The organism is Taibaiella soli (assembly GCF_003236175.1).
Lineage (GTDB): Bacteria > Bacteroidota > Bacteroidia > Chitinophagales > Chitinophagaceae > QKTW01.
On record NZ_QKTW01000022.1, the window covers coordinates 57,672 to 115,342 of the forward strand.

Here is a 57,671-nt window from a genome sequence, read left to right on the forward strand (position 1 = left end):
GATTTTAATGGAAAGAAAGCAGCTAATAATAAAATGTATTTTATAGCTTTCATGGTTCTTTTTTTTGATCGGTTTTAGAGAATAGGTTTCTTTTGTCTTTTCCGCTTACATTGTATTCCTTCTGTATTTTACCTTTAAATTCCTGTTGGTTCAACATCTCTTCATACATGCCCGCTGGCATATCCTGATAGCCCAACTTTGCAATGTATGCTTCAGTGCCTAAGTACTCCTGATAATATTTTTTTGCAGATGGTACTCGTTCAATATCATCAAGACTGGTGATGTTGTTCTTTCGCATTTCTTCACGCAACATCGTTTTCAGGTGCATACTGTAAATAAAAAGGGATTGAAGATTATTGTTCTTTGGAAAGTAGCGGGTACCCACTTTCAGGCAGTTTAGGATCATATCCTCATTACCGGTCAGGTCAACTTTTATATACTCAATAGCAAGATCAAAAGCGCAATTAGCTACGACCTGTTTGCTATTAAGGGTATCGAGGTAAATACCATTGGCCACTGCATCACTACTGATAAACATATTGTCCTTATACCACTTGTCGGTTATTTCCCAATTTGAAGTAGGCTCATAGTTGATGATATTACCATCATTATCAGGATACTTCACGAAAGCGTGTTGTGGGGCGAAACTCAAATAGGCTTTTACACCTAATGCCTCTGCTAATACAAGATAAACTATCGGCATGGATGCGCATTGTCCGAAACCGGTAGCAAGACACTTTGTTAGGAATAGGTTTCTGTAATCTTTTTCGCCCGTGTAATCATTATAGTCATAATGATAAGGGTTATGTGACACCATATCTATTGCAGCACCATGATCTCTTTTATTTTTGCCATTGTAGATGGTCAGTGTTTCAGACATGAATTTGCGGATAGCGTATTGAACCATATAGTTGTCCTTTGGATTCAGCTTGTTTTCCAACATCCATGTTTTGATAAAGGCTACGGATTCTTTAATGTTATCATGGTATTGCTGCCTGGTGAGGTAAGGATTGCCGTAAGCTGCTTCCACACTATAATAAGCGTCAGCAACCGATAATTTCGTTTTCCCTGTTAGCATGTCTTCAAGGTGCTTTAGCGCAGCCGGAAAATCTTTCGTGCGTTCAGGATTTGGGGTCGGTCTATTATATGCAGCTAATTCTTTTCCGCCGAAATGTTTTTGTTCGGCTTGTATGTTCCTGATGAGCTGTTGGACTTCCTGTTGCTTCTGTGCTACAGCGGTATTAATAGCAAGCGATTGGGAATTATTAGTACTGTTTATAATCTCACCGGCTGTGCCCCCCATCCTTACCGGAGCATTTGGGTATTGAGGTGCCGCAGCTCGTCTATCCTGTTGAGGAAATGAAGATGGCTGGGGCGTGGAAACATTTACCGGTTGAAAACCGGCAGATGGCTGCACCTGTGGCTCTTTTATCTGGCTGAAAGCAAAAATGGGTAAAAGCCCAAAGACAGATAAAGCCACGATTCTTTTCACAAGCATAGTGATCAGTAATTAATCATAGATGTTTGGTAAACAGGATTTTTTCAAGGTATATAGTCTAACAAATATGTAGCAAAAAATCTATAAATACAAGGAAAAGGAAGAAAAACCACTTTGTATGTGTAAAGCACCACTTTCGTACCGGGGATTATCACATCAAAACACATACACATAATATTTTTTATACAATTACAGACTTTAGGAGGGGCTATTTTTGTACTTTTGAAAATTAGTACTATACTAAGGAAATATTAAACTCAAAATTTCAAATTGTAATGATAGAAGAGAACTTAGTTAGCCCAATTCTTGATGATAAAGCAATTGGACGAAACCTATACCTGTACCGGAAGATGGCCGATTTAAAAGTAATAGAAGTGGCCGAACGCCTGGGCTTAAAAGAATCAGCATACTCAAAATATGAGCGCGGAGAAACCGGCTTCACGCTTGATTTTATTAAACGTGCCGCTGAGGTATTGCATGTAAATCCCTTGTTGTTATTAACCGTCACACCAAATAACATTATCGAAAGTGGCAACAATTCACCTGGTGCTATCCTCGGCATGGTATATGGTAACTATACCTATCAAACCGTTAGTGAACAACAGACACAGATGATGCTGAAATTGATGGAAAGTGTTACTGCTCTTAATGAAAAAGTAATGGGTATTCTTTCCAAAGCATAGCTGTTAAACTACAGTCTGTTCTTCTGGTATCTATACAATAAACAACCAATAATAAATTTTTAAAAGCAATAAAGTGAATTTTGAAGATAACACTTACATAAAAGCTGAAGGGGTTTATTATGCGGGCATCCTTAAAGATATTAAGAAGCATAAAAACCCATTGCAGCCTATTTATGAGGCATTTACTAATGCACTCGAATCTATCAGTTTAGTACCGGAAAAAAATGGGAATGGGATAATAAAAGTACAACTGTTCTTATCGGAAAACCTGCATAAAGAAAGAGAATTTTATAAGGTAATCATTGAAGATTCCGGCGTAGGCTTTAATGATTTGGAATTTCAAAGATTTAATACTTACAAGGATACAAGAAAAGGTTTCAGCAATAAAGGATCTGGCCGGTTACAGCTTATACACTCTTTTCAAAACTGCAACTACACAAGTATTTATGCTGAAAATGGTGGTTATTTAGAACGGCGTTTTAGGATAGCTAAGTCTGATAACCACATTCAAGAGAACGCAATTACATTTTTGGAATCTACTACGTCAAGTGCTGCAACCGAACCTGTTACTACAGTATCATTAAGTAATTTATATTCTGAAAAAGAAAAGGTACACTATACCATTAATCTTGATGAGTTAAAAGAAAAACTTATTGCTCATTACATCCAGTATTTCTGCTCACACAAAGATGTTCTACCTAAAATAATTTTAGAGTCGTATGTTAATAATGTATTGGCTGAAGAGCAAGAAATAGTATCCACTGATATACCTGAAATTGATAGTTCAAAAGATTTCGCAGTACATTATCATAAACTCAGTTCTGATGGAAAAAATATCATTGAGTGCAATGACACTGAAAATTTTACAGTGAAAGCATTCCGCATCAACAAAGATAAACTTGACAAAAACTCTATCCGTTTAACAAGTAAGGATGAAATAGTCGAATCCAATGAGTTCAAAATTGGCCTTAGTTCACTGTCCGCCGATGATCTTATTGATAACGACAGATTTCTTTTCTTGATATCAAGTCCTTTTATTGACAAAAGGGATGATGACCAGCGAGGCGAATTAAAGATTGCTAAGAGAGAAAACTTCAAGAAGGATTATGACCTTTTTAGCGAGGAAGAAATATTCCTGGATGATATAGAACAAGAGGCGAATGAACTTATTATCTCCATGTATGAAGATATAAAGAAGAAAAACGAAGATAAACAGGTTCGTATAGATGCTCTAAAGTCAATGTTCCTGCTTAATGATGATGTACTTCAGGACATCACAATTTCATTAAACGATACGGAAGAAAGAATTCTTGAAAAGGTCTATGCAGCAGAATCTAAGTTAATTGCTAAAGGTGATTTTGAAATAAAAAAGCAAATAGAAGAACTGGAAACCTTAAATCCTGCGTCTGATAATTACGAAGCCGAATTTAATGAAGCCATTAATAAACTTGTTAAAGAGATACCGCAACAGAACAGAGTTGCTCTGACGCATTATGTCGCACGTAGAAAAATGGTATTGGAGTTGTTTGAGAAAATTTTAAATAAAAAACTCACCATACAGAAAACAAGTACAAGGAATATAGACGAAAAGTTGTTGCATAATCTCATCTTTAAACAACATTCAACTCATCCTGATACAAGCGATTTATGGCTCGTTAATGAGGATTTTATACTCTTCAAGGGGACTTCTGAAAGTAAGCTAAAAGATATCGAAATCGATGGTGTGAAGTTGCTAAAAGAGCAGTTAACAGAAGAGGAACAAAAATACCGAGATTCGCTTGAAGAAGATAAGTACGGCAAACGTCCTGATGTGTTGTTGTTCCCAGATGAGGGAAAATGTATCATTATTGAATTTAAAGCCCCGAATGTAAACGTTGGGGAATATATCAACCAGATTAATAGATACGCTACCCTCATCCGAAATTTTTCTAAGGATGATTATGAATTTGATACTTTCTATGGCTATTTAATCGGTGAAGCGATAGATGCAGATGAAGTCAGAAATTTTGATGCAGATTTTAAAAACGCGGCCCATTTCGATTATGTATTTAGACCTACAAAAGCTATAGCCGGCAAATTTGGCCGTTCGGATGGTTCTCTATATATGGAAGTGATTAAATATTCGACCTTATGTGAACGGGCGACACGGAGAAATAATGTTTTCATAAGCAAGTTGCACGAAAAGAAACATCAGTCAGATGATTTGCCATTTTAAATGTTGCTGATTATGTACATTGATGGCATATCAGTTAATTAAACTAACACTATGATAACCGAACAAGATTTTGCAGCCATCGACAAAGAGGTTCAGGAAAGCCTGAATGCAGTATTTGATTACATAAGACAGCACCACCCATCAGATTATGTTTTGCTGTTAGCAGATGGTGAATTTAAAGAAGAATATCTGCATACTACTCCCAAATATGAACCCTATGTGATTGACAGCAGGGAAGATTTCTATATCGACGAAACAAGGGTTAAGTTCTTTGTTGAATTTCTCAAAACATTCTACACATTTCCCAAAGGCGGTACTGGTAGTGTTGAAGACAGTGACATCAGACAACAGATGGAACTCATGATTTATACCCATGTATGGGAGGCCAAACCTTTCTTGAAAAGATTGTATCGTATGGCACTGCTCTGTAATGACGGTATATATGAATGGAATGTCACCGTTCCTCCGATGGGCAAACATGAATTTATCAGGAATGAAATCAGACAGAGATTTGAGAACAAAGGTTTGAACTTGTTCCAGGTAATGAAAAACGGATACCATAGTTCTTTAAGAAATGCTTTCGCTCATTCAGAATATTCATTCGATGAAAAGGAAAGATTGATCTGGCTGCATAATTATAGTGGTACTGCGTGGGAGTTAAAGAATATTTCTTACGATGACTGGAGCAGGCGGTTTACTTACTCCGTACTGTTAGCTTACCACCTCATAAATATTACGCATGATAGGCGTTCTAAAGTTGCACAGGACTTCGGTACCGATGTCTTTCAGATAAATCATCCAAGAGGTGATGGCAGTGTTTTGCCCGTCAATATTCGATACAGGGAACAGCACAACGCATTTGGCTTTGTAAGCTAACCGATGAAGACATACGATTATACTAAAACGCCAATCAACGTTGGCGTTTTTATTTTCTACTATTAACCAGCTATACTTTTCACACCCCATTTCAAAAAATGATAACTGTCCCTAACGAGAACGACCCAGATGTAATAAAGCTGTTGAGGATCGTAAACGCTACTCATGAACCAATCGGGGTAGAAATAAAACCGGAACCCAATGCCAAAGTAATTGACTGCTTTAATGTGGTTAAAAAGAAGGTTGAAGAATCAGGAGGGAAGTGCATTTGCGGATGGCAGGTATGGAAAGACGATTACCTGATTGAAGCCGAAGCACACGCTGTTTGGGAAACGCCGGAAGAAGAGTTAATTGACCTTACGCCCAAAGGTTTACCAGTTCCGGTAACATCAATCCTGTTCGTTGAAGATGAACGTATGAACTATCAAGGGAAACAGATTGATAGCGTTAGAATGAATATTACCAATAACAAGCTGGCAGACGATTTGATTACAGTATGTAAGAAAATCTTTCAGTTCGGAAATGAAGGTGATCGTGCAAATTACTATGACCTGAGCCAGATTATGAATCCGGAACAATTGCATCACTTGAAATACCTGCATGGGTTAAAGGGACTAATAAATATGATGCTGCAAAATGGCGGCTCTAAAAGAAGTCAATGCCCCTGCGGTAGTGGTATGATCTACAAAGATTGCCACGGAAAGAACTTGCTATCTATAATTAATCGGATAAAATAATTTTATGGGATTTGTGAATGTTATTGAATACCGGCATGTTTTCGATGAACCATGTCCTGAAGTGGGTTCATTAGTGGCCAATCTACCATCAAAGTTCGTAATTGGCTTATTGGCCATTATCAACGACACCTTGACGATAAGAGGTGAATCTGTCGATACCCAGGAATTTCTTTTGTATTGCATGACTGTAAACATCACGCCAGCTATTAGGACGAAAATATTTGAGCGAGTACGCCCCCTGATCCTATCAGGACGGCACCAATTATTTTCCATCCCCTACACCGTTGAGTTTGTGAACAGGGAGCTTATTAATTTCCGGGAAGAAGATGGAAATAGGAAGGTCGATTTTGCAGCCGACGAACTGAATTTTTTCAAAGCTTATATCGCCGTTACGGATGATATGGTACAACGAGAAGTGAAAAAAAATGAAGAGGCAATAATAGCTGCGGCAACGGAAGGCGGTGTTAATCTTATCAAACTCATGTGGCCACACTTGATTAAACAATTTGAGTTTACCAATAGACCCGATCCCATTTATGAGCGATTCAGAGGTAGAGCATTGATGTCTTACCTCGAATCCCACGAAAAGTATAAAGAGTATGCGCTGTCCTATTTTCAGTCCTTTGGCTGCGCCTCTGGACAGGAATATCTTAACCGGATTGAATCCTTGATTGTTAGGAACCTACAGAGGGAACAGTCAGACGATCCTATGTCTTATTTCTTCCGTATCAGGGTAGATCAACCGGAACCAGTATTTGAAGGAATGGTAATTGACCCGGAACAAGTTCGTAACAATGAAAGCAAGCAAATAGATTACAGAGGCTTAAAAGAGAAACCGCTATTTCAATTTGAGAAGAATGAATATGTTGTACCGCATTGGGATTATCTGTATAATTCTTTGGTCACTGGATTGCTATTTGCTTTTCATCGCAAGTCAGGAGTGAAGAAAATTTCCCGTGATTTTGACGGTTTTAAATCAACCATCTCAAGGGAGTTCTCTGATGAAATACTGTTCAGAAATACCATGAAGAAATGCTTCGGCAGAGCGAATGAAACACTGCTTTTTTTTGAAGATAAAGAAGTCTTTAACCCTGATTGTTATTACAGAAGGGGAAGGAATGTGTTTGTAATTGAATTCAAGGATTACCTGTTGGCTACAGATGTGATCCAATCCAGTTCATACGATGCAATAAAGAATGCAATTGATGACAAGTTTGTAGGAGATAATAAAGGTGGTGAAAACAAAGGAAAAGGAATCAATCAACTTGCCTGGAACATCGAATATCTTATCAGGAATAAAGAGAAATTTTATGAAATTGATGAATTGGCTAAGGCAGAAAATTTGGATATAAGTGACCTGATATTTTACCCTGTCATTGTACAGACAAATATCTATTTCGACATACCGGGGCTGAATGATTACCTCGATGAAGTGTATCAACAACGGATTAAGGATGTGAAGCAGGAGCATAAATACTTTGCCCCTTTGACTATGATTAACTTCCAATATTTTTACGAACACATCTTACAGTACGCGGATTCCCAATTGCAATTTGAAGAGGAGATAATCTACTATCACCATTATACCTATGCCCTAAAGCGTGAAGCTCAAACAACAGGTGATGAAAACCATTGGTTCTATTCCTTATCACCATTCAGTTTGCTTGAATCTGAAAAAAGCCAAAGCCTTGTAATGTATAGACGTGAAGACATTCTGCGTACAATTAATGAATGCTGGCAAATTGCTGACACAGATGTACCAGAAAAATAAAGGGAGAAACCCCTCGTGTTTTCTGCTTTATAAAATTAATATTTGCTTATAAAGGCACAAAAAACCACTTTCACCAACATAAAAAACACTTTGAAGTATTAAGTCATAAAAATGAAACACTTTACTTTGACATTCTTATAACCAAACGCTTATAGTCGTAAGACTATGTTTGTGGTATCTCGAAAACCCTTCCACCCGTATGAATAGACCTTGACGGAGATACCCAAAATGTATAAATCACTATGGAGAAGGAAGAAGACAAAAAAAGATTACTACCCATTGAGAAATACAAACATTTTAAGGGCATTTATTTAGAAAGGACAAAAGAGTATTACCTCTGTGATTTTTACGAAATAAGAATGCCTGATGATTCGGTTTTATACAGGGTGCTAATGGATTTAAGCGGTAATGACCATATTGCGGAACTGCACTGTATAGAAGGCAGCTCATGGAAATTTATTGGCGTACCCGACACACTTCCTACAGAATTAGAAGCGATCCTGTCTGATTGTATTATAAATTATTGTCTGAAAAAATAATAGTCTGATAAATGCGAATGCCACCATATCGGTGGCGTTCGCATTTAAACCTTACCTGTCGGTATTACTTTCTTGGTGTTTTTGCCGTTGCTATTTGTGTAGAAAACTCTTTACCAGCTTTAAATTTTGGCACCTTAGTTGCTTTGATTTTTATCGTCGCACCAGTCTGCGGATTACGCCCGTTTCGTGCTGCCCGTTGAGCAACTGAATAAGTACCGAAGCCAACAAGTGTTACCGATTCTCCTTTCTTCAAAGTGGTGACTACAGTATTAGTGAAAGAGTTTAATGCTTCTCCAGCTTGTGCTTTTGTAAGTCCTGCATCTTTGGCAATTTGGTCAATCAATTCTGCTTTGTTCATTGAAATCTATTTTAAGAAGTTGATGAAATACTTATCAAATATAATAGTATAACCTTTTTATAAACAGATTATCATACACTTTAACGTCCTATACATCTAATAGTTAGACTTTAATTGTTCCAAAATTATTTTGACATCATTAAATTTAGGTTTGCAAAAGACTTTTATTGCAATTTCTGGATTTTGCCCTGTATAATCCCTGACTATGAGGCAAAGAATATCATCAGTAGAGCTATCCTCCATTTCTTTTTGAAGTATGTCGTCCTCAAGCATGGATGCCTGTTGGAATAACCCCATCCTGAATTGAGGGAAAGATTCGCTATCGAAAATATAGACCCTATTTTCATAATTGCTTAAAGCATGTTGCCTTCTCTTTTCTTTTAGCTTAGAAATTACTTGCTTTAGTACCGCCTCTCTATCTACTGTGTGGGTTGTCGATGTTTCATACCGATAATGTCCGGGTGCATCAGATGCTTCGGGTGGAATTAGATATGCACGTACATCACAAGTATTTTCATGCTCCATTTGCAGTCGCTTTTCTTCAGAATAATTGACTACAGAAAAAGTTCCTTCTTCATCTGAATCGTTGCAATCAATTGTATGTATAAGCCCGTTGTGTTGATTGAATGTTTTTATGAAATGATCTATCTTGTTTTTGAACTTTTGCTTAGTGGCGTTATTTACTGTTTTGCTAAATTTTATAGAAAAGATCATTCCTACATTACTCTGTAATTTAGGTTGGAGTTCATCCCTAATCTTTATTGACAAATGACCGGTTAGCTCTTTTTTTACATCTAATCCGATCAACCCTGGCATATACAATTTACGGCATTCAAAAAGGTATTCTATATTGCCTATAGTAAAGGTTCCTTCCTTTTCTTGATTTCCTTCGGTGATCTTTTTATTGTTGGGAATATTGTTAATGTCCAGAAGACGGAAGGTAAATAGTTCAAAAAAGTAGCTTCTTAGATTATCAAGATTACGTTGCAGTTCTTTAATCGTTTTAAAGAAACTTGGCTCCAGAGTTTTAGCGTATTCAATGAGCAACGCATAATCCAAAAGTAAAATGGTGCTGCTCTTATGATCAATGTTTACTAATAATTGGTGTAGCCAGTTTTGTTCTGTAATTGGCGAACCTGCTTGTTCTGCGTTAAAGAATGGAAGGCCAAAGGTGTTTTTGAATACGGTGTAAATGAATTCAAATTGTGCTGCGAATGCTATCTTATTAGGATTAGATGGTAAGTTGGATAAGCGTTTTTTAATTTCGGTATTCCATTCTTCCAATAGGTTTCTTTTGGGTTGTTGCATTTAACTACACGGATATTTTATGGTTTGCTTTGTTGCTCTTTCATAGTCTTCAACCAAGCTTTGTACATTTTCTCAGGCATTTCTCTATAGCCCAAATCATACAGGTGAATGTATTGCTGTTCCATGAGTGCATACGTATTTGCTGCATTGTCATTCTTATTTGCTTTTTCGCGTTCGTACAGTTTCTTTAATGTTTCTGCACGTAGTAACATAGCATTGGGATTTGTTGCATGGTATTTAAGTACAGTATCGCAACATTTCAAAATAAAGCCATCATAGTAGTTGTGTGTCTTCCTTTCGTAACCCTGCGCGAGATCTACCAAACAAAGGGCTATGCTCTGTTGATTGCTAAGTGTATCCATATAAAGGCTACCCTGAATTGCTTTGAGCGGAATATAATTGGCTGTAGCGATCATTGCGTCCGTAGGGAAGCTGCCATTCGTGAGTTCTGTATTATACCATCCCTTTTCTGGAATATAGTTCCGAAGGTATAGATGATTGGGAGCAAGGGTAAGCCAGCAGGTCGCACGTAATTCGTCCGCTATTATCTTGTACAGATAGGGCATACTATGACAGTTGCCCTTATGCGAAGTGAGTAATGTAGTAACCAAAGTATTTCTCCAATCCTTAGTGCCGTCAAAGTCTTCAAAGTTGTATTCATAAGGCAAATAGACTATTCGTGCAGGTGAATCTATAATGATACTCGTAGTATCTTTTAGCACCTGAAAAATAGCCTGGTTTTTCAATAAATCGGTATTTTTTCGTTCTTCAGTTCCAACGGCATTTGATAACCATGAATAAGCTAAAGTTCCCAACTTGTTGCAGGCAGCATTCCATTTAATGCTGTCAAGTTTATTGTCCAGATAAACATTTTCTGTGATAAAAACAGCATTGCGAAATGACCTCGGTTCATTGTTTTGTAGCAGGGAATTTATCGAGTTAAACGCAACGTCATACTGTTGCGCATAAAGGTTTATCACGCAACAAAAAAGAAGTGTAAGTCCGAGTAGTATTTTTTTCATTTAGCAACAACAAATCACAACCAGAAATAAGTAGGTTGATATAGGATTATGGGTAGATATACAAATAGCCTGTTTCATCATTAATATTAGAAGCAATTTGCCATGTAAATAGCTGATAAATTATTGCATTCTTTTCCTCTGGGGTAATTCCATCTTTTAAAGAACGGGAAGTAAAAAAGTATGTGATGAAATTTTCTTTACCCAACTTTGCAACGGAATCAACCTTGTCATTGGCAATTACTTTATGGAAATGCCATTTTTTTTGTAACTCCTCTGAAGAAACTGATGCCTTAATTCCTTGTCCTTTTAATAGTAATTCTTTCAAGTTATTTTTATAGCTGTCATATTTGAGGCTATTTTTATCACCTCCAGCCATGTAATTATAAAGTGAATGGTTTTCCACAACATATTTTACCGTATCGCCTTCATTGTAAATGGGAATAGCGATAAAGCTATCGTAACGGGTACGGTAGTTAAAAATCCGGTCATAAAAATCCATCTGTTGCGTAGTGAAACTGCACAAAACAAGTAGTAGTAAAGGAAGTGTTCGCATGATTATGGCTTTTTGACATCTTGAAGTGGCGCACTTAATTCCGCAGCAGGTATTGTTACGCCGCCATAGGTGGTTTTCTGCGGGTCGCCGGTTGATTTTCTGGAAAGATTTTCTACTTTAACTGCATCTACTTCTTCCAATTCAACCCCATTAGCATTTTGTCCCGCTCTTGCTGTTCCCTGGTCATAATCGTATCCATGACCTAATAGATCATGTGCCAAACCTACTCTTGGTGTCCGGTCTTCACCGCGACCATTATCCCTATTGAAAGGATCATATTCTACGTCTGAACCAGTTGGCTTATGATTAGCAACATTATCTTCTGATTCGGGTGCGGTACTATTTATTGATCTGCCATTTAATTTAGGGTCAGAAATAGTATGGATTTCTTTACTGTCCTGAAGAACCCCAACTCTACGGCTAAGTTCTTTATCATCTTTTTTTACAAGGTCGATGTCTTTCGTTACTTGTAAAACATAACCATCGTTCCCTTTGTAGCGAGAACCATTTTCACTGTAAAGTTTCCCTCCCCGGTATGTTACATAGTGGTTGGAAAATGCACCGGCTTCATCCTGTGTCCTGAAAGCTATACGGATTTCCCTACCATCAGGGTCTTTGTATAAGATAGGATTATTTGCACAAAAGGCATACGGGCTTATACTTGGATACTTACTGGCAAGGGGGTCAATAGCTAACCATCGGGAAGGAGAACTATTAGTAAACGTGGTATCATTTTCATTCAGCAAACGAACGATCTTTTTCGTTCTTGTATTGATAATGACAGAACCCATGCGTTGTAAGCTGTCCGTGTCGAAATGCTCCACATACTTGCCATGTGTGAGCGTGACAACGTTGCCCTTTTTACCTATTGCTTTGTACGGGTTATAGTCCTGCGCAGCAGCAGTAAAGGCAGCAGACAGCAATAGTAATGACGAAAGGAGTTTTATGTTTCGCATAAGTGAAAATTATTGCTTTTTTATTTGAATAGTGACTTTTGATTTTTTTAGTTGTTCTGCTATTAAGCGATTGATTTCCTGGGTTTCCTGCTTCTTCTTTTCGTCTTCTATCGTTTTTAACCAGCGTTCATAGGCTTCTTTAGGCATGTCCTGATAGCCTGTGCCATCGATCTTCGCATAGGCAGCGTGCATTTCTTTGTAAGCAGCATATTCGTTAGGATGGTTGGGCAGATCATCAACGCCTTTAACACCTGCAGCACGAATCATCCGCATGGTACGCTTGGTGATTTCATTTTCATCTATGATTAATGCGGTGAGATTTTTAGGCTCCAGTTGTTCTATCTTTTTACGCATCTGCGCTGCAAAATCATCATAGCCGAATTTATCCATGTATCCCATCAATAAATCGGAAAGGCAATAGACCCAAAGTTGCTTTTGTGAAAAAGTATCAAGAAACGTTTTGTTCTTGATAGCAGTTGCATTAATGTATCCAGATTGAATCATCCATTGGGCGCTTACGATATTGCCGTTTGTCGTTTCGTAAAATAACAGGTTGCCATTATTGTCAGGGAATTGGATGAATGAATGTTGCGGCGAAATTGAAAGCCAGGCTTTCGCCTTTAATTGCTGCGCAATCATTAGATATAAAAGAGGCATGGAATGACATTGCCCGGAATTGGTTGCGATCAGCTTGGAAACAAACATCTTCGACCAATCCTTGTCGCCCATGAAATCATCAAAATCATATTTCAGCGGTGGAACATTCATCGTCGTGTTCCTTTCAGCATAGTAGTAGCTATTATCCCTCTGGTTCAATTGCTGTATGCCATATTTCAAGGCAAGCTGATTACTGGTGTCAAGTTTTTCGCGCTTTAAAATCTGACGTACCAGGTTTACCCGGTGATGAATAGCATTTGAATACTGTGAGTAAGAAATAGTATTATTATAGAAAGCGTTTTCAGTAATGAATACGGCATCGGCAAGAGAAAAGTTTTCGGGGTTTAGTTGCAATAGCTTACTGTAGGCATCCCTGTAGATTTTGTTGCCTGTAAGTATTCCCTTTGAGCATTGCCTTTATCCAGGTCTTCAACATCCTTGCGTATATTTTCAAGCTGTTGTTGCTGGTTCTGATTGCCTGGCTGCCTTAAAAATTGATTTTGGCTGTTTATGACACTTGAAGCTGTGCCTCCCATTTGAACCTGAGTGTTGGCACCAGGAGTAGGCTTTACACCACCAATATTATCATAACGGGGGAAGGACGCAACTTGAGGGGTCGGTACCGTAGGGATACCGACATTTTGTGCATGACCTTTGGGATTGCAGCAAATAATACATAACAGCACTTGTGCCGCTGCCAGTAGTTTGTTCATTTGTTTGGTTGATAAATGAAAAGGGTTACGCGATATTACAAATTTTATTTTAATTTATCCATTAATTCTCTCATTGAAGGCGTATATATTCTAACAAGCTGGATGCCATCCACTCTGAAACAAAATGCCCCCGGTTTACAAGTGATATAATGGCTTCCTTCCATTCCAAAGGATCACCACTTTTAATCAAATAGGAAGTAGCCCCATTTTTGACCATTTTTACTAAAGATTCCGTTTCAAGATTAGCTGTAAGTGCGGCAATTTTTATCTCAGGAAATTGCCGTCTTATTAGGCCAGCTACCTGATAGCCTTTCATTTTAGGCATGTTATAATCCAGAAGGCAAACATTTGGTAGTTTTTCCGCGCTGTTTAGCTGTTCTATTAATGTTTTGCCGTCCGGGGCTGATATAATTACTTTGAAACCTAATTGTTGTAGAACGGATCGTATCATTTCCCGCATTTGCTGATGGTCATCTACAATAGCTACGCTGATTTCTTCATTTTGCTCAATCGTCATTTATTTATGGTGTTAGGAATTTACAAATTGAATTTGTGATAATGTTTAATCGTTATGGTTGGTTCACAACATTTCAATGCAATTTTCCTGCCATAGCGAAGGAAAAGTTTACATTCAAGCCTGCAAAGTTTTACAGGTGGTTTTTTTGATGGTTATAGTGGTGTTTATTTTTATCATTATCAGAAAGCTGCTTAGACTATTAATAATCTTAATCGTTTATTTCTTCTGGGCTTTCGATAATAAATGTTCCTTTGGTAAACGTGTAATACCTTCCTTTGAAGCGGATGTACTCTTTATCAATTATTATCTCGCCGCTACTATGCCGTTTTTCCATTACTCGCGGAAAGTGTTTAGAAGAGGGACTTTCAGAAGGTTTATAACCCATGCGTCTTAGCATTTCGCTTACATAGCTTTTATTATGGTGCTGTTTTACAAGTGAAGCAACTTCCATCAGCGGCATTGTAATAATTTCATCGCCGCTCACTTCAAACAGTTCGGATATTGCAATTTCCAGTTGCTTTTCCAATGTCATTTTGCTGGAAGCAACTACTTTCTTTAAGGCATCAGTAACTAATAGCCTCGTTTCAAACCAATGGCGTTCTTTTTCCAATGATTTCATTTTTCGGCCACTCAGGTAACAAACAAATCCGGGAATTTCACCGACCATTTTTTTAAGCAGGTTCACATCCCTGTGTTCATCCGAAAGGGGAGGGACTTTAATGACCCAAAACCTGATCTCTTCTTTGTCTATCCTGATAAAGTCATCTACTTTATTAGAGTTGAGAATGAACTTGGAAAAGAAACTAATACTCTTCTGATCCTTTCCCTTACTGTTCCAAATGGCAGTTTTGGCGGTAGATAATGCTTTAAGCCTTTCTAAAACAATGTCCTTATCCACCTTTGTTTCGTCCACCATTACAATTAGCTTGCTCAACCAGTGCGCATTAAAATCATTTTTGAGATCTGCATTACCTACGATGGCCATGTTCTCTTTGTAAAATTCTTTAAGCCAGTCACCAAAAGTGGTTTTCCCTGTTTGTCTTTCCACACTTACAAGGCATAGGATCGGGAGAATTTGTTGCGGTTTCTGATACAATAATTGCAGGTAATCCAACCCCAACTCCCATCGCTCTATCCCGCTTGCGGGATCACTTTCATTCAACAGCACTATTTCATTTCCGAAAATGTGCTTAATGAAATTCAGCGTATGATAGCAATCTATTTCATCATTCGGCTCCCATTCAAAGGGGTGATATAGGTTATAGCAGTTATGGATTACCTGCCGGTAGTCTGTGTGGCTTGGTACATTGCAGAAGGAAGTGTATTTGGGGATATGCTTAAAAATATTCTTGTCATTATCCTCTTGTATAGTTTTCTTTTCCCGGCGTTCAAACGTCCTGAAAATATTATTCCATTGGTCAGGTATTTCAACGTATTGATAATAGGTATCCCCAACCCGGAAATAATTTAAGGCACCTTTAGGAATGATAATACTGCACCTGGATGATTCCGTATCATATTTATAGGTACTGCCAAAGAATTTAAAAGGTACATTCTTGAGTTCCGGCCTGGTTTCACTGTGGTGCCGATAAAATTCATCAACGTCATGGAGCATGAAGTATTTGTAAACCGCAGCGGTTGTTCGTGTGATTTCAATCCTGCTCAGGTAAGTACCGGAGTAAAATCCGGCTTTCTGCATTCTGAAATCATTAAACTCATCAGCAATTTTTGCCAGCTCTTTTTCCTTCGCTGTACATAAAAGGTCATCAAGCCCTTTAGGATTACCCTCCAGCTCGTCTGAATTTATGTGGGCGAAGTACAGCCTGATTCCTTCTTTACTTAGCAAATCATGAAAGGCTTCTACACTCTTAAAAAAAGTGTGTGGCCTGGTAGCCAGGTCAATGGTTTCTTTTATCTCTTTGCCGGTAACATTCCTGCAGTCCCCATCATGTAGCCAGACTACCTTTTGAACATTACATTGCTTTATTAGTTTCAAAATGTCTTCGTGCATTAATCCGTCCCCGTCTTTCAGGCAGGTTATAGAAGGTACACCGACACAATAAATACCGTGCATCATGGCCTTGAAAGCCTTGAAGTGGCCTTCGGTCAGGTATAATATTTCGATGTCTTCAGCAGCGGCGTACTTCGTCAATAACAAAGGCGGAAAGAACGGCACTGTTCTTTGTCCGCGTGGTATATCGTACTTCTGAATGCTGTTATCGTTCTTTTGCTTCGGATAAAGCAGCCGGGTCTGCCTGTATTCCCTGGTCTTTTGCTTTCCCTCGATACTCCTGAACCAATGCACTTCACCCAGGATAGAATACAGCAGTATGCCTATACCTTTTTCATTGGGTTCAAAAATCCTGTACCGTTTGGTAACATTACGTAGTTTATGATATTGAGTATTTCTAAAACTGTCTGTATAGAGGTCAATTTCAAGCATATCATCAGTAATACCCAATGCGTCCATCCGTTCCTTAAAGTAACGTTCGGTACTTATAAATATGCTATCATTCATATTGTGTTCACTGTTACGAATAGTTTTTAGGGTTCCAGCATTCTATCTTGACAGGTTATATGCTTGTCTGTCCATCAACGATGTTGTAATTAATGTTTAGTGTTTGCAGAATATCCTCTATTCCCGGAGCCAGTTTTTCCTCCAGGTGGTTGACCAGGGCGTTAAGGCTGCTTAATTCTAATCCAAAGGATATTAATTTCAGCCTGCATTTGAAGCACCCGCATTCCAGGTACCTTAATTCCAGATCGGTGTATATTTCTTTATATTTGTTTTGCAGGTTGCAAAATTCCAGGTAGGCTATCATATCAGTTCTATTTATGGGTTTCATAGGGTGATGATTGTTATGTTTTCCAGTTCGGTAATGGATTTTCCAAATACTTTGCAAAATGCGTCTTTGGTTTCAGGCCGGACATAACTGGTACATGCTGCTTTCATGTAGATAATGCGCCTGATGGTGTCTTTGCTCTGGCCGGACTGCTTTATTACCTTATCTAATAAGAGAGTTCTTTTATCAATAGGTAGTTGTACCAACCACATCCTGATGTTAAAGCGGTATTTACTAATTGTAGCTTCCATTTTTTGATTGCTTTTTATTCCTTTTTATTGACTTTTTGTGTAAAATTTGATACATTTGTGTAATCATTGATAATCAAAGGTAATCAAAAAGGAATAATTAGCAATCGTTAGTAATCAAAAAGGCATCAAGTTATGGAAGCATTCGACCTAAAAAATTTCAGGGAAAAACATACTAAACTGTCCCAACGGGAGTTCGCAGCAAAACTTGGCGTTTCCCAGGGAACGGTTGGGAAAATTGAAGCCCCTAATTCAACCGTGAAAGTGAGTAATAAGCTGCTTGATAAAATTGCTGCGAAGTTTAACTATGATACAGAGCCTTACAAAAGTTACAACCTGGATAAAGGATCAGTCCACGATGAACATACAATTGAGATCGGGGAATTTGAATACAAGTATTACAAACTGCTTGAAGAAAAAGAAGCGTTGTATAATAAGCTGCTTGAGCTTAGTGGTGAAAACAAAGACCTGTTGAAGAAGATTGTAGTCTGTGCAGAAGAAAAGAATGAATTGCTTATTGAACGAGAGCAATTAAATAAGAAAATAGAAACGATGAGTAAATAAATATCCCCAATTGAAAGGTTTTGTGTCAAATCTTATCTGATTTTGCTACAAGTAGCAACAAATGGCAACCAGTATTTTGTCCATTGTAGCATCCTTTTGTATTGATAATCAGTTTTTTATTGTTTGCTACAATTGCTACAAGCTAAAGAGCAGGAAAAATTTGCTTATATTTGTTGCAATGAAATTTTTTACCCTCATAATGAGTATTTACCTTTTGGTGCTTTCATGCATTCCGTGCAATGAAGGTCAAGAAGGTAATGTAATCACAGAACAAAAGATTTCAGCAACTAATCAGAAACGTCACCACCAAACTGGTAACGAAGTCTGTACACCTTTTTGCACTTGCTCCCATTGTCCGGCATCGGCTTTTTATCAGCCATTATCTCATTTTAATGTACCAATAACAGTATTTCAATCCTTGAAATACCCTGTTTACAATGCTTCTTTTTGTTTAGAGGTATCTCTTTCTATTTGGCAACCGCCTAAGATAGTTTAATTATTTACTTTTTTGAATATGCTGCATAGCCTTTGAATAGGCATGTATTGCATTGTTAATTCAATTTTTCCAACTCCATTATGGCAGGAAAGAAAATATTCCCAAAGGCTAAAGAGCCTTTGGGAATAAGAATAATTAAGTTCATTGTTATAGCCTTGTGTTGTGCCATTCTTTTAGCAGCAATTGCAGCAAGAATAGTTCATTACTACAGGCAGATCATCAAATAGACAAAGCCAATGTTTCAAAAAATAATTCAGTTCTCCATAAAGAACAAGCTCGTAGTGGGTGCATTCACATTGGCACTCATTATTTGGGGTGTAATATCCGCTATGCGGTTGCCCATTGATGCTGTACCCGACATTACCAACAACCAGGTACAGATAATTACACAAGCCCCTACATTGGGTGCCCAGGAAGTAGAGCAGTTTATAACTACTCCGATTGAATTAACAATGGCAAATATTCCTAATGTTATTGAGAAGCGGAGTATGAGCCGTAGCGGCATATCTGTAATCACCATTGTTTTTAAAGACGATGCTGATGTTTATTGGGCAAGGCAGCAAATAAGTGAACGCCTCAAAGAAGCGGAAGCACAAATTCCACGGGGATTAGGAGAACCCACATTAGGACCTATAACAACAGGTTTGGGTGAAATATACCAATATATCATTCATCCGAAAAAAGGGTATGAAAATAAATATACTGCAACCGATTTAAGAACCATGCAGGATTGGATTGTACGAAGGCAATTAGCAGGTACAGAGGGTTTGGCAGAAGTAAGCGGTTGGGGTGGTTATGTAAAGCAATATGAAATTGCTTTGGATAATGATAAGCTCAATGCAATGAATATCACCATACCTGAAATTTACAAAGCGTTAGAGAGCAACAACGAAAACACAGGGGGCAGTTACATAGAGCAACGAAGCAATGCGTATTTCATTCGTGGTTTAGGATTGGTAAAGTCATTGAGTGATATTGAAAAAATAGTTGTGAAAAACGTAAAAGGCATTCCTGTACTAGTCCGGGATGTGGCAACTGTTCAGTTTGGCAGCGCTACAAGATATGGTGCTGTTACAAGAAATGGTGAAGGCGAAGTTGTGGCAGGAATTACATTGATGCTGAAAGGTGAAAATTTTGCGCAGATAATTGCCAATGTAAAACAACGCATGGCACAAATACAAAAATCATTACCTGAAGGTGTAGTTATAGAGCCATTTATTGACCGGACAGAATTAGTAAACAGGGCAATGGGTACCGTAGAAAAGAATTTGATTGAAGGCGGCTTGATTGTAATATTCATATTGGTATTACTGTTAGGAAATTGGAGGGCAGGACTTATTGTAGCATCTGTAATTCCTTTAGCAATGCTCTTTGCCATTATACTGATGAATTTGTTTGGTGTAAGCGGTAACCTCATGAGTTTGGGAGCAATTGATTTTGGGCTAATTGTAGATGGTGCAGTAATTATTGTTGAAGCAATTGTTCATAGGATTTACATGAGCAACGATCACCGTGTCGGTTTGCAAAAACTTTCACAATCACAAATGGATGATGAGGTATTTGAAGCTGCCTCAAAAATAAGAAGCAGTGCTGCATTTGGTGAAATTATCATATTAATTGTTTACCTGCCGCTTTTTGCATTAGTGGGAATTGAAGGAAAAATGTTTAAGCCAATGGCTCAAACAGTTGCTTTTGCAATTTTAGGAGCATTCATACTTTCATTAACGTATGTACCGATGATGAGTGCTTTATTTCTTAGTAAAAAAACGGCACATAAAAAGAATATCTCTGATAGGATAATTGCTTTTTGCCAAAAACTTTATACGCCCTTGCTTAATTGGGTGCTACGTTGGAAGAAAACAATTGTACTTGCAATGGTAGTATTATTTGCAGGCAGCTTAATCCTGTTCAATAGTTTAGGCGGTGAGTTTATACCAACATTAGAAGAAGGCGACCTTACGGTTGAAATAAGCATGGCACAAGGCACATCATTAACCCAGGTGGTAGAAACATTCAGTAAAGCAGAAAAAATATTAAAAGATAAGTTCCCCGAAATAAAACAAGCTGTAACAAGAATTGGCAGTTCTGAAATCCCAACAGACCCAATGCCTATAGAACGAGCCGATATGATGCTTGCCATGAAGCCAAAAGAAGACTGGGTATCGGCACATACCAGAGAAGAAATGATGGAAAAAATGGAAAAAGCATTAAGCATTTTACCGGGTGTGAATTTTGAAATTACCCAACCTATGCAGATGCGGTTTAACGAATTAATTACAGGCATCAAACAGGATGTGGCAATAAAACTTTATGGTACAGATTTGGACATACTCAGTGCACAGGCAAATAAAATAGCAGGGCTTATCAAAGATGTAAAAGGTGTAAGCGAGCCTTTTGTAGAAAAAGTAAGCGGCTTACCACAAATACAGGTAGCATACAACCGTGATAAAATTGCTCAATACGGATTAACAATAAGTGACGTAAACATGGTATTAAAAACTGCCTTTGCAGGCAATGTAGCAGGTGTTGTGTTTGAAGGCGATAAACGTTTTGATATGGTGGTACGGTTGCAAAAAGATTTACGACAGGATTTCAGCAATATTGAAAACCTATACATACCGCTGCCATCAGGAAATAAGATACCAATTAGCCAGGTAGCTGATATATCATTTAAAACTGCACCGGCACAAATAAGCCATGAAGATGGGCAACGTAGAACCTTTGTCGGTTTTAATGTTCGAGGAAGGGACGTAGAAAGTACGGTGGACGAAATACAGCAGATATTAGATGCCAATCTAAAACTACCGGCAGGTTATTATTATACTTATGGTGGTCAGTTTCAAAACCTGAAAGAAGCAAAAGCAAGATTGGGTATTGCAGTACCGGTAGCCTTGTTACTCATTTTAGTATTGCTGTATTTTACTTTCAATAGTGTCAAGCAATCACTGCTCATTTTTAGTGCAGTACCATTATCCGCCATTGGTGGTATCATCGCTTTGTGGTTGAGGGGTATGCCATTCAGTATTTCGGCAGGTGTAGGTTTCATTGCACTGTTTGGTGTAGCCGTTTTAAATGGCATTGTATTGATTGGTTATTTTAATCAGTTAAAAGACGAAGGCATTACTGATATATACGAAAGGGTAAGAAAAGGAACTGCAGTAAGATTAAGGCCAGTTATAATGACTGCAGCAGTTGCATCATTGGGCTTTTTACCAATGGCACTTTCCACGGGTGCGGGTGGCGAAGTGCAAAAGCCCTTAGCCACTGTGGTAATTGGCGGCTTAATTACAGCTACATTCCTAACCTTACTGGTACTTCCAGCACTTTATATTTTATTCAATACAAAAATAAATTTCAGTAGAAATAAAATGAAGAAAACAAAACTTCCCGGCAATGCCGCAATTGTATTGTTGCTGTTTACATTCATCAGTTTGTTTGCAGAAAAGTCGTATGCACAAGGCAATCAGAAAACATTACAGGAATGTATTGACATAGCTTTAAAAAACAACCTGCAAATGAAAGTTGCCGACCTGAATATTCAGCAATCACAAGCACTGCAAAAAACAGGTTTTAATCCTGATAAAACAAACCTGCAATTTACACAAGACCCTACCAGTGGTGGTAACATTGATAACAGCATTGGCATCATTCAAAATTTTTCATTTCCTACTGTATATACCAATCAAAATAAATTACTGAAACAGGAAACATTATTGGCAGAAAAATCAAAACTGTTATCACAAAATGATATTGTAAAAGAAGTAACTGAAGCATACTACAGTCTTGTCTACGGCTTACAAAAAGTAAAACTTTTTCAGCAGCAAGATAGCATATACAGCAATTTTCTAAAAAGGGCTACACTACGTTACAACACAGGGGAAACAAATCAATTAGAAAAGATGCAGGCTGAAAGCAAGTACAGGGAAAATCAATTGCAATTAAAACAGGCAAACACTACAGTTGGCAGTCACCAACTTGTTTTACAGAAATGGTTAAATACTACTGAACAGCTTATTCCTAAAGAAAATGAGTTGGAAAAGTTACCTGATGTTCTAATTGCTGATACAAGTGCAGTACAATCAAATCCTGTAATACAATATTACAATCAGAAATTGAATGTAAATGCAGCTCAGGTAAAATTGGAAAAAAGCAAGCTACTACCTGATTTGAATGTGGGCTATTTCCATCAAATGCTTATCAAAGGCTTTAACCCTGCATCAATCAACCGGGATTATTTCAATGGCACACGAATAGCAGGTTTCCAGATAGGCATAGGCGTGCCATTATTCTTTGGTTCACAAAAAGCCAAAATAAGAGCAGCGCAAATAAATAACACACTTGTTGAAACAGAGAAGCAGCAAACATTTCAATACCTGCAAAGCAATTATGCTATCCAATACAATGAATACCTAAAAGCAAAAGAAGGCTTACAGTATTACGAAGCCACAGGATTAAAACAAGCAGATGATATTTTCAGGATTTCAAATACAGCATATACGAAAGGCGAAATTGGTTATATGGAATATATTCAAAACCTGCAAACAGCCATCAATACAAGGTTGCAGTATGCAGATGCAGTAAACCAGTTCAATCAGTCCATCATATTATTAAACTATTTAAAAGGCAATAAATAAAATGAAGTCAATAAATATAAAATCAATCATAGCATTTGCATTTTTTGCAACGGCAATCGGTTTTACATCCTGCAAATCGGGTAATAAAACAGAAGCAAAAGAAACACCAAAGGTTGAAGAAAAACACTCAGAAGCCATAGAAGTTTCGGAGGAGCAAATGAAAGCCGTAGGCATTGAGTTAGGTTCAATAGAAATGAAAAACCTGAACAGTGTAGTAAAGTCCAGCGGTCAGTTAGAAGTTCCCCCACAAAACAAAGCGGATGTAAACTCTTTAGTATCGGGTATTATTAAAAAGATAATGGTGTTGGAGGGCAATTATGTTCGTCAGGGGCAAACAGTGGCAATATTAGAAAACACAGACATTGTGAAATTACAGCAGGATTACCTCATGCTGAAAAAGGAAATTGTTTATTCCGAGCAGGAGTATCAACGCCAAAAAGAACTCAACACCGAAAGTGCAGGCACGGGCAAAGTATTTCAACAAGCTGCATCAAAATATGAAACAGATAAAGCAAGAATGAAAGGTATAGAAAAACAATTGCGACAATTAAATATCAGTCCTGCATCGGTGGGGAATGGAAATTTTGTAAATCAAATTCCAATAACTGCACCCATTAGTGGTGTCATCGGGCATATACCAATTAAAACAGGTAGCTACATTGATATGCAAACCTCTTTAATGGATATTGTAGATAACGCACAGGTTCATTGCGATTTGCAGGTATTTGAAAAGGACTTGTTTAAAGTAAAAATTGGACAAGAAGTGGAGTTCATTCTTACCAATCAAAATAATAAACAAATTACCGGCACTATCTATGGTATTAATCAATCTTTTGAAAATGAAAATAAATCTGTCGTAGTACATGCCAAAATCAATAGCACAGGTGGCATCAGGTTATTGCCAGGTATGTATGTATCTGCATTGATTAATGTAGGCAATCAAACAGTGCAGGCGATTCCTGTTGATGCGGTGGTAAGTGCCGAAGGCAAGCAGTATATTTTTGTAGTAAGTGCTGAAGAAGAAAAGGAACTAACTGGCAAGGCTTCAGAAAAAGAAGAAAAGGAGAAAACAGAAAAAGTTATGGAGACGAAAGCTGAAAAGCATATCCGGTTTAAAAAAGTAGAAGTAACCACAGGTGTAACAGAATTGGGATATACAGAAATTACACCGTTGGAAGAAATACCAAAGGACGCAAAGATTGTAACCAAAGGTGCATTTTATGTTTTATCAAAAGCAGCAGGTGGCGAAGAAGAAGAATAGTAATATTATTATAAATATTTAAAAAATCGCAACATGCTAAACACATATCTTTTTTTAAATGTCAGAAATTCTGACTTAAATAATGAGTGGAACAAAAAGCTGGAGCTGGAGTTAAAAACGCTGCCGGGCATTGATGACTTGATGATTATTGAACATAATGAAAATAGTGATGCACAAATTAATATGACCTTCGATGCTCAAATAGTTTCACTTGACAATTTAGAACTATTACTTGCAAAAAACGGCACAACCATTACTGCTATAAATATTCATTTTCCATCAGCAATAAGTGGTGTAAGTGATGCTTACAGTGCTGCTGCCATTAATATTCCTACTGAAGATAAATTAGACGATATTCCGGGCGTTTTAGGTGTTGGGGTTTCAACAAGCGGTGTAATAAAAGTTGAGTTGGATGCTTCATTAAAAAATAAAAATGATACCGTTCAAAAAATTATCCAAAGCATTTTAAATCGCAGCCGCAGAAATTAAACAGGAACTGCCGTAAACAGGTGTAATTAAGTAAATAAAACACTAACTAAATTATATATCATGCTAAATACAGACCCCAATCATATTCATACCTACAATGCTCAAGGCAAGCAACTTTGCTGTTCGGAGGAAGAAAAAATCTATGCAAAAGCAGATGCAAAACAATTATTGCATAACGGGCAAAACAACGGAGGCAAGGAACAAAAGCCTTTAGTAAAAAGAGAGGATAATAAATGGAAACAGTACCAGCCTGCAATCATAAGTTTTACAATGTTGCTTATTGGCATTGCGTTAGATAACTATTTTAAACCCGATTTCTTTAAGGGTTATGTACGCCTTGCATGGTATGCTGTCGCATATCTGCCTGTGGGTTTGCCTGTAATTAAAGAAGGTTGGGAAGCCATTCTTAAAAAAGAGTTTTTTACCGAGTTTACATTAATGGTGTTAGCTACTGTCGGTGCTTTTGCTATTGGTGAATATCCCGAAGGTGTGGCGGTAATGTTATTCTATGCCATTGGTGAATTGTTTCAAAGTGCAGCAGTCAACAAAGCAAAAAACAATATCAAAGCATTGTTGGATGTTCGTCCATCTTCAGCCAGTGTTTTAAGAAATAACAAATACGAAGAAATAAAGCCCGAAGAAGTTGAAATAAACGAAACCATACAAATTAAAGCCGGGGAGAAAGTGCCGTTGGATGGTGAAATATTGAGTGATGGTAGTAGTTTTAATACAGCAGCACTCACAGGAGAAAGCAAGCCAAAGTCCATCTACAAAGGCGAACAGGTTTTAGCAGGTATGCTAAATCTTGATAAAGTAATAGAATTGAAAGTAACCAAAAAATTTGCTGATAGTTCCCTTGCACGGATTTTGGAAATGGTGCAAAACGCTACTGCACGAAAAGCAAAAACAGAATTACTGATAAGAAAATTTGCCAAAGTCTATACACCCATAGTTTTCTTTTTAGCAGTAGCATTGGTAGTAATTCCTTATTTTATTGTAAACAATTATGTATTTACTGAATGGCTGTACAGGGCTTTGATTTTCTTAGTTATCAGTTGCCCCTGTGCATTGGTTATCTCTATTCCATTGGGCTATTTTGGCGGTATAGGTGCTGCTTCAAAAAACGGCATTTTATTTAAAGGCTCTAACTATTTAGAGCTGATGACCAAAATAAACACAGTGGTAATGGACAAAACAGGAACACTTACAGCAGGTGTTTTTAAGGTGCAGGAAATTGTTACAAATGGCATAGATAAAACAGATTTCATCAAAACATTAGCGGCATTGGAAAGTAAATCCACCCATCCCATTGCAAAAGCTATTGCAGACTATGAAAAGAATGAAACCAACTCATACACAGCAACAGATATAGAAGAAATTTCAGGGCATGGCTTAAAAGGCAAAGTAAATGATAAGGAAGTATTGGCAGGTAATACCAAATTGCTGAAAAAATATGGTATTGCTTACGATGCAGCGATTGATGAAATTGTAGAAACAATTGTTGTTGTAGCCATTAACAACCAGTATGCAGGTTATGTACTGATAGCCGATGAAATAAAGGAAGATGCACAGGACGCCATTAAGCAAATGCACCTGAACGGCATTACACAAATTGTAATGCTCAGTGGCGATAAAAATTCAATTACTCAAAAAGTTGCAAAGCTCATTGGCATAGATACTGCCTACGGTGATTTATTGCCCGAAAATAAAGTGCAGAAGGTTGAAGAATTAAAACAGGACAAAACAAAAATCATTGCCTTTGTAGGTGATGGCATCAACGATGCACCCGTATTGGCATTAAGCCATGTAGGCATTGCTATGGGCGCAATGGGCAGCGATGCAGCAATAGAAACAGCCAATGTAGTCATACAAACCGACCAGCCCTCTAAAATTGCCACAGCCATGAAAATAGGCAAAGCCACCAGGAGGATTGTTATTCAGAATATTGTATTGGCATTTGCTGTAAAAGCAATTGTATTGGTATTAGGTGCAGGCGGTTTAGCTACCATGTGGGAAGCTGTTTTCGCAGATGTGGGCGTCGCATTGTTGGCTATTTTAAACGCAGCAAGAATACAACGAATGAAGTTTTAAACATTATTAATGAAAAAAGTTTTTGATATAAATCAATTAGCAAAAAAATAAGAAATGCTACACCAGTTTTATATGTTAGAGGTTAAGACTAAAAATGTGATTTCAGCATGAGGGGAAGGCCAATTGCGCCCTCCCCTTTACAATTCAGCACTGTTCTAATTACACTGAAATGAAATTATGTGATTTTACAAAGTCATTGATTTGCAATAGGTTATTCACAAAAAAGTTCGACAATTCCCCGCCCGGCTTCCACGAAACATGAAAGCCGCTCTGGGAGCGGCTTTCGTCATTTTATTGAATTTGTATATTTGATGCAAATTGGAGCCAAATACAGTCTGGTAAAGGGTTTCGCAGGTTCGACTTTCCGCTCGGGTACTAGCATTTTCACCAATTTAATAGTAAAAATAAATTTGTCTGGCTAGAATATCAATCGTAATATTGCAATTGTATTATGGGACTTACTAAAACAGAAATTTTCACAGAAGAGCAAAACCGGTTGGCGACAATGCTTAAAGCACTTGCCCATCCTGCACGCATTGCTATTTTGCAGCAGATCATTAAAGCAAATGCCTGTATCTGCGGTCAACTAGTAGATGAGCTGGGTCTAGCACAAGCGACGATTTCTCAACATCTAAAGGAATTAAAAAACGCTGGTATTATCCAAGGCACTATTGAAGGTGTGACTGTATGCTATTGCATTGAGCCTACCGCTTGGAAAATAATGAAGAACAATATGGCTGCTTTCTTTGCATCCTACAACCCAACAACCTGCTGCTAAAAAAATTTCCCAATATCAATCGTCAAATTGCAATAAGACAAACAATATTTAAACAAACTTAAAACAGATATTATGAAAATCTCAGAACTCAAGCGCAATCTTAATGAAGTATCATCCATCAATTTCAAAATGCCTAATGGTACCTACCTGCCCTCACATTTCCACGTAACTGAAGTTGGATTGGTTACAAAGCATTTCATTGACTGTGGTGGTACTGAACGCAAAGAGACAGTAGCCAACTTCCAATTATGGGAAGCTGGAGATTACGATCATAAACTTGCCCCTCAAAAGTTTCTACACATCATCAATTTGTCGCACAAAATTCTTGGTGATGAAGACCTGTCAATCGAAGTAGAGTATCAACAAAATACAATTGGCAAGTTTGGACTCGAATTCGATGGTAATGATTTTTTACTTACAGAAAAGCAAACGGCTTGCCTCGCCCAGGACGCCTGTGGTATTCCGGATAAAGCGAAGTTGCAAATGGTTGATCTGGCTGCACCAGCTCAATCTTCCTCCTGTACGCCCGGTGGCGGTTGCTGCTAAATGATAACGTCTATGCACTTCCGAAAAATGACACCCGATGATTGGGAAAAGGTAAAAGATATCTATCTGCAAGGTATAGCTACCGGGAATGCCACTTTTCAGAAGGAAGCACCTTCGTGGGAAGAATGGGATAAAGGGCATATGGGTTTTAGTAGGATCATATCAAACGATGAGCGAAATAACATCACAGGCTGGTGTGCGTTGTCCCCCGTTTCATCCAGATGTGTATATGCAGGTGTAGCAGAAGTAAGCGTGTACGTTGCTACTGCCTATGCCGGAATGCAAATAGGTACCCGATTGCTACGACAGCTTATCACGGAAAGTGAAGCCAATGGTATCTGGACTTTACAGGCAGGTATCTTTCCTGAAAACAAGGCGAGTATCCGTATTCATGAAAAAGAGGGCTTCCGACTCGTAGGCTACCGCGAGAAGATCGGCCAAATGGATGGTATCTGGCGGGACACCTTATTACTAGAACGAAGAAGTAACGATATATAGCACATGAAAAAAGTATTAGTACTCTGCACCGGCAATAGTTGTCGCAGCCAAATCGCAGAAGGATATATCAGGCACTTCGCGGGAGATAGAGCCGAAGTTTATAGCGCCGGTGTGGAAACGCATGGCGTAAACCCTAAAGCAATTGAAATAATGGCCGAAGATGGTATTGATATCTCTGGCCATTCCTCAAATAATATTACAGAGTACTATGGGATGGACTTCGACTTTGTAATTACGGTTTGTGACAATGCTAAAGAGCGTTGTCCATTCTTCCCAACCAAGGCGCAAAAGTTTCATGAAAATTTCCCTGACCCTGGAAAAGCAACGGGTACAGAAGAAGAAATAATGGATGCCTTCAGATCCGTTCGTCAATTAGTAAAGGAGTATGCTCAAAAATTTGTAACCGACCACTTAAATTAAAATTGAATAATGTCAGCTAATAACTGTGCGCCCGCACATGAACGGAAGAAACTAAGCTTCCTTGATCGCTACCTTACCCTGTGGATATTCCTCGCTATGGCGATTGGTGTAAGTATAGGATATTTCATACCCAGCTCATCTACTTTTATCAATTCCTTTTCCAGTGGGACTACTAATATCCCTTTAGCAATTGGATTGATTTTGATGATGTATCCACCACTTGCGAAAGTTCGTTATGAAAAGATGGGGGAAGTGTTTAAAAATACGAAAGTGCTTGGCACCTCGCTCGTTCTTAATTGGGTGATAGGTCCAATCTTAATGTTCGTATTGGCAATCACCTTCCTGAACGGCTATCCCGAATACATGATTGGTTTGATCCTGATCGGACTTGCCCGCTGCATTGCAATGGTGGTGGTTTGGAATGAGTTGGCGGAGGGTAACCGTGAATATGCCGCTGGCCTGATTGCACTCAATAGTATTTTCCAGGTATTGCTATACAGCGTATATGCTTATGTTTTCATCACAGTATTGCCCCCGCTATTTGGCATTAAAGGTTTAGAAGTGAACATTACAATCGCTGAAATAGCCAAGAGTGTAGGTATTTACTTAGGGCTTCCCTTTGCGGCAGGTTTTATTAGTCGCTACGCTTTGATACGCTTAAAAGGGGAAGAGTGGTTTCAGAATAAATTCATACCATTTGTATCACCGATTACGCTGATTGCACTACTATTTACCATCATTGTTATGTTCAGCTTAAAGGGTGAACTAATCGTGCAAATTCCGATGGACGTTGTACGTATCGCTATTCCGCTGGTTATCTATTTTGCCATCATGTTCCTGGTAAGTTTTTTTGCTGGCAAGAAAATGGGAGCAGATTATTCTCAAAGCGCTTCTATCGCATTCACCGCCGCCGGTAACAATTTTGAACTCGCAATAGCTGTAGCGATCGGTGTCTTTGGTATTAATAGCGGGCAAGCCTTTGTAGGGGTTATCGGGCCACTAGTAGAAGTGCCGGCACTGATTGCATTGGTAAATCTTGCATTCTGGCTTCGGAAAAAATATTACAAATCAACACCAGCCCTTTAGCTGTGTGGCATAAATTAACCCAATGGAGGCATGACAATGGAAGCATTTGATGTGATTATTATTGGTGGTGGGCAAAGTGCATTAGCCTGTGCCTACTTTCTGCGCAGGACTGATCTTAGCTACATCATTCTTGACGATCAATTATATGCTGGCGGAGCTTGGCAGCAAGCATGGGATTCACTAACCCTCTTCTCGCCGTCCGAGTACAGTTCATTGCCGGGATGGATGATGCCCAAATCGCAATCAAAGTTTCCGACTAAAAACGAAGTGATCAGCTACCTGGCGGCATATGAAGAACGTTACAAGATTCAAGTGCGCAGACCTGTGGAAGTGAATGCAGTCTATCATAATGGGCTGGAATTTGAATTAAATACGTCTGCGGGAACTTACCGTTGCAAAGCCCTTATATCAGCAACCGGTAACTGGAATCATCCGATCATACCAGATGTACCAGGGAAGGAAGGCTACCAGGGAACTCAACTACATTCAGCCCATTATAAAAATGCCAACGATCTCATTGGGAAGAGAGTGCTGATCGTTGGTAATGGCAATTCAGGTGCGCAAATCCTTGCGGAAGTTTCTAAAGTAGCAACTACAGTCTGGGCTGTTCAGAAAGAACCTGAATACCTGCCTGACGAAGTAGATGGCCGAGTACTTTTCGATATTGCTTCAGCGAAATATCATGCCCTTCAATCAGGCAAAGACTTTGATGCAAAACAATACAGTCTTGGGAACATTGTAATGGTGCCCTCGGTTGTCGATGCAAGGGAACGAGACGTGCTGCACTACCGGAAAACTTTTCAATCAATGACACCTACGGGAGTCATTTGGGAAGACGGCACTACACAGGATTTTGATGCTATTATCTGGTGTACTGGTTTCAACCCTGCATTGGATCATCTGAAATCTTTGGGTATTATGAAGGATCAACAGATTGAAACAACAGAAACAAAATGCAATGCCCTGCCTGGACTATATCTCGTTGGATATGGCAATAAAACTGGGTTTGCATCTGCTACGCTGATTGGCGTAAGCCGCTCAGCACGAAGTACCGTTAATGACATTATAGAACATTTAAAACATACGAAATGAAAATCGCACTCTTTTCAGACATTCATGCCAATCTTCCGGCACTGGAAGCCTTTTTTAAAGATGTTGAAACGCGGAACACAGATGCCGTTTATTGCCTCGGCGATCTTGTAGGTTATAATATCTGGCCTAACGAAGTAATTGATGAAATCCGCAAACGCGGCATTCCAACTATTGCAGGAAATTATGACTGGGGCATAGGTAGGTCAAGCGACGATTGTGGTTGCGCTTATAAGACAGATGAAGAGAAGGCTATGGGTAAAATCTCAATCTCATATACTAACGAAGTTGTGAAAGACGAGCACCGCAATTACCTGCGCACCTTACCAGCGCATATCAGGCTGGAATATCAGTTGAACGAAGAAAAATTCAACGTGTTGTTAGTACATGGTAGTCCAAGAAAAGTAAATGAATACCTGTTTGAAGACCGTGACGAGAAAAGTATGCTTCGCATTATGGAAGGGGCAAATGCTGATATCATGTGCTTCGGTCATACCCATCAACCTTATCACCGCGTGCTGAGCTCGGGAACGGAAGGTAATAATCATTTCAGACATGCAATCAATATCGGGTCGGTGGGGAAGCCCAAGGATAAAGATCCAAGAGGTGGCTATGTAATTCTAACGATTCACGAAGACAGTTCATTGGATAACAAAGACAGTGTTCAGGTTGAGTTTGTCCGATTTGAGTATGATATTGAAAAGGCTGCGAAAGCTGTTGAGGATAGCCCGTTGCCAAATGAATACGCTGAAATGTTACGTAAAGGATAGTATATGACTATTGCACTTTTTTCAGACATCCACGCCAACCTACCTGCTTTTGAAGCAATGCTTCAGGACATGGACAGCCGTAAGCCCGATGCTGTTTATTGTCTTGGCGATCTTGTTGGGTATAATGTTTGGCCAAATGAAGTTATAGCTGAGATCCGCAAACGAGGTATCGCTACCCTGAAAGGCAATCACGATGAGAAAGTTGAAAAGCTAAAGACCACCGCAGATAGCCTAAAAGAACCAGGTAAGAAATATGCCTACCATTTGATCGATGGAGAAGGAAGAGCTTATTTGAAAACACTTCCAGCACATATCAGGTTGGAATATAAGCTGAATGATTCTCCTTTGAGTCTTGTATTCGCTCATGGCAGCACCCGCAGCATCGATGAATACGTATTGGTCGATATGGATGAAAATTATTTGTTGGAAATGATGGACGAAGCAAACGCAGATCTGTTGTTTGTAGGACATTCCCATAAGCCTTATCACCGGATACTTACAACTGGAAACGGACATTACAAGCACGTCATAAACATCGGGTCGGTTGGGAAGCCCAAAGATGGCGATCCACGAGGGTGTTATGTTCTGCTTACCATTAGTGACAGCAGTTCTGTTGCGGAAAAGGATAGTATTCAGGTAAGCTTTATACGATTTGAATACGATGTAGAAAAGGCTGCACAAGCAATTGAGAAAAGTATTCTACCCGTAGAATTTGCGGACGCATTGCGCAAGGGGGTTTAATTAGTTCAGATGTTTTAACTAGAATTGTTCATCGTTAAACTGGGTTAGTATAATATGTAAATTTGTTCTACCTTTGAACCAATAAAGGTAATGGTGTCCTACCTACCTAACCGCCCGTAACAAGGCTGATGGCGCCTACAAATTAAATTACTCTGCATAATGCGGGTATGTAAATTATTTGTAGGCTTATGAACAAACAATTCAAATTTTCAGAACAATTTCATATTACCCGCCACTTATTAAAGTGGACGTTGCTTGTGATGCCTCTTGCACTTATCGTAGGATCACTTGTTGCATTATTCCTGTGGCTATTGGATAAAGCAACACTTTTTCGCTGGCATCATGACTGGTTATTGTGGTTATTACCTGTTGCAGGTATTGCTATTCACTTTCTTTATAAGCTTTGGGGCAAGAACTCGGAAGGGGGAAATAACCTTATCATGGATGAGATTCATGAACCAGGCGGCGGAGTTCCGTGGCGAATGGCACCTTTAGTTATTCTTTCAACCGTCATTACGCATCTGTTCGGTGGATCTGCGGGGCGAGAAGGGACTGCGGTACAGGTTGGTGGCAGCATCGCAGCTGGTGCGGGTAAATTACTAAAGTTGTCACCTGCTGATATTAGAATCATGCTCATGGCCGGTATTGCTGCTGGCTTCGGTGCCGTGTTTGGGACGCCTATTACCGGTGCCATATTTGCCCTGGAAGTCCTGGCTATTGGCAGGATAAAATACGATGCACTTTTACCCTGTCTGATGGCAAGTCTGTTTGCCGATATTGTAGTTGGAACCTGGGGTATTCATCATACCCATTATCACATTCTTCTAAGGGAAATTCCACCAAGCATCCTCTCCTTTCTCCACTTCGATTTGTTGCTCCTGTTGAAGGTGATTATTGCAGGTATTGCTTTCGGATTGGCCAGCAACTTTTTTGCCACACTGACGCACGGGATCAAGCATCAGAGCAATAAGTGGATAAAGCAAAAATGGCTTATACCGGTAATTGGCGGGTGTACTGTTATTGCCCTTACTTATGCAGTTGGCACCAGTGATTATCTTGGCCTTGGTGTCAATTCCTCTAATCCAGGTGGCAATTCTATCGTTAATGCTTTTAATATAGGTGGCGCTACTTCATTCAGCTGGTTCTGGAAATTGCTTTTTACTTCCATCACGTTAGGTATGGGCTTTAAGGGTGGTGAAGTAACACCTTTGTTTTTCATCGGTGCAGCATTAGGCAACACATTGGCGGTCTTATTAGGTGTTCCCATAGATCTGTTAGCTGGTCTGGGGTTTATTGCTGTTTTTGCAGGTGCTACCAATACGCCGCTTGCTTGTACATTAATGGGGGTTGAATTATTTGGTGGGGAATACATACTCTACTATGCGGTGTCCTGTTTTACTGCCTACTACTTCAGCGGTCATACAGGGATCTATACATCGCAACGGATTGCTGTAGGTAAGCAACCAGATTACAAATTTCAGGAAGGACAAACCATCACTCAACTTAACAATCATGAATATAAAAATTAGCACGGATAAGCTCGGTTCGCTGCGCATTTTCATAAAAGCCAACGATATGCTTCCGGCAACCTCTTTTTGGTATAAGCTATTCCCCATAAACCTATCCAGATACCTTATTAAGCAGGCTAAATTATCCGGGATAAGGGCTGCGAATATCCTGACGACACAGGCAGGCTATTGTAACGGGAGCGCTATCCAGACATGGGGTGTTGAAACCGGAAGCTATAAGCTGACTTTGTGCGTTGAACTTGTAGATACACTTGAAAAGCTGGAAGATTTTTTTCGTAATCATCAAACTCTTCTTAAAAATAAGTTAGTGCTTTTCCGGGAGCTGGAACGATGGCAGTCCGAGTCGCAAGACGATAAAACTACTTAGATGCTTAGCCGGAACGATCTCAAGGTGCCACACAACCAAATGTTTTTATCATCCACTATCAATTGTTGAATACTATGAAAATAAAACAAGTCAAAGCCCGCGAAGTGCTTGATTCAAGAGGTAACCCAACCGTATCCGCCGACGTGGTGCTGGAAGACGGAAGCTTTGGTACAGCCATGTGCCCATCCGGCGCAAGTACCGGCGAGAAAGAAGCTGTAGAGCTTCGTGATGGCGATCAGCATCGTTACAATGGTAAAGGGGTATTGAAGGCGGTTAGCAATATAAACGATGAGATAAGCAATGCCTTAACTGGTCGGGATGTGGAATCGCAGGAAGCCTTCGATAAGCTATTAATTGAACTAGATGGTACACCCTTCAAATCAAAGCTAGGTGCTAACGCGTTGTTGCCGGTTTCAATGGCTTTTTCACGGGCGATGTCACATTCACGCAAGGTTCCGCTCTACCGCCAGTTATACGAACGCAGAGATTATATCATGCCGGTACCTTGTATGAACGTAATTAATGGTGGAAGGCACGCAGACAATAACCTCGACTTTCAGGAGTTTATGATTGCGCCACATAACGCATCGTCATTCCGGGAAGCCATTCGCATGGGTGAGGAAACGTTTCATGCGCTGAAGGGCATATTAAAGGCAAAAGGTTACTATACCGGCGTGGGCGATGAAGGTGGCTTTGCCCCTAACCTAAGTACAAATGAAGAAGCTGTAGAGCTGATACTGGAATCTATTGTTAAGGCAGGCTATGATCCGGGGAAAGACATTTCTATTTGCTTAGACCCTGCGGCCAGCGAGATGTGGGATGGCAGCAAGTATCTTTTCTACAAAAGCACGCAACAACGCATGGAGTCGTCCGAATTAATTAGCCTGTGGCAAAGCTGGGTCACTAAATATCCGATTGTGCTGCTGGAAGATGGTATGGGAGAAGACGACTGGCAGGGCTGGAAGCAGCTTACCCAGGCAATGGGTAAAAACATCGAGCTCGTCGGCGATGATATTTTCTGTACAAACCCCGCTATTCTTCAAAAAGGAATTGACGAACGAGTGGCCAATTCGATTTTGATAAAGCTCAATCAGATAGGCACTGTCACCGAAACACTGGATACCATCCGACTCGCAAATAAGCATGGCTATCACCAGTTCCTTTCGCACCGAAGCGGGGAAACAGAAGACACCTTTTTGGCCGATCTCGCTGTTGCAAGTAACGCAGGTCATTTGAAGACTGGCAGCGGTTGCCGGAGTGAGCGTATCGCCAAGTACAACCGGCTTTTATTGATCGAAGAAGAATTAGGAGTGGCAGCAACGTTTGCCGATGGAGAAACATTTAAAAACTGGAATAATAAATAGCTGTTGAAATGCTCCGTCAAGCGATTTTTTAAACATTGAGCATAATAACAAACCCTAAACTTCAAAAATAACCAGATGAAACTTGCTTTTATCAGCGACATACACGCTAATCTTCCAGCCTTAACCGCTGTGCTAATGGATATGGAACGCCATCAACCTGACGATATTTATTGCCTCGGCGACCTCGTCAATTTTGCCGGTTGGGATAATGAGGTAATCAACCTTGTGCGAGAAAAAAGGATAACCTGTATCCAAGGCAACCATGACGAAGGAATTGGCTATAGGAAAAACAATTTTTCTTTCTCTTACAGCAATGAGGCACAAAAAAATTTTGGGTACGCTTCCATTAAGAAAGTAAATACAGCTATAACTGAAGAGCACCGCAGTTTTCTGTCGGGACTTCCCTTCATGCTGCAACTGGAGTTTCAATTTCCTTTTCATCACATACGGTTGGCAATGGTACATGGAAGCACTTCATCAAATAATGAATACATACAGGAAGATATCGCAGAGGAGAACCTTCTGGATATGATGGCCTATATAAATGCGGATATCTTGCTAATGGGTCATACACACATACCTTACCACAAAACCATTTTCCTGGAGGATGAAAACAGGAAGATATACCGTCATGCGATCAATGCCGGCTCTGTCGGCAAACCGAAGCAGGACAATACTCACGCTTGCTATTGCCTGGTAAATATAGATCACCATACAGACATCAGCGATCCGGCTTCTGTGCAGGTACAATTTCAATTTGTTCCCTATGACACCCAACCGGTAATTGCCAAAATAAAAGAAATGGGTCTATCAAACACCTATGATGATTTTTTGCTTAGATAATAACGAAAACTGTACTATTCAAAATTTCTCCAGAAACACCAGCTTATTTTGTAAAGCAAAAGCACTTAAATATTTCCACATTCATGTCATTACCCGAATACGACCTGCATATCTTAAATAGTATAAATCATAACAGGATAAAATCATTAGACCTTGTTTTTATCGGCATTACAGATTCTGCTTACCTGGTAGCCCTAATGATACCGCTGTTGCTGTTGCTATATGCTCTATTTAAAAGCAAGCCTTTACTCAAAAAGAAAGCTTTGCAGATGCTGGCATCTTTGGCCTTTAACACCCTTGTCATTACCCTATTAAAATATACAATCAACAGGCAGAGGCCCTTTGAATTGGACAGCACCATTGAAAAGCTGACTGGCGGTGGCAGTCCTTCCTTTCCTTCTGGCCACACTTCTGACGCTTTTCTCATAGCAACCTGTATGGTATTACTATTTGGTGGACAGAGGTGGTCCTTAGTCCTTGTATGGATTTGGGCTGTTGCCGTAGCTTATTCGCGCATAGTCCTGGGTGTGCATTTTCCAAGTGATGTAATAGCTGCCATGCTAATCGGGGCATTAAATGCACTGGCTGTTCATTTTTTCTTACTTAAAAAACGCACTAAACAGCAAACGAATGTTGGAACAATTTAAGGAATGTGACACGGCGGTCTTATTATTGGTAAACGGTCATCATAATTTATTTTGGGATCGGGTAATGTGGTTTGCAAGCGGCGAAACAAGCTGGATACCCCTCTACGTTTTTTTGCTTTTTGTTTTGATAAGCTATTACAAAAAGCAGAGCTGGAGTTTAATATTCCCTATTATCCTACTGATAATAATGAGCGACCAACTTGCTTCCGGGGTTATTAAACCACTAACAGAGCGACTGCGCCCCAGCCATCAACCCGGATTGGAACCGTTATTGCATTTTGTAAATTCATACCAGGGTGGGACATATGGTTTCGTTTCTTCTCATGCCTGCAATTTTTTTGCTTTGGTAACCTATTTGTCAATGGCCACTGCAAAACGGATATTATGGCTTCCTTATCTGCTCTTTCCGATTGCAGCATTGGTAACATATAGCCGCGTGTATCTTGGCGTACATTATCCTTCGGACGTTCTTGTGGCAGCAATTTTGGGCATATTTATAGGTTGGGTCATTTCAAAACTTTATAATCGTTTAAACCAGGCAATTCAAACGAAAGCTAGCACTAATAAAATTTCAGCATGAAATCTATCACCCGCACCGTCTGGATTCTATCCCTGGTAAGCCTTTTTACGGATACCGCCAGTGAAATGTTGTATCCTGTGATGCCATTATACTTAAAAAGCATTGGCTTTTCTATTGTTCTGATCGGCATACTGGAAGGTCTTGCGGAAGCCACCGCCGGATTAAGCAAAGGGTATTTCGGCAAATTATCCGACCACACAGGAAGGCGGATGCCCTTTGTACAATGGGGATATGCACTGAGCGCACTATCAAAGCCATTAATGGCATTTTTTATTTTTCCAGCATGGGTGTTCTTTGCACGAACTATAGACAGGTTCGGTAAGGGATTGCGTACAGGCGCGAGGGATGCGGTACTTTCTGATGAAGCTACACCTACTACAAAAGGCAAGGTGTTTGGCTTCCACCGTTCAATGGATACATTAGGCGCAGTTATTGGCCCATTGGTGGCATTATTATACCTACAGTTTCATCCCGGTAATTATAAGACTTTGTTTTTAATCGCTTTTGCACCCGGCGTATTGGCAGTTGTATTCGCCATGCTGTTAAAGGATAAAAACAAAAAAAACATTTCCGGCACAAAAAAAATTACTTTCTTTTCTTTCCTGCATTACTGGAAAAGCAGTCCTTTAGTATATAAAAAACTGGTTATCGGTTTGTTGGCTTTTACCCTTTTTAATAGTTCTGATGTATTCCTACTTCTAAAAGCAAAACAGGCGGGGTTAAGTGATAGCCAGGTGATCACCGTCTATATATTTTACAACCTTGTTTACGCGGTATTCGCATTGCCCATTGGGATACTGGCAGACAAAATTGGCTTGAAACGGATATTCTTGGGTGGGCTACTGCTTTTTTCAATAGTCTATTTTGGTATGGTGTTTCTACAAGCCAAATACCTGTTCTTTGGATTGTTCTTCCTCTATGGTGTATATGCCGCATCAACGGAAGGTATATCCAAAGCATGGATCAGCAATATTACCAGTAAACAGGACACGGCTACGGCAATAGGCACGTATTCAGGATTTCAAAGCATTTGTACCCTGCTGGCCAGTTCTTTGGCTGGTCTTCTTTGGTTTGAGTTTGGAGCAAAAACTACTTTTCTGGTTTCAGCGTCAGCAGTAGTTTTAGTCATCATTTATATAGCCTTTATTCCTTTTCAGAAATTCCAGTTGAGCGCATGTAATTAAGTTTTATTATCGGATTTGGTATCAAATTTTGCTTAACTTTTTTCTTACTAATGGCAACCAGTATTTTTTCGCCCTTGTTAAATGATTCGTTTGCTTCCATATTTTTTCATTTTCAAAAATAAATTATCATGTGGGTTGTTTATGCTTTACTCTCTGCGCTCTTCGCTTCTCTTACTGCAATCTTTGCCAAGATCGGGATAAAGGGTGTTGATTCTGATCTTGCTACTGCCATCAGAACGGTTGTAATCCTGATCCTTGCATGGGGGATTGCCTTTTTCAGAGGCGGTATTTCGTCGATTGGCAGTTTGTCAAAATTTAATTTGTTGTTCCTCGTTTTGTCCGGCCTGGCAACAGGACTTTCCTGGGTGTTTTATTACAAAGCTTTGCAGCTTGGCAATGTCTCTCAGGTGGCACCAATTGATAAGCTTAGTATTGCACTCACTTTAATTCTGGCTTTTGTCTTTTTAAAAGAACCACTTACGACAAAGACATTGATTGGTGCGGGGTTGATTATTTCAGGTACGCTGGTGCTTATCTGGAAGGCGTAAACAAATTACTGAAAGAGCGCATGAAAAGGAAATTTCAACTCTATATTTCCAAAAGGCATTGTTTATAAAAAGTGCCACTACTTCTTGTTACTAAATCTTCTTAAAAGGAAATAGCCGGAGAAACCATAAATAGTTGAAGCGATTAAAATGGCGAACTTTTATTCTACTTGTACTTCTGCCTTATTAAAGGAAAGTAAAGCTATGAATATAGATATGGTGAATCCAATGGGTCGGGTTATTGCAGTCGCTTGTTCGGGTGTAGCGATGAAGCTGCCCAAACTTAATAGTGCCTTTGAGTTCTTGGTGGCGCTGTATTCGGACATCTATTGTGGCTTATTTAACTTGAGCAAATTGAACCATCCACCAAATAATTAACTATGAATGAATGGTTTTGTGTCAAACTTTATCTGATTTTGCAACAAGTTGCAACAAATAGCAACAAGTATTTAGACCATTGTAGCACAGTTTGAAATTGAAAATCAGTTGTTTATTGTTTACTACAATTGCTACAAACTAAAGTGCAGAGAAAAAGGATAGATTTGAGCGTAAAAAAAGGAAAGCAATAAAGCCTTCCTTTTTACAATTCAGCACAACGCTTATTACATCGACATGAAATTATGTGATTTTACGAAGTCATTGATTTCCAATAAATTAGTGACGAAAAAGTTCGACAATTCCCCGCCCGGTTCCACAGGATACGAAAGCCGCTCTGAGAGCGGCTTTCGTCATTTTATTGAATTTATATATTTGATGTGAATTGACACGAAATCCAGTCTGGTAAAGGGTTTCGCGGGTTCGATTTTCCGCTTGGGTACCAGCATTTTCGCTAAAAAAATAATAGAATTAGTGTAACGGGTGAAGATGAAATAATCCGGGTCATTGAGGTGCAAACGTACCTGAAAACTTTATTTTTACCTAACATATAAGACATCCATCCTTCAGCGTAATTTAAGTTGTAGTTTAATGACCCAACTCCAAGGGCTAAGGGCGGCTGTATTTACACAACAAAAGGTCATCTGTGGAGATGCCATCGCAAATAGCTATAAAAAATGCACCCTTTTCTTCAAATAAAAGATAAAAGTGACCAAGGCAAATTTTTAAAGGTTAGTCGTTTTCGGAAAGACATCCGAAAGACAGAACCGCACAAACATAATAGCTATGTAGAACTGGTTTATTTATCAGGAGGAGAAGGAACCCATACCATAGATCATTGCTGCTATCAAGTTCAACCACCGGTCATCTTCCTTATTCGCAGGGAGCAGGTACACCATTGGGAATTGACTACTGAACCGGATGGCTTTGTCATGATACTCAAAAAAGCATTTTTAGATCAGAGCCTGGACGGAGAACTGAAATCCTTGCTGACCCAACTAAGCAGCTTTCCTTGTTTGCTGGTAAAAGACTTTCATAGTATTGAACAGTTTTTTGAACTACTTGCCACTGAAACCAATGTCACAGTTCAGGAAGGGTTGCTGAAAGCCCTTCTTGCGAAAATTTTGGATGTGTCCGATCCATTGAGCAATAGCAGGAACAAAGATGCTGACCTTTTTGAAGCATTCAGGGAACTTCTTAGCCAAAACGTGGGGCTTAGAAACAGTGTTGGTTATTATGCAGAGCAATTGCATACCACCCCTCAAAATCTGAATGCGCTGTGCAGGAAGTCCCTTAACGTGTCGGCAAGTGAGCTGCTTTCAGAATATATCATTAGTGAAGCTAAGAGATTATTGCTCTACACAGGAAACTCAGTTGCCGAGGTCGCTTATTTATTGGGATTTAAAGACGCTTCCCATTTTGTAAAGTATTTTAAACGATACACCTTAAATACACCTACTACATTCCGTAAACAGTAAATGGTACCATTCTATTTTCAAATAGACCAGAATAGTAACTGATTATTGTACGAATTTTGTCGGGTAATAAATTTCGTCCTTTAAATCTCGCAAAATGAAACGGATACCTGGTGTTGTCGGAATACTATTACTGTTTACCGCGTGTAATTCGGGAACTGACAGGCAGGAACAACTGCAAACAAGAATTGACAGCCTGCAACAACAATTGGACAATTCTTATAAACCGGGATTAGGGGAGTTTATGAGCGGGATACAGGTCCATCATGCAAAACTATGGTTTGCCGGTACTAACAATAACTGGAAGCTGGCTGATTTTGAAATAAATGAAATTGAAGAATCGCTGGAAGCTGCGCAAAAATACTGTGCAGACAGGCCGGAAGTTAAGTCGATACAGATGATAAGTCCGGCGATGGATAGCGTTAAGAATGCAGTCGGGCAACAAAACGCACTATTATTCAAAAGCAGTTATATCCTTCTAACTAATACCTGCAATAACTGTCACCGGGCTACGCAGCATGAGTTTAATGTGATTACAATTCCTTCTGCTCCGCCTTTTACTAATCAAAGTTTTCAATCGGCTCGATAATGTTATTTCAAAAGATTATACGCAGCGATAATGCAGCAACCACAATAATTATCCGCTTGATGGTCGGTGCCGTGTTCCTTTCTGAAGGCATACAGAAGTTCTTATTTGCAGAAAAGCTGGGTGTTGGTCGATTTGCCAAAATAGGCATCCCTAATCCTGATTTTTTCGCTCCTTTTGTTGGCACGTTTGAGATCATTTGTGGTACCCTCATTTTAATCGGGCTATGCACAAGGCTCGCCGCCATTCCTTTGCTTGCGATTATGCTGGTGGCCATTGCCACTACTAAAGCGCAACTTTTAGCTGATAATGGGTTCTGGTCTATGCTCCATGACAGCAGAACAGACTGGTCTATGCTATTGGGCTGCATCTTCCTGATCCTAAAGGGTAGCGGTGGATATTCCCTGGATCGCAAATTAAGTCAGGTATGATGGTGAACCTGTATGATTATGACCTGACCTTGTTGCGATTAATCCATCACAGCCGGATAACAGCTTTAGATATGCCCTTATACTGGCTATCCTTCGTTAATACTTTTGTAAGCATAGGCATTTTGCTTTTTCTCCTCTTCCTGTCATTCAAAAGAAGAGCTATACTGCCCTTGTTCCTGAAAATATTAACCGTCTTCCTGATTTCCGCTTTAATGGTATGGCTGATTAAAAATATAATGTTTCGGCAGCGTCCGTTTATTACCTATACGGACATTCAGAAATTATCTGAAGCGGGCAGTGCTTCATTCCCTTCCGGTCACACCACCGAAGCCTTCGCAATGGCTTTCGCTATTTCCTTTTTAAGTGGCAGGTGGTGGTTAGTTCTTCTTGTATATACCTGGGCATTGCTTGTTGCCTACAGCCGTATTGCTTTAGGGGTACATTACCCTTCTGATGTGCTGGGTGGCATGGTGTTGGGGACGTTCATTGCTTTCATCACATTAAAACTGACCAACAGGCTGCAATGGAAAAGAAAAATGAACTGATAGAAGTAGCGAAAGTATTCTTCCGGCTGGGTTGTATCGGTTTCGGCGGCCCTGCAGTGCACATTGCTATGATGGAAGAAGAAGTGGTGCGTAAACGTAAATGGTTGTCGCAGGAGTATTTTTTAGACCTGGTGGGCGCTACAAACCTTATACCTGGGCCGAACTCTACAGAGATGACTATGCACTGTGGGCATGAAAGGGCAGGCTGGAAAGGATTGATTGTAGCCGGGCTTTGTTTTATCCTACCGGCAGTACTTATAACTGGTGTATTTGCCTGGGCATATCAGCAATATGGTAAGCTGCCGGAGGTAACACCATTTATTTACGGGATCAAGCCTGCTATTATTGCTGTTATCGTTTCGCTGATGATTAGCCTGGGAAAAAAGGCATTGAAGTCCTTAGTATTAGGTGTAATTGGAATTTCAGCAGCGGTGCTTGCACTAATGGGTATCAATGAAATACTGATACTGTTTGGTGGTGGCGTAGTAGGCATTTTGCTATATCTTTTACAGAACCGCCGGAGTACTGTAAACAGTGTCATTCCTTTTATCTTACTACAGGCAGGAGGACTTTCAGATGTAGGCTTTAACTGGAAGTTATTCTGGATATTTCTGAAAGTGGGCGCAATACTTTATGGCAGCGGCTATGTGTTGTTTGCGTTCCTGGATGCTGAACTGGTCAGTAAAGACCTGTTGAGTAAACAGGAACTTATTGATGCAATTGCCGTTGGGCAGCTCACACCAGGCCCTGTATTTTCATCAGCAACATTTATTGGCTGGCAGATAGCTGGCCTTCCGGGGGCTATTGCAGCAACGGCAGGCATCTTCCTGCCATCTTTTCTTTTTGTAGCACTGTTGAATCCGTTGATCCCGAAACTAAGGCAGTCAAAGTTCATGTCTGTTTTCCTGGATACTGTTAATATTATATCTGTAGCCTTAATTCTTGCTGTATGTGTTGAAATGGGTAAAGCAACTATTGCAGATTGGAGGTCGGTTACTATTGCAGTCGCTGGTTTTGGTGTAGCGATGAAGTTTCCCAAACTAAATAGTGCCTTTGTAGTTCTTGGAGGTGCTGTATTAGGATATTTATTGTGGCTAATCTAACTTGAGCAAATTGAACAATCCACCAAGATAATTAACCATGAATGAATGGTTTTGTGTCAAACGTTATCTGATTTTGCAACAAGTTGCAACAAATAGCAACAAGTATTTAGACCATTGTAGCACAGTTTGAAATTGAAAATCAGTTGTTTATTGTTTACTACAATTGCTACAAGCTAAAGTGCAGAGAAAAAGGATTTGAGCATAAAAAAAGGAAGGCAATAAAGCCTTCCTTTTTACAATTCAGCACAACGCTTATTACACCGACATGAAATTATGTGATTGTATGAAATCGTTGATTTCCAATAAATTATCAACAAAAAAGTTCGACAATTCCCCGCCCGGTTCCACCAGAATGTAAAAGCTCCTCAATTGAGGAGCTTTTTTGTTTTGATATAATTTACACAACGCTTTTATTGTACTTTTAAAACGGTTTACAATATCCTGTCTTAATGTCTGCGAAAGTGCTGCGTTTGCTATTTTTCATTTCATCTACCATTTTATTGTTCGCGTGTAAACCGGAGCGGCTTTCAGTAATTAAATTAAATGGTAAGCAAGGCTGTATCAACAAGAGAGGGCATATCATTATTCCGGCTGAATGGGATTATGTTTGTTTGTCGCCAATCCGATATCGTTTAATCCCGGTCGAAAAAGATAGTATGTATGGTTATATAACAAGGAAGGGAACGATTGCTATTCCATTGCGGTATTCAGATGCTAATAACTTTCAGGAAGGCCTGGCCGCCGTAATGATCGGTAAAAAATATGGATTTATTAATACTAAAGGACAGACTGTTATTCCATTTCTGTATGACGATATATTTGACGGGTTTTCAAACGGCCTTTGTGATTTTCAAATAAAAGATAGTTGTGGTTATATTAATCACAAAGGTGAAGTGGTGATACCTGCACAATATAGAATATGCTATCCATTCATGTCCCGCTACGGCCAAGTGATGACGTTTGATCATGAGTCAAAGCTTATCGATAAAACAGGGAAGACATATGCTTACGAGGAAATTGGCGAATCGTACAGGCTTTGGCGACCTAGAAATTCTTACCCTGGAAGCTTTGAAGATTCAAACGGGCGGGGACGGAAAAATCAAGCGGGAAAAATCATTGTGCCGGCAATTTATTTGACCACTTGCAATCTGCGAGAAGGAATGTATGTGGTGGAAGATAAAAATAGGAAGTGTGGTGCTTATAATGAAAAAGGGGAAATGGTGATTAGCCCTAAGTTTGATTTTCTGAATAGTTTTTACGAGGGAAAAGCGGTGTTTAAGTTGGATGGGAAATGGGGATACGTTGACCGTAAAGGACGAATTGTAATCGCCGCGCAATTTGACGAAGCATATGATTTTCATCATGGGCGGGCCTATGTAGAAATCGATGGCAAGGTCGGGTTTATTGACCGGAAAGGTCGGCTAAAAATTAAGCCGATATTCGAACCTTGTTATTGGTCGGGCTTTTGGTAGCGATCGCGACGTCTTTGTTGCGTTTTAGTTGAGCGAAGTCTCCAAGCTTCGTTCTGTCTGATTCGGTCTCCTGACCGCAAGATGTAAGTAGCTTTTAGCCGGTCGTGAGACCGGTCACCGCTGCGACAAAGTCCGGAGACTTTGCCGAACAAGGGTTTCTGAAAACCTACGTATTTTTAGGAAGAGGAGGCCATATGCTGTCGCCCTCGTAATTTTATTTCAATGGAAGATAATTCAATCCAAATAACGCTGTGCTTCGAGGATGTGACCTATGACAATTTGGTAGAACAAATTGCTCCAAATATTTTTCGCATGCTCGAAAATGATATTCTGGATGAGCGGTTAACTTATGGAACGGAGTTTGAGACGCAGACCAATGAGGAAGGTGTACATCGCATTGTCAATATTCTTAAGGAATCGGATTACGTTGTCTATAGACTTTGGTTGTCGTCCCAAATTCCAATAGAGGCATATCGTTTAATTGGAGATGAAATTATGAAGCATGGCGGATATTGGCAGGTAGACATGGGCAGCATTGCGTCGGCGAATTTGCCACGAGATTGTGAATTTGATCTCGACGCAGCTTTGAAAATGGTGTATGAAGCTTATGGGAAAGACAGATAGTCGTCAGTCGGGAGACTGACCATGTGTTGACACAGGTGGCCCTTCGGAACACCTGCGCCAGCGAAGCACAGGACAAGGGAAGCACAGGAGCGCTCCACTAACTCCTGCGCCAGTATTATAACATAAGAACGTATCGACTTATTAACGTATCAACCTTTCAACGTATCCTCCCCCAACTGCTCCATCACTTTCCGATACCCGTCAATAATCTCATCCAGTTTGCTGTTTTGTTTTTTGATATGACGTGGGCGAACGTAAAACCAGTTGAATAAAATCCATGCGCCAGTGAGGCCGTATGCGAGCAGTGCACCTGAGAAACTCATTTTGACGGCGTACTCGTACATATACAGTGCGAGTCCTGCCGAGAGTAAAATGAAATAAAGGGACAGGATCAGGGTCTGCATTTTTTTCTGTTGTTGTTTTACCGCCATCCAATGATCAATGTATTCCGTATTAGTCTCCGCCATGTTGACGGCGCGAAACATCCCGATGCTTTGCGTCGATGCAACGACAAATAGCAATATGGCTAACAGTATCAGCACAAGTCCGATTTTTGTAGTGATCAGTTGTGGCTGGAAGCGTATCCATACGCCAATGATAAACGCAGCGGTAAAAATGAGCGCGATGATGCAGAGCAACATTTTTATAGTAGCGGTCTTTTTAAACTTACCTGCGGTGTGGTGCAGTGCTTCTATATCGGGCTTTGGAGCAGATTGCTGTTGCCAGAGATCTTTTAGATTATCGAAGTTCATTGTCTTTAAATTTTTGCGCCAGACGATCCTTAATGCGATGCATTTTCACCCGCACGTTTACTTCGGAGATACCCACGATCTGTGCGATCTCTGCTTGTTTGATGCCTTCCAGCTCTAATGAAATAATGATCCTGTCAGTTTCCGGCAGTTGGGAAATACAGCGATAAAGGAATTGTAACTGAGGCTCAATATTCTCTTGTTTTTGTTCGGCCAGGTGAATCGGTACTTCTGTTTTTTGATATCGTTTTTCGCGTTCTATCTGCCGGAGGCAAATATTACTTGCGATGCGGAATATCCAGGTGCCGATGTTTGACTCATTTCTGAAGGTCGGGAGTTTTTGCCAGACGGTGATAAAGGTCTCCTGTGCCATGTCTTGTGCCTGTTCGTAGTCATTCACATAACCCATACACAGGCGGAATATTTTTTGCCAGTAGTCAGTGTAAATCTGTTCAAAAATCATTTCTTGGTGGGTTGGAGGAAATCGCTCAGTTGTTGAAGATACCATTCCTTGTCGTCATATTGAATAAAGTGGAGGCCTTTGCTGGCATATTTCAGCTGCGCTGTAGGCATGTTTTGATATTGCTGCGCAATGCCACCGATCAATACAAATTGAGGTTCCAGTAAAATCAGCGCAGGACATTGAATGCTTTTAATTTTCTCGCGAAGGTCAGTATTGGAGAAATCGCAGAACATCGTTGCGAAAGTCTTACGGTCAGATTTCATGCTCCAATCCACAGCTGAAGCACGTTTGGTTGAATCGGCCATTAGTTGCGTCATCGTCATAACCTGCATTGCGTGAAACTGACTGTCGGGCATGCTGGTCATTTGTTTTACCACTGGTGAGCAATCATTGTTTTCTTTTGATTGAAAAGCGGGATTACGTAAAGCGGCCAGACAAGGTAATACATCAACTACAACAATTTTTCCGATTGACTGCGGATAATCTGCTGCTAGTGCGAGTGCCAGTCCGCCACCCATGCTGTGACCAATGACAATCGGATGGTCTAATTTTTTGTCTTTGATGAAATTTGCAATCGCCAGTTCCCAGTTATGAAAAGAAGGGTCAGCTGATGCTGGAACGCCGGCAAAGCCTGGCATGGTTAATGTATAACAAGTGAAATCTTTTTCAAAAACGGCTTTCGTATCATCCCAAACTTTACCGGAGCAAGCGAAGCCAGGAATAAAAACAATGGCTTGTTTGCCTTTGCCGCTTATTTGTATATCAAACGGGTAACTCGCTGCATGTCCGGTTTTCAGGATAAAGAATGACAGTGCGATCAGTGCCAGGCGAATGAGGATTTTCATGATTTTTTTCTTTTTAGATACGGGACTGGGAGGAATGTTACAGTCTGTCTTAAAAAAAGTTTGGTAAAGGTTAAAAAGGTTAAAAAGTTAAAGGGTTAGATCGTCGCGAGGGTGGAATTGTTTTTACGTAAAAAAAGAGCAAAGACTTTTGGGTTCTTTGCTCCTTATTCATCTTTGCGGGGAACTTTCTCACTGGGTAAGCTTTAAGCTTTGTGCTTTCAGCGTTAATTCGTTTTCGCGAAATTAGAGTACTCGCTGAGCGTCTCCATTGGTGCTTCCTGGCCAAGGAATTTTACAATCAAATTAAGGTCTTCGCTTTGCGGCAGATAGCGTTTCATTTCTTCGTTGTAGTTGTATTTAATCACCAGATCAAGTTTAGAGGCATTGAAGATTTTAATTTTTACAGGCTTTTCATTCAACGTCTGCAATTGTTCCAATCTTTTTGTCTGCAAATTAATGGTAAGATAATTGCGACAATCTTTTAGAAAAGAAGCTTCACTGGGAAGGCCAGTGGGGTCCAGTTTGTAGCTGATCACCAATTGGTCCGGCGTTTCTTTTTCTACTTTCATTGATGCCTCGTCAATTTTACTACCGTTGGGTACTGGTTTGCTGTGATCTTTATTAAATTTTTTGATATCGGCATCTGTTGGGACTTTTCCTTCTACTGCAGTCAGTATCCAGCGGTTGCCGACTGGTTTGGTGGGATCATATTTCGCAGTTGTAACCTTTTGTTTTTCATTGGCCGTACTGGTGTATTTATAATCGTACGAAAGATCATCTGGTGTTTTTTTAATAGAAGGATCCAAAATCGTCTGATCAATATTGTACTTCTCAAACGCAGCAACAACAGTCGCTTTCTGAGCAATCATTTTTCCCGACATGGCGAGGAACGGAACAAGCAGCAGTAGTTTTTTCATTTGGTTAAATGGTTAATTAGTTAAATGGTTAATTCAGTTGAAGAGGTAATCGGGTAGCTCAGTTAAAAGAATTAATAGGTTAAAAGCGTGCGAGTAATAATTTTTTGGGAGCACTCCCCACGATTTAACCCTTTAGCCTATTATCCCCGAAGCCAGGCATTTTTTAATTGCTCTTTTGCTTTATTATCGAAGCGATATCCCGGACCATCTGTGTAGTTTAGTTTCACTTTTCCTTTTAGTGTCATCGGTTTGCTATTGCGAATTATGGACATGATTACATCGCTACCTTCTTCCAGGTTGTACCCCATTAGCAGGGATGCAGTACCGTCATTCGGATCAAAATTTTGTCCGTTCATTTTTAATAAGACATCACCGTTTTTCACGCCGAGATTTTGGAAAAACGCATTCGCAGTGTCCGGCATGTCCGCAACTATTTGTTTTTTTTCATCGTCTATATTGATATAAGGTTGTCCCTGTGTAACAAAAACGATGGGCTCGGGAATCTTTACTGTCGTGCTTTTCACACCAACGCGCTGCAAGTATTTAGAATAATCAATTGGCTTGCCTTGTTGTACATGATCTCTCAAAAATGCACCGGCTTCCGGGCAGGTAAGTTTGGTGATTTGCGGAATCAGTTCATCATCATCAAAAGGGCGATCGGGTCCGTATATTTTCGCAAGTTCTTTTGTCAATTCTAGCATTCCTTTTTGTCCACCGCTGTTTTCACGCAAGATGATATCCAGGCACATTGCGATCAGCGCGCCTTTCATGTAGACGTTCGGATACTGTTTCTGCATATCGCTGTTTACAATGTTTTTGCTCATTCTTGTAAACGACAGGGTATCATTATAATCTTTTGCGGATTCTTCCTTTTTTGCCATAATGTCAAGGAAATCATTTTCAGAAATGAGTCCTTGATTTACCTGAAAAAGAGTGGCGAAATATTCTGTGGCACCTTCGTAAAACCAGAGGTGCTGACTCATTTTCGGATGTTCATAATCAAAGTATCTGATCTCTTTCGATTGAATTTTTAATGGCGTTACCGTATGGAAAAATTCATGACCAACGACATGTACGAGATCACGTCCGCCCATTCCTTCCCTGAAGACGACAGCAGTCGCGTTGGCATGTTCCAGCGCACCAATACCTTTTGGTTCTTCTTTGCTCATAGACGTGAAGTAGGCGAGCACGGCGTATTTGCGCGTATCATTCAGCGTGCCGAGATAATTTTTCTGCGCACGGATCGTTTTTTCAAGACTCGGCAACATCAGTGCAGCATGTTTTTGGTCGAGCTTGCTATACACGCCCAGTAAGACTTTCATGCCATCGGTCGTAAATGATGCTGTGTCGGGTCGGGCATACATAACAGGGTTGTCGATCACTTCTGCAAAGCGTGCGCAACGAAATAAATCGGTACTGGCGGCAGTGTCTTCGTCAATCATGGCTGTAGATCCGTATAGTGCCGCAGGGTGCAGGATGGTGATTGTATATGGCGTTTCCTGTCGGTCGTTGAAATAGCCGGCAAAAGCTGCCATATTCAGCATGAATTGTTCGCCTGCGAGGATATTGATCCCGGCCGGAGAAAAAATCTCGTGATTGTCGGATGTAAACGCTGAGCCAGTTTCGTTATCATAGGTGTCGCTAACACGATATGTCAGTTTGCCCAATTGTTTGGCGTCGGCGATCGTTATAGTATTGACATCATCCTGGTGAATATTCATCAGCTTTCCGTCCTTGTTGAATGCGTGGATATCAGATACCAGACGGCCATAATCAGAAATCATATAAGTGCCTGGAATGATGCGCGCAAAATGATAGCTGACGCTTCCATTAAGATCTGCCGGAGGTGTCACCGTCACTGCAACCTGATCGTCTTTTACATGTATCAGGTCAATTTGTATGGCAACAGTTCCTGCGCCGCCTGTATGGCTTTGTGCGTTCGCTGATGGTATGGAAAGTAATAATGGAAAAAGAGATAATGTCAGAAGTTTATTCATAGAAGCAATGTGGGGAAAACAATAAAGTTAACAAGTGAATTATCAATTCTAAAAGTTAAATATATACATTCGTAATCAGGTAATAGTATCAGGTTACCTTATCATTTATTTAAATCGTCAATTCATGAAGAAAATCGGATTTGCAATTTTAATGGCATGCGGTGCTTTTGGATTTACAAGGTCAATAGCACAAACGAGTGGCGGACAAGTTTATTTTCTGCGCTCGCTCAATTATGTGGGTTCAGCGATTTCATTCAATCTTTACCTCGACAGTCAGTTGGTTTGTAAACTGCCAAATAATAAATACGCCGTGCAAAATGTGCCGGCCGGACAGCATACGGTTTCGGTGCAGAATACAGGTCTGGGTAGTCATACCAAGTCAATACCTATGACAATTACAGTTGTAGACGGAAAAGCGAATTATCTTGAGATCGGTAGTGGTAGCCATCTGTATTTGCAGGAGGTGACAGAGCCAAGTGCACAGACATTAATGAAGAAACTGTCCAAAACGGATAAATGCCCGATTAAGAGTGGTAAGTGATGGGAGTAAGTTATAGGTGGTAAGTTATAGGTTCGGTTGGTAAGACCGGATTGAGTTTGAGCATCTCATGAACATGAGATGCTTTTTCTTTTGTGGTTGGTTAGGTGCGTTTGCGAAAACGTGTTTATGCGGGACCCTTCCTTTGTGCCAATGACACATTTAAAATTGAGTTCAATTTCAAGGCTCTTAGTTTGGCAGCACAGTAGCAATGAAGCTCAATCGGGCGACTGTCTAAGCCACGGAGTGATCTGGCTTAGACTGCCCTTTTTTGCCTACTTTTTTTGGCATAAAAAAAGTAGGAACATGATGGTTTGAAGTGAGATTTGAAGGACTATTGCTAAATCAAGGTGTCATTGTCTTTTGATTATGGGCACCGAATAATTCGTCAGGGTGACGTAAACAATACGGCGCGCTACGAGTATGTAGTCACATAATCATCCCGACGACAGGCGGGATTCCGCGCCGACACGGATTATTATTTTTTTTTGCTTTGGATGTATTAACCTATCAACCTCTCAATTTTATCCGTGCGTTGTGCCGTCGTGAGAAAGAACCTTTTCGTAAACACGGGCAGCTTCATCCTATCATGTTTAAAATTTATTTTAAAATATTATATTTATATGATCATCACCATAATAAGCGCGCTGAGAAATAGAGAAACAATTAAGGGTTAGTCATACACTTTAGTTTATACCTAAAATTTCAATGCTTATGAAAACAAGAAATCACTCGAGGCGATTTTCTTTACTGCTTTCGGTTACTGCCTTGTTGCTGGCTTCAGACATTGCTACAGCACAAAGTCCTCAAGCAACGCCGGGGAAGCCTGGTTACGATCATCCAAACGAATACCTGGTTATTCCTGCCAAGTCAATTGCTGATAATATGGAACCTGTGATTGCACATCCCGAGCAGGATGCCGAGGTGCAAAAGAAATTAGCAGCGCTTGAAAAACGTTTCAAGAAGAAACCAAATGTCCTCATTTTTTTATTGGACGATATGGGTTGGATGGATTGGGGTTTTAACGGCGGCGGCATTGCGGTAGGAAATAATACGCCTCACGTCGATAAGGTGGCCTCGGAAGGCTTAGTGCTTACGTCAGCCTATTCGCAGCCCAGCTGTTCGCCTACACGTGCTACTATTTTAACGGGCATGTATCCCATTCATCATGGCATTTTATCTCCGCCAATGTATGGTCAGCCAGGCGGTCTGGAAGGTTTTACCACTATTGCGAAGATTATGTCTGACCAGGGCTATGTGACGCAGGCAATTGGTAAATGGCATGTGGGCGAGAATACAGGGTCACAACCACAAAATGTAGGTTTTGACGATTTTAGAGGATTCCTTTCAGTGTCTGACATGTATACAGAATGGCGTGATCCGAATTATAATCCGGAAGTAGCGCTGAGTCCGAAACGTTATGAATACATCAAAAACCTGCCATTCAGCAAAGATGATGTACATGCTGCAAAGGGCGGACAGATAGAAAAAGTAAAAGAAATCACGGTAGAGAATATTCCGGATCTGGATCAGGACTGGAAAAAATATGGACAGGATTTTATTCGGAAGATGGGTAAAAGCGATAAACCATTTTTCCTTTACTATTGCACCCGCGGCTGCCACTTTGATAATTATCCCAACAAATATTATGCGGGCCGTTCGCAATCGCGTACTGTCTATGGCGATTGCACCGTAGAAATGGACGATATTTTTTACGACTTGTATAAAACACTGGAAGAAACCGGACAGCTTGAAAATACGCTGATTATCTTCACGTCAGATAATGGACCGGAAGCGGAAGTACCACCAAGCGGACGTACGCCTTTCCGGGGTGCCAAAGGCTCCGATTATGAGGGAGGCGTGCGTGTACCAACTTTTGCTTATTGGAAAGGTATAATCACACCACGCAAATCAGATGGTTTGTTTAACCTCGCTGATATTTTTAATACTTCGGCGTCGCTGGCTGGAAAGGGGGGCGCAGCATTGTCGAAACTGGTGCCTGCTAAAACCTATATTGATGGCATCGATCAAACATCTTTCCTGATTGCAGATAGTGGTCAGTCTAATCGGAAGTCTACTTTTTATTTTTGGAATGATGAATTGGCGGGTGTGCGTATGGATGAGTTTAAATTTATGCTGATGGCGCAAAACGAAACTGCGATTACGAAGAAAGGCTACAACGGCGGTTTCAGCGGTGCGATCGAAAAAGCAGAAGGTTCTATCATGTTCAATCTTTATACCAATCCACAAGAAGATGAAACAGTAGGGATTCGTCATATTCCGCTCGGCGTACCGCTACAAACAGAAGTGGGGCGCTATATGGAAGTATTGAAGAAATATCCGAAGCATGTGCAGATTAAGCTTTGATTATTGAAGATTCCCGATTTCAGATTTGTGATAGAAGCGCGAAACAATTTCCTTGTTTCGCGCTTTTGGTTGTCATACATTCAATAATAGCAGCGTCGCATTTCCGGGGCCATCACGAAAAACATTTTCTGTAAATTTGGTCAGGCTTTAAGTTTTGAACTTTCAGTTTTTAGCTCTTCAGGAACAATTTTGGTACAGCTTTTTTAAACTTCATTTTATGGAAGCGACAGAATTATCGCAGCAGGCCGGATGCAACCGGCGTTCTTTTCTTCATGTTAGTTTTAAGGCAGTTATGCTGGCGTCCGTGCCTGGGTTGGGGATGCTTTCGTCTTGTGGAAAAGATAAAGATGAGGAAAAGGAGGTTTCTCCGCCGGAAGATCTGATGCAGGAGCATGGCTTGCTGAACCGGATCTTGCTGATCTACGATCATTGTCAGTTGCAGTTAATTCAAAACGCTTCTTTCCCGCTGGAAAGCCTAAATGATGCTGCGATGATTCTCCGAACATTTGTCGAAGACTATCACGAGAAACAGGAAGAAGATTATCTGTTTCCCCGTTTCCGAAAAGCGAATACACTCACAGATCTGGTAGATACTTTACTAAAACAACATAATGCAGGCAGGAGAATTACCGAGGAATTGATACAATTATCCAAGACCAACAATCTTACGGACGCTGACCATAAGAAGATGGTCGATTTGTTGGCGGCATTCAACCGCATGTACCGGCCGCATGAATCAAGGGAAGACACGGTGCTCTTTCCGGCGTTTCGCAAAATTGTATCGCAGCATGAGTATGATTCGCTGGGCGAAGCGTTTGAAAAGAATGAACAAAAAAAATTCGGCAAGGACGGGTTTGAAACAATGGTAGGAAAGGTCGCAGATATTGAAAAGAAACTTGGAATCTATGAGTTGGCGCAGTTTACGCCAGATATTGTCTAAGTCTTATTTTAGTAATTCTTTCGCATATTCAATCCAGTCTTTACCTGCTGGTATTTTATGTTGTGGTTCAATGCCCACGTATTCGTAATGAGAAAAATTGCGATAACGGGTGGTGGTATTGTAAATTTTGTAGAGATCGCAAGGACTAAATGACTCCATTACATTGCCGAAACCCATGTAGCCGCCTGAGTTTTCACCTGCGGTAATTACTTTTTTACTTTGCATTGCATACCATATAAACGCTTCGCCGGAGCTAGCTGTGCCTTTGTTGTAGAGCAGCACAACTTTCTTTGGATTTGTGTATATGCTGTCTATCGTCCAGGGTTCAGGCGCTTTTTCGTCCATTAATATGAAACTATTTGACGGTGCCCGTTTCATTTGCTCCAGGCGCGCTCCCATTGTAGTTGCTGCATTTCCGTATTTATCTTTGTTTTGTTGCTGTTCCTCCAGTATCTCCTGATAACGTCTGATGTTTTCAGGCGTTACCCAGATATCTACGGTATCGCTCATAATGGGACCGGTATAGAGGTAGTGTACCAGCGGTACAAAGCAACGATCTGCGCCACCGCCATTGTCGCGGAGATCAATTATGAGATTAGGCTTACTGCGAATGACTGCATCGTGTGCTTCATAAAAGGTATCGAGCTGCATGGTGAGTGCGCCGTTGAATGTGCTGATGCGCATGTAATTGGTACTATCGTTGAGTGATTTAAATTCGAAAGGTTTTTTTTCTTCAAAATGTTTGCCGCTTTTGGAATAACCGTAGTAGTATATGTGGCCGTCGTTAATCGTCATGGTTTTGGCGTGTGAGCGAACGCTGAACCCAAGCAGCCCGAGGTTGTAGGTGACCTGGTAGCGATCTTCGGAAATCCGTTTTAATTCAAACATTACCTGTCCGAGTTCCAGGAATTTCGTTTTTGTACGAAGCACCACACCTTTATATTTATTCTTCCCGGTTTTGTATATGCCAACGGTCGTCTCGTGGTTTAGATACAATCCTTCTATATCGGAGACATCTTTTTGTGCCAGCGATTCCAGCAGCTTCGTGGTATCAACTGCTAGTTTTTCAAATGACTGATAAAATGTGCTTTTCTTGAAACTATCCAACTCTGCTTCTGAATGCATTTTAGCACGATGCATTGCGCCTGGATTTTGCTCTACACTGCTGTGATGATCATGAAGTAAGGATACATAGTCTTCTAGTGCAAACGTGCAATTAGCGTTAGCAGGTTCTTTCGCGATTTTGCGCTCTGTTTTCTGTACCGCCGCTTCGTATTTTTTGTACTGGTTGGGATCTTTTTTTATTGTCTGGAATGAGGGATTATTTGTTTCGAAATAGGTCTTGATAAATTGAAATTGCGCACTGCAGTCGCAGCTTTGAGCTGACGATAATATTGGTAGAAGCAGTGTAAAACAAAGCGTCGCAAAACTTTTCAGACGGAGTAATCTGGTGTGCATATGGTGATGTGTGTTTGTTGGATGCAGGGGGTATTTAAATATACGTCAAAACACTGGTTCGCTTGTAAACAAAAAGCAGGCTCCGGGAGGGAACCTGCTCAAACAAACCAAGGGAACTCAGAAAAAAATTAAAAGAAACTATTCGGTAATCACGAGTTTTTGGATTGGCAGCATTTGTGTGCCGGCAGATATTTTTACGAGATACAGACCGGATGCCACTGTTGGTAATTTCAGTTTTGTATTGCTGTTCAAACCATCGGCAGTGCCGTTATATAATACGCCAGCAGATTTTCCAGTGATGTCTGTCAGTTCTACTCTTACTGTCGTATTGCCGTCAGCAATGCCTTGCAGGGAAACATTCACATAATTGATCGCCGGGTTTGGCGTCAGGCTTGCGGTAATGGCAGACTGCACATTTGTAACGTTCGCTTTGCGGAAGTAAGGTGCAGAAGGTTCGCAGTAGATTTCTGCGTAAGGACCCCAATCGCCAGGATCTGCCTGTACCTGCGTAGTGCTCACTGCGTAGTTTGAATTGGTCATACTTACTGAAACGGAAGAACCATACGAAAGCGTATTGTTTACCTGCTCCGGAGTAAGACCCGCTGTAGCACAGTTGGTATATGCGTCCGGACAACTGCTGATATCGCCGTTTTTGTCCGTGCGGATCAATTTCAGATTGAGCGCATTATAGTCAGGATTCCAGCTAGGCGCGGTCATCATGATATCGTCAGTAAATGAGCTGCCGATTGGTTGACGACGCGTTGCGAAAA

General features: G+C 40.2%; 59 protein-coding genes and 1 riboswitch (2 of these 60 cut by a window edge). Of the genes, 39 read left to right on the plus strand and 20 right to left on the minus strand.

The annotated features are described in order from the left end of the window. Both DN068_RS16090 and DN068_RS16095 read right to left on the minus strand, forming a co-directional pair. Positions 1–53, minus strand: partial view of a hypothetical protein gene (locus tag DN068_RS16090; protein WP_110999966.1) — the beginning only. 1,981 nt of this gene lie to the left of the window's left edge; the window shows 53 of its 2,034 coding nt (coding positions 1–53); the start codon lies at positions 51–53; its stop codon lies off the left edge, out of view. After that, a complete protein-coding gene (locus DN068_RS16095; protein ID WP_110999967.1) occupies positions 50–1,498 on the minus strand; it encodes a transglutaminase family protein in 1,449 nt (482 codons plus the stop codon). The genes DN068_RS16090 and DN068_RS16095 overlap by 4 nt, the downstream gene beginning before the upstream one ends. Positions 1,499–1,773: 275 nt before the next feature. On the opposite strand from DN068_RS16095, the gene DN068_RS16100 reads away from it, so the two are divergent. From DN068_RS16100 to DN068_RS16125, 6 genes are all read left to right on the plus strand, one after another. Further along, positions 1,774–2,181, plus strand: coding sequence for a helix-turn-helix domain-containing protein (locus tag DN068_RS16100; RefSeq protein ID WP_110999968.1), 408 nt, complete (start codon positions 1,774–1,776; stop codon positions 2,179–2,181). 73 nt (positions 2,182–2,254) lie between these two features. After that, a complete protein-coding gene (locus DN068_RS16105) occupies positions 2,255–4,396 on the plus strand; it encodes an ATP-binding protein (RefSeq protein WP_110999969.1) in 2,142 nt (713 codons plus the stop codon). Positions 4,397–4,447: 51 nt separating this feature from the next. Then, positions 4,448–5,272, plus strand: coding sequence for a hypothetical protein (locus DN068_RS16110; protein ID WP_110999970.1), 825 nt, complete (start codon positions 4,448–4,450; stop codon positions 5,270–5,272). A gap of 98 nt (positions 5,273–5,370) precedes the next feature. Continuing rightward, positions 5,371–6,009 carry an SEC-C domain-containing protein gene (locus DN068_RS16115; RefSeq protein WP_110999971.1) on the plus strand — a complete coding sequence of 213 codons (639 nt, stop codon included), beginning with the start codon at positions 5,371–5,373 and terminating at the stop codon, positions 6,007–6,009. A 4-nt stretch (positions 6,010–6,013) separates the two neighbouring features. Next, a complete protein-coding gene (locus DN068_RS16120) occupies positions 6,014–7,780 on the plus strand; it encodes a hypothetical protein (RefSeq protein ID WP_110999972.1) in 1,767 nt (588 codons plus the stop codon). Between the two features lie 242 nt (positions 7,781–8,022). Continuing rightward, positions 8,023–8,319 (plus strand): hypothetical protein, encoded by a 297-nt coding sequence (locus tag DN068_RS16125; RefSeq protein WP_110999973.1) that lies wholly within the window; start codon positions 8,023–8,025, stop codon positions 8,317–8,319. 64 nt (positions 8,320–8,383) lie between these two features. On the opposite strand, the gene DN068_RS16130 is transcribed toward DN068_RS16125, so the two are convergent. The 11 genes from DN068_RS16130 to DN068_RS16180 form a co-directional block, all read right to left on the minus strand. Then, a complete protein-coding gene (locus DN068_RS16130; RefSeq protein WP_110999974.1) occupies positions 8,384–8,677 on the minus strand; it encodes an HU family DNA-binding protein in 294 nt (97 codons plus the stop codon). Positions 8,678–8,773: 96 nt separating this feature from the next. Continuing rightward, on the minus strand, positions 8,774–9,985 hold the full coding sequence (locus DN068_RS16135) for a hypothetical protein (RefSeq protein WP_110999975.1): 1,212 nt from the start codon (positions 9,983–9,985) through the stop codon (positions 8,774–8,776). 17 nt (positions 9,986–10,002) lie between these two features. Then, entirely contained in the window at positions 10,003–11,007 is a 1,005-nt protein-coding gene (locus DN068_RS16140; RefSeq protein ID WP_110999976.1) for a hypothetical protein, read from the minus strand. 46 nt (positions 11,008–11,053) lie between these two features. Next, complete coding sequence (locus tag DN068_RS16145; RefSeq protein WP_123985382.1) at positions 11,054–11,560, minus strand: hypothetical protein; 507 nt, start codon at positions 11,558–11,560, stop codon at positions 11,054–11,056. A 2-nt stretch (positions 11,561–11,562) separates the two neighbouring features. Next, entirely contained in the window at positions 11,563–12,516 is a 954-nt protein-coding gene (locus DN068_RS22305) for an RHS repeat-associated core domain-containing protein (protein ID WP_207798983.1), read from the minus strand. A 9-nt stretch (positions 12,517–12,525) separates the two neighbouring features. Next, entirely contained in the window at positions 12,526–13,527 is a 1,002-nt protein-coding gene (locus tag DN068_RS16155) for a hypothetical protein (RefSeq protein WP_110999978.1), read from the minus strand. Next, positions 13,518–13,886: a hypothetical protein gene (locus DN068_RS16160; protein WP_110999979.1), complete on the minus strand. Its 369-nt coding sequence runs from the start codon at positions 13,884–13,886 to the stop codon at positions 13,518–13,520. The genes DN068_RS16155 and DN068_RS16160 overlap by 10 nt, the downstream gene beginning before the upstream one ends. 70 nt (positions 13,887–13,956) lie before the next feature. Then, positions 13,957–14,403: a response regulator gene (locus tag DN068_RS16165; protein WP_110999980.1), complete on the minus strand. Its 447-nt coding sequence runs from the start codon at positions 14,401–14,403 to the stop codon at positions 13,957–13,959. Positions 14,404–14,611: 208 nt separating this feature from the next. Further along, on the minus strand, positions 14,612–16,921 hold the full coding sequence (locus DN068_RS16170) for a primase-helicase family protein (RefSeq protein ID WP_123985383.1): 2,310 nt from the start codon (positions 16,919–16,921) through the stop codon (positions 14,612–14,614). 55 nt (positions 16,922–16,976) lie between these two features. After that, the gene (locus DN068_RS16175) at positions 16,977–17,249 is read right to left on the minus strand and encodes a hypothetical protein (protein WP_110999982.1); all 273 of its coding nucleotides are present in this window, start codon (positions 17,247–17,249) and stop codon (positions 16,977–16,979) included. After that, a complete protein-coding gene (locus DN068_RS16180; protein WP_123985384.1) occupies positions 17,246–17,497 on the minus strand; it encodes a hypothetical protein in 252 nt (83 codons plus the stop codon). The genes DN068_RS16175 and DN068_RS16180 overlap by 4 nt, the downstream gene beginning before the upstream one ends. Before the next feature lie 132 nt (positions 17,498–17,629). Between DN068_RS16180 and DN068_RS16185 the strand changes: the two genes are divergently transcribed. The 30 genes from DN068_RS16185 to DN068_RS16320 all read left to right on the plus strand — a co-directional run bounded on the left by DN068_RS16185 (position 17,630) and on the right by DN068_RS16320 (position 46,627). After that, positions 17,630–18,058, plus strand: a complete 429-nt coding sequence (locus DN068_RS16185; RefSeq protein ID WP_110999984.1) for a helix-turn-helix domain-containing protein — start codon at positions 17,630–17,632, stop codon at positions 18,056–18,058. A 178-nt stretch (positions 18,059–18,236) separates the two neighbouring features. Then, complete coding sequence (locus DN068_RS22530) at positions 18,237–18,554, plus strand: DUF6660 family protein (RefSeq protein WP_394342336.1); 318 nt, start codon at positions 18,237–18,239, stop codon at positions 18,552–18,554. 80 nt (positions 18,555–18,634) lie between these two features. After that, a complete protein-coding gene (locus DN068_RS22310; RefSeq protein ID WP_207798985.1) occupies positions 18,635–18,781 on the plus strand; it encodes a hypothetical protein in 147 nt (48 codons plus the stop codon). Positions 18,782–18,790: 9 nt separating this feature from the next. Continuing rightward, positions 18,791–23,188 (plus strand): CusA/CzcA family heavy metal efflux RND transporter, encoded by a 4,398-nt coding sequence (locus tag DN068_RS16190; RefSeq protein ID WP_110999985.1) that lies wholly within the window; start codon positions 18,791–18,793, stop codon positions 23,186–23,188. A 1-nt stretch (position 23,189) separates the two neighbouring features. Further along, the gene (locus tag DN068_RS16195; protein WP_110999986.1) at positions 23,190–24,449 is read left to right on the plus strand and encodes an efflux RND transporter periplasmic adaptor subunit; all 1,260 of its coding nucleotides are present in this window, start codon (positions 23,190–23,192) and stop codon (positions 24,447–24,449) included. 33 nt (positions 24,450–24,482) lie between these two features. Next, positions 24,483–24,938, plus strand: a complete 456-nt coding sequence (locus DN068_RS16200; RefSeq protein WP_110999987.1) for a hypothetical protein — start codon at positions 24,483–24,485, stop codon at positions 24,936–24,938. A gap of 372 nt (positions 24,939–25,310) precedes the next feature. Then, positions 25,311–27,029, plus strand: a complete 1,719-nt coding sequence (locus DN068_RS16205; RefSeq protein ID WP_449652560.1) for a heavy metal translocating P-type ATPase — start codon at positions 25,311–25,313, stop codon at positions 27,027–27,029. 451 nt (positions 27,030–27,480) lie between these two features. Further along, positions 27,481–27,807 carry an ArsR/SmtB family transcription factor gene (locus DN068_RS16210; protein ID WP_110999989.1) on the plus strand — a complete coding sequence of 109 codons (327 nt, stop codon included), beginning with the start codon at positions 27,481–27,483 and terminating at the stop codon, positions 27,805–27,807. A 72-nt stretch (positions 27,808–27,879) separates the two neighbouring features. After that, positions 27,880–28,353 carry a DUF6428 family protein gene (locus DN068_RS16215; protein ID WP_110999990.1) on the plus strand — a complete coding sequence of 158 codons (474 nt, stop codon included), beginning with the start codon at positions 27,880–27,882 and terminating at the stop codon, positions 28,351–28,353. A gap of 12 nt (positions 28,354–28,365) precedes the next feature. Then, on the plus strand, positions 28,366–28,851 hold the full coding sequence (locus DN068_RS16220; protein WP_111000281.1) for a GNAT family N-acetyltransferase: 486 nt from the start codon (positions 28,366–28,368) through the stop codon (positions 28,849–28,851). 3 nt (positions 28,852–28,854) lie between these two features. Next, positions 28,855–29,271 (plus strand): arsenate reductase ArsC, encoded by a 417-nt coding sequence (locus tag DN068_RS16225; protein ID WP_110999991.1) that lies wholly within the window; start codon positions 28,855–28,857, stop codon positions 29,269–29,271. Positions 29,272–29,280: 9 nt separating this feature from the next. After that, positions 29,281–30,357, plus strand: coding sequence for an ACR3 family arsenite efflux transporter (gene arsB, locus DN068_RS16230; protein WP_110999992.1), 1,077 nt, complete (start codon positions 29,281–29,283; stop codon positions 30,355–30,357). 30 nt (positions 30,358–30,387) lie between these two features. Beyond that, on the plus strand, positions 30,388–31,449 hold the full coding sequence (locus DN068_RS16235) for an ArsO family NAD(P)H-dependent flavin-containing monooxygenase (RefSeq protein ID WP_110999993.1): 1,062 nt from the start codon (positions 30,388–30,390) through the stop codon (positions 31,447–31,449). Beyond that, positions 31,446–32,216, plus strand: a complete 771-nt coding sequence (locus tag DN068_RS16240) for a metallophosphoesterase family protein (RefSeq protein ID WP_110999994.1) — start codon at positions 31,446–31,448, stop codon at positions 32,214–32,216. Before DN068_RS16235 ends, DN068_RS16240 begins: the two co-directional genes overlap by 4 nt. A 3-nt stretch (positions 32,217–32,219) precedes the next feature. Beyond that, on the plus strand, positions 32,220–32,957 hold the full coding sequence (locus tag DN068_RS16245; RefSeq protein ID WP_110999995.1) for a metallophosphoesterase family protein: 738 nt from the start codon (positions 32,220–32,222) through the stop codon (positions 32,955–32,957). 77 nt (positions 32,958–33,034) lie between these two features. Then, positions 33,035–33,102: riboswitch (Fluoride riboswitch) on the plus strand. Between the two features lie 43 nt (positions 33,103–33,145). Next, complete coding sequence (locus tag DN068_RS16250) at positions 33,146–34,486, plus strand: voltage-gated chloride channel family protein (protein ID WP_110999996.1); 1,341 nt, start codon at positions 33,146–33,148, stop codon at positions 34,484–34,486. Further along, positions 34,470–34,853 (plus strand): DUF190 domain-containing protein, encoded by a 384-nt coding sequence (locus DN068_RS16255; protein WP_110999997.1) that lies wholly within the window; start codon positions 34,470–34,472, stop codon positions 34,851–34,853. Before DN068_RS16250 ends, DN068_RS16255 begins: the two co-directional genes overlap by 17 nt. A 74-nt stretch (positions 34,854–34,927) precedes the next feature. Next, positions 34,928–36,217 (plus strand): phosphopyruvate hydratase, encoded by a 1,290-nt coding sequence (gene eno / locus DN068_RS16260; RefSeq protein WP_110999998.1) that lies wholly within the window; start codon positions 34,928–34,930, stop codon positions 36,215–36,217. Positions 36,218–36,292: 75 nt separating this feature from the next. Next, complete coding sequence (locus DN068_RS16265; RefSeq protein ID WP_110999999.1) at positions 36,293–37,060, plus strand: metallophosphoesterase family protein; 768 nt, start codon at positions 36,293–36,295, stop codon at positions 37,058–37,060. Between the two features lie 83 nt (positions 37,061–37,143). Then, the gene (locus DN068_RS16270) at positions 37,144–37,707 is read left to right on the plus strand and encodes a phosphatase PAP2 family protein (protein ID WP_111000000.1); all 564 of its coding nucleotides are present in this window, start codon (positions 37,144–37,146) and stop codon (positions 37,705–37,707) included. Next, a complete protein-coding gene (locus DN068_RS16275) occupies positions 37,691–38,287 on the plus strand; it encodes a phosphatase PAP2 family protein (protein WP_207798987.1) in 597 nt (198 codons plus the stop codon). The genes DN068_RS16270 and DN068_RS16275 overlap by 17 nt, the downstream gene beginning before the upstream one ends. Then, entirely contained in the window at positions 38,284–39,471 is a 1,188-nt protein-coding gene (locus tag DN068_RS16280; protein WP_111000001.1) for an MFS transporter, read from the plus strand. Before DN068_RS16275 ends, DN068_RS16280 begins: the two co-directional genes overlap by 4 nt. A 128-nt stretch (positions 39,472–39,599) precedes the next feature. After that, entirely contained in the window at positions 39,600–40,019 is a 420-nt protein-coding gene (locus tag DN068_RS16285) for an EamA family transporter (RefSeq protein WP_111000002.1), read from the plus strand. Between the two features lie 1,049 nt (positions 40,020–41,068). Beyond that, positions 41,069–41,869, plus strand: coding sequence for a helix-turn-helix domain-containing protein (locus DN068_RS16290; RefSeq protein ID WP_111000003.1), 801 nt, complete (start codon positions 41,069–41,071; stop codon positions 41,867–41,869). Positions 41,870–41,963: 94 nt separating this feature from the next. Next, positions 41,964–42,455, plus strand: a complete 492-nt coding sequence (locus DN068_RS16295) for a hypothetical protein (protein ID WP_111000004.1) — start codon at positions 41,964–41,966, stop codon at positions 42,453–42,455. Next, positions 42,455–42,883, plus strand: a complete 429-nt coding sequence (locus DN068_RS16300; protein WP_207798989.1) for a DoxX family protein — start codon at positions 42,455–42,457, stop codon at positions 42,881–42,883. The genes DN068_RS16295 and DN068_RS16300 overlap by 1 nt, the downstream gene beginning before the upstream one ends. Further along, positions 42,880–43,428 carry a phosphatase PAP2 family protein gene (locus tag DN068_RS16305; protein ID WP_111000005.1) on the plus strand — a complete coding sequence of 183 codons (549 nt, stop codon included), beginning with the start codon at positions 42,880–42,882 and terminating at the stop codon, positions 43,426–43,428. The genes DN068_RS16300 and DN068_RS16305 overlap by 4 nt, the downstream gene beginning before the upstream one ends. Continuing rightward, a complete protein-coding gene (chrA, locus tag DN068_RS16310; RefSeq protein ID WP_111000006.1) occupies positions 43,407–44,531 on the plus strand; it encodes a chromate efflux transporter in 1,125 nt (374 codons plus the stop codon). The genes DN068_RS16305 and chrA overlap by 22 nt, the downstream gene beginning before the upstream one ends. 449 nt (positions 44,532–44,980) lie before the next feature. Beyond that, positions 44,981–46,003, plus strand: a complete 1,023-nt coding sequence (locus tag DN068_RS16315; protein ID WP_111000007.1) for a WG repeat-containing protein — start codon at positions 44,981–44,983, stop codon at positions 46,001–46,003. A 222-nt stretch (positions 46,004–46,225) separates the two neighbouring features. Beyond that, on the plus strand, positions 46,226–46,627 hold the full coding sequence (locus DN068_RS16320) for a hypothetical protein (protein ID WP_111000008.1): 402 nt from the start codon (positions 46,226–46,228) through the stop codon (positions 46,625–46,627). Positions 46,628–46,776: 149 nt separating this feature from the next. Here the strand turns inward: DN068_RS16320 and DN068_RS16325 are convergent, their stop codons facing one another. The 5 genes from DN068_RS16325 to DN068_RS16345 form a co-directional block, all read right to left on the minus strand. Beyond that, on the minus strand, positions 46,777–47,379 hold the full coding sequence (locus DN068_RS16325) for a hypothetical protein (protein WP_111000009.1): 603 nt from the start codon (positions 47,377–47,379) through the stop codon (positions 46,777–46,779). Beyond that, the gene (locus tag DN068_RS16330) at positions 47,366–47,839 is read right to left on the minus strand and encodes an RNA polymerase sigma factor (RefSeq protein ID WP_111000010.1); all 474 of its coding nucleotides are present in this window, start codon (positions 47,837–47,839) and stop codon (positions 47,366–47,368) included. Before DN068_RS16330 ends, DN068_RS16325 begins: the two co-directional genes overlap by 14 nt. Further along, positions 47,836–48,684, minus strand: a complete 849-nt coding sequence (locus DN068_RS16335) for an alpha/beta fold hydrolase (RefSeq protein WP_111000011.1) — start codon at positions 48,682–48,684, stop codon at positions 47,836–47,838. The genes DN068_RS16330 and DN068_RS16335 overlap by 4 nt, the downstream gene beginning before the upstream one ends. Positions 48,685–48,908: 224 nt before the next feature. After that, positions 48,909–49,601, minus strand: coding sequence for a hypothetical protein (locus DN068_RS16340; protein WP_111000012.1), 693 nt, complete (start codon positions 49,599–49,601; stop codon positions 48,909–48,911). Positions 49,602–49,741: 140 nt separating this feature from the next. Next, positions 49,742–51,598: a M61 family metallopeptidase gene (locus DN068_RS16345; RefSeq protein ID WP_111000013.1), complete on the minus strand. Its 1,857-nt coding sequence runs from the start codon at positions 51,596–51,598 to the stop codon at positions 49,742–49,744. Between the two features lie 124 nt (positions 51,599–51,722). On the opposite strand from DN068_RS16345, the gene DN068_RS16350 reads away from it, so the two are divergent. The 3 genes from DN068_RS16350 to DN068_RS16360 all read left to right on the plus strand — a co-directional run bounded on the left by DN068_RS16350 (position 51,723) and on the right by DN068_RS16360 (position 55,443). Beyond that, positions 51,723–52,139, plus strand: a complete 417-nt coding sequence (locus DN068_RS16350) for a DUF2846 domain-containing protein (protein ID WP_111000014.1) — start codon at positions 51,723–51,725, stop codon at positions 52,137–52,139. Between the two features lie 711 nt (positions 52,140–52,850). Beyond that, positions 52,851–54,503 carry a sulfatase-like hydrolase/transferase gene (locus tag DN068_RS16355; RefSeq protein ID WP_111000284.1) on the plus strand — a complete coding sequence of 551 codons (1,653 nt, stop codon included), beginning with the start codon at positions 52,851–52,853 and terminating at the stop codon, positions 54,501–54,503. 217 nt (positions 54,504–54,720) lie between these two features. Continuing rightward, positions 54,721–55,443 carry a hemerythrin domain-containing protein gene (locus DN068_RS16360; protein WP_165836425.1) on the plus strand — a complete coding sequence of 241 codons (723 nt, stop codon included), beginning with the start codon at positions 54,721–54,723 and terminating at the stop codon, positions 55,441–55,443. Between the two features lie 3 nt (positions 55,444–55,446). Here the strand turns inward: DN068_RS16360 and DN068_RS16365 are convergent, their stop codons facing one another. Both DN068_RS16365 and DN068_RS16370 read right to left on the minus strand, forming a co-directional pair. Beyond that, complete coding sequence (locus DN068_RS16365) at positions 55,447–56,901, minus strand: S41 family peptidase (RefSeq protein WP_111000015.1); 1,455 nt, start codon at positions 56,899–56,901, stop codon at positions 55,447–55,449. Positions 56,902–57,039: 138 nt separating this feature from the next. Next, a protein-coding gene (locus DN068_RS16370; RefSeq protein WP_111000016.1) for a T9SS type A sorting domain-containing protein crosses the window boundary here: on the minus strand, positions 57,040–57,671 show its 3' end. The gene runs 1,387 nt beyond the window's last position; 632 of the gene's 2,019 nt are visible here — the last part of the coding sequence; the start codon falls outside the window, past its right edge — the gene reads right to left on this strand; the stop codon is at positions 57,040–57,042.

Coding starts and splice junctions, on each gene's coding strand:
- DN068_RS16095 (WP_110999967.1), bottom strand. CDS start 1,498: ATGCTTGTGAAAAGAATCGTGGCTTTATCTGTCTTTGGGCTTTTACCC.
- DN068_RS16100 (WP_110999968.1), top strand. CDS start 1,774: ATGATAGAAGAGAACTTAGTTAGCCCAATTCTTGATGATAAAGCAATT.
- DN068_RS16110 (WP_110999970.1), top strand. CDS start 4,448: ATGATAACCGAACAAGATTTTGCAGCCATCGACAAAGAGGTTCAGGAA.
- DN068_RS16115 (WP_110999971.1), top strand. CDS start 5,371: ATGATAACTGTCCCTAACGAGAACGACCCAGATGTAATAAAGCTGTTG.
- DN068_RS16120 (WP_110999972.1), top strand. CDS start 6,014: ATGGGATTTGTGAATGTTATTGAATACCGGCATGTTTTCGATGAACCA.
- DN068_RS16125 (WP_110999973.1), top strand. CDS start 8,023: ATGGAGAAGGAAGAAGACAAAAAAAGATTACTACCCATTGAGAAATAC.
- DN068_RS16130 (WP_110999974.1), bottom strand. CDS start 8,677: ATGAACAAAGCAGAATTGATTGACCAAATTGCCAAAGATGCAGGACTT.
- DN068_RS16135 (WP_110999975.1), bottom strand. CDS start 9,985: ATGCAACAACCCAAAAGAAACCTATTGGAAGAATGGAATACCGAAATT.
- DN068_RS16140 (WP_110999976.1), bottom strand. CDS start 11,007: ATGAAAAAAATACTACTCGGACTTACACTTCTTTTTTGTTGCGTGATA.
- DN068_RS16145 (WP_123985382.1), bottom strand. CDS start 11,560: ATGCGAACACTTCCTTTACTACTACTTGTTTTGTGCAGTTTCACTACG.
- DN068_RS22305 (WP_207798983.1), bottom strand. CDS start 12,516: ATGCGAAACATAAAACTCCTTTCGTCATTACTATTGCTGTCTGCTGCC.
- DN068_RS16160 (WP_110999979.1), bottom strand. CDS start 13,886: ATGAACAAACTACTGGCAGCGGCACAAGTGCTGTTATGTATTATTTGC.
- DN068_RS16165 (WP_110999980.1), bottom strand. CDS start 14,403: ATGACGATTGAGCAAAATGAAGAAATCAGCGTAGCTATTGTAGATGAC.
- DN068_RS16170 (WP_123985383.1), bottom strand. CDS start 16,921: ATGAATGATAGCATATTTATAAGTACCGAACGTTACTTTAAGGAACGG.
- DN068_RS16175 (WP_110999982.1), bottom strand. CDS start 17,249: ATGAAACCCATAAATAGAACTGATATGATAGCCTACCTGGAATTTTGC.
- DN068_RS16180 (WP_123985384.1), bottom strand. CDS start 17,497: ATGGAAGCTACAATTAGTAAATACCGCTTTAACATCAGGATGTGGTTG.
- DN068_RS16185 (WP_110999984.1), top strand. CDS start 17,630: ATGGAAGCATTCGACCTAAAAAATTTCAGGGAAAAACATACTAAACTG.
- DN068_RS22530 (WP_394342336.1), top strand. CDS start 18,237: ATGAAATTTTTTACCCTCATAATGAGTATTTACCTTTTGGTGCTTTCA.
- DN068_RS22310 (WP_207798985.1), top strand. CDS start 18,635: ATGGCAGGAAAGAAAATATTCCCAAAGGCTAAAGAGCCTTTGGGAATA.
- DN068_RS16190 (WP_110999985.1), top strand. CDS start 18,791: ATGTTTCAAAAAATAATTCAGTTCTCCATAAAGAACAAGCTCGTAGTG.
- DN068_RS16195 (WP_110999986.1), top strand. CDS start 23,190: ATGAAGTCAATAAATATAAAATCAATCATAGCATTTGCATTTTTTGCA.
- DN068_RS16200 (WP_110999987.1), top strand. CDS start 24,483: ATGCTAAACACATATCTTTTTTTAAATGTCAGAAATTCTGACTTAAAT.
- DN068_RS16210 (WP_110999989.1), top strand. CDS start 27,481: ATGGGACTTACTAAAACAGAAATTTTCACAGAAGAGCAAAACCGGTTG.
- DN068_RS16215 (WP_110999990.1), top strand. CDS start 27,880: ATGAAAATCTCAGAACTCAAGCGCAATCTTAATGAAGTATCATCCATC.
- DN068_RS16220 (WP_111000281.1), top strand. CDS start 28,366: ATGCACTTCCGAAAAATGACACCCGATGATTGGGAAAAGGTAAAAGAT.
- DN068_RS16225 (WP_110999991.1), top strand. CDS start 28,855: ATGAAAAAAGTATTAGTACTCTGCACCGGCAATAGTTGTCGCAGCCAA.
- arsB (WP_110999992.1), top strand. CDS start 29,281: ATGTCAGCTAATAACTGTGCGCCCGCACATGAACGGAAGAAACTAAGC.
- DN068_RS16235 (WP_110999993.1), top strand. CDS start 30,388: ATGACAATGGAAGCATTTGATGTGATTATTATTGGTGGTGGGCAAAGT.
- DN068_RS16240 (WP_110999994.1), top strand. CDS start 31,446: ATGAAAATCGCACTCTTTTCAGACATTCATGCCAATCTTCCGGCACTG.
- DN068_RS16245 (WP_110999995.1), top strand. CDS start 32,220: ATGACTATTGCACTTTTTTCAGACATCCACGCCAACCTACCTGCTTTT.
- DN068_RS16250 (WP_110999996.1), top strand. CDS start 33,146: ATGAACAAACAATTCAAATTTTCAGAACAATTTCATATTACCCGCCAC.
- DN068_RS16255 (WP_110999997.1), top strand. CDS start 34,470: ATGAATATAAAAATTAGCACGGATAAGCTCGGTTCGCTGCGCATTTTC.
- eno (WP_110999998.1), top strand. CDS start 34,928: ATGAAAATAAAACAAGTCAAAGCCCGCGAAGTGCTTGATTCAAGAGGT.
- DN068_RS16265 (WP_110999999.1), top strand. CDS start 36,293: ATGAAACTTGCTTTTATCAGCGACATACACGCTAATCTTCCAGCCTTA.
- DN068_RS16270 (WP_111000000.1), top strand. CDS start 37,144: ATGTCATTACCCGAATACGACCTGCATATCTTAAATAGTATAAATCAT.
- DN068_RS16275 (WP_207798987.1), top strand. CDS start 37,691: ATGTTGGAACAATTTAAGGAATGTGACACGGCGGTCTTATTATTGGTA.
- DN068_RS16280 (WP_111000001.1), top strand. CDS start 38,284: ATGAAATCTATCACCCGCACCGTCTGGATTCTATCCCTGGTAAGCCTT.
- DN068_RS16285 (WP_111000002.1), top strand. CDS start 39,600: ATGTGGGTTGTTTATGCTTTACTCTCTGCGCTCTTCGCTTCTCTTACT.
- DN068_RS16290 (WP_111000003.1), top strand. CDS start 41,069: ATGCACCCTTTTCTTCAAATAAAAGATAAAAGTGACCAAGGCAAATTT.
- DN068_RS16295 (WP_111000004.1), top strand. CDS start 41,964: ATGAAACGGATACCTGGTGTTGTCGGAATACTATTACTGTTTACCGCG.
- DN068_RS16300 (WP_207798989.1), top strand. CDS start 42,455: ATGTTATTTCAAAAGATTATACGCAGCGATAATGCAGCAACCACAATA.
- DN068_RS16305 (WP_111000005.1), top strand. CDS start 42,880: ATGATGGTGAACCTGTATGATTATGACCTGACCTTGTTGCGATTAATC.
- chrA (WP_111000006.1), top strand. CDS start 43,407: ATGGAAAAGAAAAATGAACTGATAGAAGTAGCGAAAGTATTCTTCCGG.
- DN068_RS16315 (WP_111000007.1), top strand. CDS start 44,981: ATGTCTGCGAAAGTGCTGCGTTTGCTATTTTTCATTTCATCTACCATT.
- DN068_RS16320 (WP_111000008.1), top strand. CDS start 46,226: ATGGAAGATAATTCAATCCAAATAACGCTGTGCTTCGAGGATGTGACC.
- DN068_RS16325 (WP_111000009.1), bottom strand. CDS start 47,379: ATGAACTTCGATAATCTAAAAGATCTCTGGCAACAGCAATCTGCTCCA.
- DN068_RS16330 (WP_111000010.1), bottom strand. CDS start 47,839: ATGATTTTTGAACAGATTTACACTGACTACTGGCAAAAAATATTCCGC.
- DN068_RS16335 (WP_111000011.1), bottom strand. CDS start 48,684: ATGAAAATCCTCATTCGCCTGGCACTGATCGCACTGTCATTCTTTATC.
- DN068_RS16340 (WP_111000012.1), bottom strand. CDS start 49,601: ATGAAAAAACTACTGCTGCTTGTTCCGTTCCTCGCCATGTCGGGAAAA.
- DN068_RS16345 (WP_111000013.1), bottom strand. CDS start 51,598: ATGAATAAACTTCTGACATTATCTCTTTTTCCATTATTACTTTCCATA.
- DN068_RS16350 (WP_111000014.1), top strand. CDS start 51,723: ATGAAGAAAATCGGATTTGCAATTTTAATGGCATGCGGTGCTTTTGGA.
- DN068_RS16355 (WP_111000284.1), top strand. CDS start 52,851: ATGAAAACAAGAAATCACTCGAGGCGATTTTCTTTACTGCTTTCGGTT.
- DN068_RS16360 (WP_165836425.1), top strand. CDS start 54,721: ATGGAAGCGACAGAATTATCGCAGCAGGCCGGATGCAACCGGCGTTCT.
- DN068_RS16365 (WP_111000015.1), bottom strand. CDS start 56,901: ATGCACACCAGATTACTCCGTCTGAAAAGTTTTGCGACGCTTTGTTTT.